Origin of the sequence: Rhizobium sp. BK313 (assembly GCF_014193655.1) — a bacterium.
Lineage (GTDB): Bacteria > Pseudomonadota > Alphaproteobacteria > Rhizobiales > Rhizobiaceae > Rhizobium.
Genome location: NZ_JACHZQ010000004.1, coordinates 1 through 55,444, shown reverse-complemented (window position 1 = coordinate 55,444; position 55,444 = coordinate 1). Strand labels below are relative to the sequence as shown.

General features: G+C 59.5%; 61 protein-coding genes (1 of these 61 cut by a window edge). 19 read left to right on the top strand and 42 right to left on the bottom strand.

All coding sequences use genetic code 11. From position 1 onward, the window contains the following. Positions 1–234, top strand: partial view of a CocE/NonD family hydrolase gene (locus tag FHT86_RS20600; protein WP_133709344.1) — the end only. 1,770 nt of this gene lie to the left of the window's left edge; the window shows 234 of its 2,004 coding nt (coding positions 1,771–2,004); its start codon lies off the left edge, out of view; it ends in the stop codon at positions 232–234. Here FHT86_RS20600 and FHT86_RS20595 read toward each other — a convergent pair whose 3' ends face one another. From FHT86_RS20595 to FHT86_RS20585, 3 genes are all read right to left on the bottom strand, one after another. Then, a complete protein-coding gene (locus FHT86_RS20595; RefSeq protein ID WP_133709343.1) occupies positions 235–1,155 on the bottom strand; it encodes an alpha/beta hydrolase in 921 nt (306 codons plus the stop codon). It lies immediately after the preceding gene. Between the two features lie 117 nt (positions 1,156–1,272). Next, on the bottom strand, positions 1,273–3,108 hold the full coding sequence (locus FHT86_RS20590; RefSeq protein WP_133709342.1) for an ABC transporter ATP-binding protein: 1,836 nt from the start codon (positions 3,106–3,108) through the stop codon (positions 1,273–1,275). Positions 3,109–3,130: 22 nt separating this feature from the next. Then, positions 3,131–4,330: an aminotransferase class V-fold PLP-dependent enzyme gene (locus FHT86_RS20585; protein WP_133709341.1), complete on the bottom strand. Its 1,200-nt coding sequence runs from the start codon at positions 4,328–4,330 to the stop codon at positions 3,131–3,133. 110 nt (positions 4,331–4,440) lie between these two features. Here FHT86_RS20585 and FHT86_RS20580 point away from each other — a divergent pair, with 110 nt between their 5' ends. After that, positions 4,441–5,280, top strand: a complete 840-nt coding sequence (locus FHT86_RS20580) for an IclR family transcriptional regulator (RefSeq protein ID WP_133709340.1) — start codon at positions 4,441–4,443, stop codon at positions 5,278–5,280. Between the two features lie 14 nt (positions 5,281–5,294). Here FHT86_RS20580 and FHT86_RS20575 read toward each other — a convergent pair whose 3' ends face one another. From FHT86_RS20575 to FHT86_RS20555, 5 genes are read right to left on the bottom strand one after another with little or no spacing between them, the layout of a single operon-like run. Continuing rightward, positions 5,295–5,792, bottom strand: a complete 498-nt coding sequence (locus FHT86_RS20575; RefSeq protein WP_133709339.1) for a RidA family protein — start codon at positions 5,790–5,792, stop codon at positions 5,295–5,297. 39 nt (positions 5,793–5,831) lie between these two features. Continuing rightward, positions 5,832–7,037, bottom strand: a complete 1,206-nt coding sequence (locus FHT86_RS20570) for an amidohydrolase/deacetylase family metallohydrolase (protein WP_133709338.1) — start codon at positions 7,035–7,037, stop codon at positions 5,832–5,834. Positions 7,038–7,040: 3 nt separating this feature from the next. After that, complete coding sequence (locus FHT86_RS20565; protein WP_133709337.1) at positions 7,041–7,910, bottom strand: ABC transporter permease; 870 nt, start codon at positions 7,908–7,910, stop codon at positions 7,041–7,043. After that, on the bottom strand, positions 7,910–8,851 hold the full coding sequence (locus FHT86_RS20560) for an ABC transporter permease (RefSeq protein ID WP_166656885.1): 942 nt from the start codon (positions 8,849–8,851) through the stop codon (positions 7,910–7,912). Before FHT86_RS20560 ends, FHT86_RS20565 begins: the two co-directional genes overlap by 1 nt. Before the next feature lie 58 nt (positions 8,852–8,909). Beyond that, the gene (locus FHT86_RS20555) at positions 8,910–10,391 is read right to left on the bottom strand and encodes an ABC transporter substrate-binding protein (RefSeq protein ID WP_210297856.1); all 1,482 of its coding nucleotides are present in this window, start codon (positions 10,389–10,391) and stop codon (positions 8,910–8,912) included. 113 nt (positions 10,392–10,504) lie between these two features. Here FHT86_RS20555 and FHT86_RS38920 point away from each other — a divergent pair, with 113 nt between their 5' ends. Then, the gene (locus FHT86_RS38920; protein WP_409527619.1) at positions 10,505–10,843 is read left to right on the top strand and encodes a hypothetical protein; all 339 of its coding nucleotides are present in this window, start codon (positions 10,505–10,507) and stop codon (positions 10,841–10,843) included. Between the two features lie 6 nt (positions 10,844–10,849). Here FHT86_RS38920 and FHT86_RS20545 read toward each other — a convergent pair whose 3' ends face one another. The 3 genes from FHT86_RS20545 to FHT86_RS20535 form a co-directional block, all read right to left on the bottom strand. Next, entirely contained in the window at positions 10,850–11,095 is a 246-nt protein-coding gene (locus FHT86_RS20545; RefSeq protein ID WP_133709335.1) for a helix-turn-helix domain-containing protein, read from the bottom strand. Positions 11,096–11,576: 481 nt separating this feature from the next. Then, complete coding sequence (locus tag FHT86_RS20540; protein ID WP_133709334.1) at positions 11,577–12,230, bottom strand: PQQ-binding-like beta-propeller repeat protein; 654 nt, start codon at positions 12,228–12,230, stop codon at positions 11,577–11,579. Positions 12,231–12,239: 9 nt separating this feature from the next. Next, complete coding sequence (locus FHT86_RS20535) at positions 12,240–13,460, bottom strand: helix-turn-helix domain-containing protein (protein WP_133709333.1); 1,221 nt, start codon at positions 13,458–13,460, stop codon at positions 12,240–12,242. Positions 13,461–13,581: 121 nt separating this feature from the next. Here FHT86_RS20535 and FHT86_RS20530 point away from each other — a divergent pair, with 121 nt between their 5' ends. Further along, entirely contained in the window at positions 13,582–14,379 is a 798-nt protein-coding gene (locus FHT86_RS20530; protein WP_133709332.1) for a thioredoxin family protein, read from the top strand. A gap of 497 nt (positions 14,380–14,876) precedes the next feature. Then, the gene (locus tag FHT86_RS20525; RefSeq protein ID WP_133709845.1) at positions 14,877–15,905 is read left to right on the top strand and encodes a GH25 family lysozyme; all 1,029 of its coding nucleotides are present in this window, start codon (positions 14,877–14,879) and stop codon (positions 15,903–15,905) included. 156 nt (positions 15,906–16,061) lie between these two features. Here the strand turns inward: FHT86_RS20525 and FHT86_RS20520 are convergent, their stop codons facing one another. From FHT86_RS20520 to FHT86_RS20505, 4 genes are all read right to left on the bottom strand, one after another. After that, positions 16,062–16,919: a sigma-70 family RNA polymerase sigma factor gene (locus tag FHT86_RS20520; RefSeq protein ID WP_133709331.1), complete on the bottom strand. Its 858-nt coding sequence runs from the start codon at positions 16,917–16,919 to the stop codon at positions 16,062–16,064. Between the two features lie 10 nt (positions 16,920–16,929). Then, on the bottom strand, positions 16,930–17,817 hold the full coding sequence (locus FHT86_RS20515) for an alpha/beta fold hydrolase (RefSeq protein ID WP_133709330.1): 888 nt from the start codon (positions 17,815–17,817) through the stop codon (positions 16,930–16,932). Between the two features lie 98 nt (positions 17,818–17,915). Continuing rightward, positions 17,916–18,230 (bottom strand): EthD family reductase, encoded by a 315-nt coding sequence (locus FHT86_RS20510; protein ID WP_133709329.1) that lies wholly within the window; start codon positions 18,228–18,230, stop codon positions 17,916–17,918. Positions 18,231–18,280: 50 nt separating this feature from the next. Continuing rightward, the gene (locus FHT86_RS20505; protein ID WP_133709328.1) at positions 18,281–18,586 is read right to left on the bottom strand and encodes a putative quinol monooxygenase; all 306 of its coding nucleotides are present in this window, start codon (positions 18,584–18,586) and stop codon (positions 18,281–18,283) included. Between the two features lie 330 nt (positions 18,587–18,916). Between FHT86_RS20505 and FHT86_RS20500 the strand changes: the two genes are divergently transcribed. Next, positions 18,917–20,233, top strand: coding sequence for an MFS transporter (locus tag FHT86_RS20500; protein WP_133709327.1), 1,317 nt, complete (start codon positions 18,917–18,919; stop codon positions 20,231–20,233). Positions 20,234–20,248: 15 nt separating this feature from the next. Here the strand turns inward: FHT86_RS20500 and FHT86_RS20495 are convergent, their stop codons facing one another. Genes FHT86_RS20495 through FHT86_RS20455 form a run of 9 tightly spaced genes read right to left on the bottom strand, consistent with a single transcriptional unit; the run spans position 20,249 to position 29,558 of the window. Beyond that, the gene (locus tag FHT86_RS20495) at positions 20,249–21,127 is read right to left on the bottom strand and encodes an intradiol ring-cleavage dioxygenase (RefSeq protein WP_133709326.1); all 879 of its coding nucleotides are present in this window, start codon (positions 21,125–21,127) and stop codon (positions 20,249–20,251) included. Between the two features lie 11 nt (positions 21,128–21,138). Then, positions 21,139–22,893, bottom strand: a complete 1,755-nt coding sequence (locus tag FHT86_RS20490; RefSeq protein ID WP_133709325.1) for an FAD-dependent monooxygenase — start codon at positions 22,891–22,893, stop codon at positions 21,139–21,141. Continuing rightward, positions 22,886–23,971, bottom strand: a complete 1,086-nt coding sequence (locus FHT86_RS20485) for a branched-chain amino acid ABC transporter permease (protein ID WP_133709324.1) — start codon at positions 23,969–23,971, stop codon at positions 22,886–22,888. The genes FHT86_RS20490 and FHT86_RS20485 overlap by 8 nt, the downstream gene beginning before the upstream one ends. Before the next feature lie 10 nt (positions 23,972–23,981). Then, on the bottom strand, positions 23,982–24,845 hold the full coding sequence (locus FHT86_RS20480; RefSeq protein ID WP_133709323.1) for a branched-chain amino acid ABC transporter permease: 864 nt from the start codon (positions 24,843–24,845) through the stop codon (positions 23,982–23,984). Next, the gene (locus FHT86_RS20475; protein WP_133709322.1) at positions 24,832–25,548 is read right to left on the bottom strand and encodes an ABC transporter ATP-binding protein; all 717 of its coding nucleotides are present in this window, start codon (positions 25,546–25,548) and stop codon (positions 24,832–24,834) included. The genes FHT86_RS20480 and FHT86_RS20475 overlap by 14 nt, the downstream gene beginning before the upstream one ends. After that, a complete protein-coding gene (locus FHT86_RS20470; protein ID WP_133709321.1) occupies positions 25,548–26,267 on the bottom strand; it encodes an ABC transporter ATP-binding protein in 720 nt (239 codons plus the stop codon). Before FHT86_RS20470 ends, FHT86_RS20475 begins: the two co-directional genes overlap by 1 nt. 53 nt (positions 26,268–26,320) lie before the next feature. Next, positions 26,321–27,601 (bottom strand): ABC transporter substrate-binding protein, encoded by a 1,281-nt coding sequence (locus FHT86_RS20465; RefSeq protein ID WP_133709320.1) that lies wholly within the window; start codon positions 27,599–27,601, stop codon positions 26,321–26,323. Positions 27,602–27,627: 26 nt separating this feature from the next. After that, the gene (locus tag FHT86_RS20460; protein ID WP_133709319.1) at positions 27,628–28,686 is read right to left on the bottom strand and encodes a maleylacetate reductase; all 1,059 of its coding nucleotides are present in this window, start codon (positions 28,684–28,686) and stop codon (positions 27,628–27,630) included. Next, positions 28,683–29,558 carry a dioxygenase gene (locus FHT86_RS20455; RefSeq protein WP_133709318.1) on the bottom strand — a complete coding sequence of 292 codons (876 nt, stop codon included), beginning with the start codon at positions 29,556–29,558 and terminating at the stop codon, positions 28,683–28,685. The genes FHT86_RS20460 and FHT86_RS20455 overlap by 4 nt, the downstream gene beginning before the upstream one ends. 93 nt (positions 29,559–29,651) lie before the next feature. On the opposite strand from FHT86_RS20455, the gene FHT86_RS20450 reads away from it, so the two are divergent. The 3 genes from FHT86_RS20450 to FHT86_RS20440 all read left to right on the top strand — a co-directional run bounded on the left by FHT86_RS20450 (position 29,652) and on the right by FHT86_RS20440 (position 33,023). Further along, on the top strand, positions 29,652–30,602 hold the full coding sequence (locus FHT86_RS20450) for a LysR family transcriptional regulator (RefSeq protein WP_133709317.1): 951 nt from the start codon (positions 29,652–29,654) through the stop codon (positions 30,600–30,602). A gap of 254 nt (positions 30,603–30,856) precedes the next feature. After that, positions 30,857–32,215, top strand: a complete 1,359-nt coding sequence (locus FHT86_RS20445; protein ID WP_133709316.1) for an NfeD family protein — start codon at positions 30,857–30,859, stop codon at positions 32,213–32,215. 34 nt (positions 32,216–32,249) lie between these two features. Continuing rightward, complete coding sequence (locus tag FHT86_RS20440; RefSeq protein WP_133709315.1) at positions 32,250–33,023, top strand: slipin family protein; 774 nt, start codon at positions 32,250–32,252, stop codon at positions 33,021–33,023. 26 nt (positions 33,024–33,049) lie between these two features. Here FHT86_RS20440 and solA read toward each other — a convergent pair whose 3' ends face one another. From solA to FHT86_RS20410, 6 genes are all read right to left on the bottom strand, one after another. Continuing rightward, entirely contained in the window at positions 33,050–34,219 is a 1,170-nt protein-coding gene (solA, locus tag FHT86_RS20435) for an N-methyl-L-tryptophan oxidase (protein ID WP_133709314.1), read from the bottom strand. A 9-nt stretch (positions 34,220–34,228) separates the two neighbouring features. Then, on the bottom strand, positions 34,229–35,725 hold the full coding sequence (gene hutH, locus FHT86_RS20430) for a histidine ammonia-lyase (RefSeq protein ID WP_133709313.1): 1,497 nt from the start codon (positions 35,723–35,725) through the stop codon (positions 34,229–34,231). Continuing rightward, complete coding sequence (locus FHT86_RS20425; protein WP_133709312.1) at positions 35,722–36,498, bottom strand: ABC transporter ATP-binding protein; 777 nt, start codon at positions 36,496–36,498, stop codon at positions 35,722–35,724. Before FHT86_RS20425 ends, hutH begins: the two co-directional genes overlap by 4 nt. 32 nt (positions 36,499–36,530) lie before the next feature. Further along, entirely contained in the window at positions 36,531–37,235 is a 705-nt protein-coding gene (locus FHT86_RS20420) for an ABC transporter permease (RefSeq protein ID WP_133709311.1), read from the bottom strand. A gap of 9 nt (positions 37,236–37,244) precedes the next feature. Next, positions 37,245–37,967, bottom strand: a complete 723-nt coding sequence (locus FHT86_RS20415; protein ID WP_133709310.1) for an ABC transporter permease — start codon at positions 37,965–37,967, stop codon at positions 37,245–37,247. A 117-nt stretch (positions 37,968–38,084) separates the two neighbouring features. Next, positions 38,085–38,930: a transporter substrate-binding domain-containing protein gene (locus FHT86_RS20410; protein ID WP_133709309.1), complete on the bottom strand. Its 846-nt coding sequence runs from the start codon at positions 38,928–38,930 to the stop codon at positions 38,085–38,087. A 194-nt stretch (positions 38,931–39,124) separates the two neighbouring features. Between FHT86_RS20410 and hutC the strand changes: the two genes are divergently transcribed. Continuing rightward, positions 39,125–39,880 (top strand): histidine utilization repressor, encoded by a 756-nt coding sequence (gene hutC / locus FHT86_RS20405; protein ID WP_133709308.1) that lies wholly within the window; start codon positions 39,125–39,127, stop codon positions 39,878–39,880. A gap of 243 nt (positions 39,881–40,123) precedes the next feature. Here the strand turns inward: hutC and FHT86_RS20400 are convergent, their stop codons facing one another. Further along, entirely contained in the window at positions 40,124–40,825 is a 702-nt protein-coding gene (locus FHT86_RS20400; protein WP_312862418.1) for a sterol desaturase family protein, read from the bottom strand. Positions 40,826–41,238: 413 nt separating this feature from the next. Further along, on the bottom strand, positions 41,239–41,943 hold the full coding sequence (locus tag FHT86_RS20395) for a hypothetical protein (protein ID WP_166656884.1): 705 nt from the start codon (positions 41,941–41,943) through the stop codon (positions 41,239–41,241). Here FHT86_RS20395 and FHT86_RS20390 point away from each other — a divergent pair. The 3 genes from FHT86_RS20390 (at position 41,942) to FHT86_RS20380 (ending at position 44,374) form a co-directional block, all read left to right on the top strand. Continuing rightward, complete coding sequence (locus FHT86_RS20390) at positions 41,942–42,151, top strand: hypothetical protein (protein ID WP_166656883.1); 210 nt, start codon at positions 41,942–41,944, stop codon at positions 42,149–42,151. The two genes, FHT86_RS20395 and FHT86_RS20390, sit on opposite strands and share 2 nt — an antisense overlap. A gap of 154 nt (positions 42,152–42,305) precedes the next feature. After that, a complete protein-coding gene (locus FHT86_RS20385) occupies positions 42,306–43,730 on the top strand; it encodes a sensor histidine kinase (RefSeq protein ID WP_133709304.1) in 1,425 nt (474 codons plus the stop codon). Continuing rightward, entirely contained in the window at positions 43,727–44,374 is a 648-nt protein-coding gene (locus FHT86_RS20380) for a LuxR C-terminal-related transcriptional regulator (RefSeq protein WP_133709303.1), read from the top strand. Before FHT86_RS20385 ends, FHT86_RS20380 begins: the two co-directional genes overlap by 4 nt. Here FHT86_RS20380 and FHT86_RS20375 read toward each other — a convergent pair. From FHT86_RS20375 to FHT86_RS20355, 5 genes are all read right to left on the bottom strand, one after another. Beyond that, positions 44,371–44,880 carry a hypothetical protein gene (locus tag FHT86_RS20375; RefSeq protein ID WP_133709302.1) on the bottom strand — a complete coding sequence of 170 codons (510 nt, stop codon included), beginning with the start codon at positions 44,878–44,880 and terminating at the stop codon, positions 44,371–44,373. The genes FHT86_RS20380 and FHT86_RS20375 overlap by 4 nt on opposite strands. A 1,040-nt stretch (positions 44,881–45,920) precedes the next feature. Then, entirely contained in the window at positions 45,921–46,139 is a 219-nt protein-coding gene (locus FHT86_RS20370) for a hypothetical protein (protein WP_133709301.1), read from the bottom strand. Positions 46,140–46,340: 201 nt separating this feature from the next. After that, entirely contained in the window at positions 46,341–46,580 is a 240-nt protein-coding gene (locus FHT86_RS20365; RefSeq protein ID WP_133709300.1) for a hypothetical protein, read from the bottom strand. Between the two features lie 315 nt (positions 46,581–46,895). Next, positions 46,896–47,087: a hypothetical protein gene (locus FHT86_RS20360; RefSeq protein ID WP_246779593.1), complete on the bottom strand. Its 192-nt coding sequence runs from the start codon at positions 47,085–47,087 to the stop codon at positions 46,896–46,898. Positions 47,088–47,223: 136 nt separating this feature from the next. Then, a complete protein-coding gene (locus tag FHT86_RS20355) occupies positions 47,224–47,547 on the bottom strand; it encodes a hypothetical protein (protein WP_133709299.1) in 324 nt (107 codons plus the stop codon). Between the two features lie 737 nt (positions 47,548–48,284). Between FHT86_RS20355 and FHT86_RS20350 the strand changes: the two genes are divergently transcribed. From FHT86_RS20350 to FHT86_RS20335, 4 genes are all read left to right on the top strand, one after another. Continuing rightward, complete coding sequence (locus tag FHT86_RS20350; RefSeq protein ID WP_133709844.1) at positions 48,285–48,602, top strand: co-chaperone GroES; 318 nt, start codon at positions 48,285–48,287, stop codon at positions 48,600–48,602. Between the two features lie 48 nt (positions 48,603–48,650). Beyond that, positions 48,651–50,285 carry a chaperonin GroEL gene (groL, locus tag FHT86_RS20345; RefSeq protein ID WP_133709298.1) on the top strand — a complete coding sequence of 545 codons (1,635 nt, stop codon included), beginning with the start codon at positions 48,651–48,653 and terminating at the stop codon, positions 50,283–50,285. A 73-nt stretch (positions 50,286–50,358) separates the two neighbouring features. Then, entirely contained in the window at positions 50,359–50,751 is a 393-nt protein-coding gene (locus tag FHT86_RS20340) for a hypothetical protein (RefSeq protein ID WP_166656882.1), read from the top strand. Positions 50,752–50,824: 73 nt separating this feature from the next. Further along, positions 50,825–50,992: a hypothetical protein gene (locus FHT86_RS20335; RefSeq protein WP_166656881.1), complete on the top strand. Its 168-nt coding sequence runs from the start codon at positions 50,825–50,827 to the stop codon at positions 50,990–50,992. Positions 50,993–51,061: 69 nt separating this feature from the next. On the opposite strand, the gene FHT86_RS20330 is transcribed toward FHT86_RS20335, so the two are convergent. The 5 genes from FHT86_RS20330 to FHT86_RS20310 all read right to left on the bottom strand — a co-directional run bounded on the left by FHT86_RS20330 (position 51,062) and on the right by FHT86_RS20310 (position 54,249). Further along, positions 51,062–51,517, bottom strand: a complete 456-nt coding sequence (locus FHT86_RS20330; RefSeq protein WP_133709297.1) for a thiol-disulfide oxidoreductase DCC family protein — start codon at positions 51,515–51,517, stop codon at positions 51,062–51,064. Between the two features lie 113 nt (positions 51,518–51,630). Next, on the bottom strand, positions 51,631–52,188 hold the full coding sequence (locus tag FHT86_RS20325) for a DoxX family protein (RefSeq protein WP_133709296.1): 558 nt from the start codon (positions 52,186–52,188) through the stop codon (positions 51,631–51,633). Beyond that, on the bottom strand, positions 52,172–52,987 hold the full coding sequence (locus tag FHT86_RS20320; protein ID WP_133709295.1) for a DUF2063 domain-containing protein: 816 nt from the start codon (positions 52,985–52,987) through the stop codon (positions 52,172–52,174). The genes FHT86_RS20325 and FHT86_RS20320 overlap by 17 nt, the downstream gene beginning before the upstream one ends. After that, positions 52,974–53,900 carry a DUF692 family multinuclear iron-containing protein gene (locus tag FHT86_RS20315; RefSeq protein ID WP_133709294.1) on the bottom strand — a complete coding sequence of 309 codons (927 nt, stop codon included), beginning with the start codon at positions 53,898–53,900 and terminating at the stop codon, positions 52,974–52,976. The genes FHT86_RS20320 and FHT86_RS20315 overlap by 14 nt, the downstream gene beginning before the upstream one ends. A 34-nt stretch (positions 53,901–53,934) precedes the next feature. Next, positions 53,935–54,249: a DUF2282 domain-containing protein gene (locus tag FHT86_RS20310; protein ID WP_104826442.1), complete on the bottom strand. Its 315-nt coding sequence runs from the start codon at positions 54,247–54,249 to the stop codon at positions 53,935–53,937. Positions 54,250–54,307: 58 nt separating this feature from the next. Here FHT86_RS20310 and FHT86_RS20305 point away from each other — a divergent pair, with 58 nt between their 5' ends. Next, a complete protein-coding gene (locus tag FHT86_RS20305) occupies positions 54,308–54,532 on the top strand; it encodes a hypothetical protein (protein ID WP_133709293.1) in 225 nt (74 codons plus the stop codon). Between the two features lie 133 nt (positions 54,533–54,665). Continuing rightward, positions 54,666–55,444 (top strand): cache domain-containing protein (locus FHT86_RS20300; RefSeq protein ID WP_133709292.1); only part of this gene is annotated, 779 nt, incomplete at its 3' end.

The following is a 55,444-nucleotide window of genomic DNA, read 5'->3' as shown; positions in this document are numbered from 1 at the left end:
CGCGAAGAGGCCTGGTCCATCGCGCCGGACGATCCGCTGTCGATGAATGGGACCTCGATCTGGACATGCGACATGCGGCGGCCGGGATGGTTCGTCCGCACGGTGGCGATGGCGGCGATTTCCTGCACGGCAACCGATTGGATCATCCGCGCGTCCGTCCTCGCCTTCGAAGACAAGACGCAAATTTTCGAAAAAATCTTCGAGGAAAAGCGTATCCCGCGCGATCTGATGTGATCAGTTCGATCCGGTAAAACGGCTGGCTGCCTCGCATATGGCGCGGAAACCGGCGCGTGCGCCGTCGCTCATATGTCGCGCGCGCAGCCAGGCATGTACCATCTGCGGCTCTTCGCGAAACCAGACCTCGACACCTGCCTCGGCAAGCCTTGCCGCATAGTTGCGGCCGTCGTCACGCAGCGGGTCGAAATGCGCAACCGTGATGAAGGCCGGCGGAAGGCCGGCAAAAGTCGATGAGGCAAGAGGCTCGGCAACCGGATCGCCGGCCGGCGCCTGCAACACGCTGCGATAATAGCCGACATCGGCAGTCGTCAGCCCCGGCGCATCCGCCATCTCCTTGTAGGAACCGGAAACAAGGTCGCCGCCAAGCGCCGGATAGATCAGGACCTGCCCGGCAATGCCGGAGAGCCCCTCGCCCTTTGCCCGAACGGCGAGCCCCGCCGCCAGATTGCCGCCGGCGCTGTCGCCGATCAGCACGACGGTCTTTCCCTCAGTAAGCAGCTGCTTGAGAACAACAAAACAATCGTCCGTCTGGGCCGGCCAGCGATGTTCGGGCGCCAGGCGATAATCGACGGACACCAACTCGGCCCCAACATGGTCGGCAATCTCGGCACAGATCGCATGATGGCTCCCAAGCGAACCGACAACGAAGCCGCCGCCATGAAGATAGAGCAGGCATGCCGAGGTTCGGATCGTCCCCGGCTGGTAACGCCGGACCGGAATTCTCTCCACAACGACGTCATCCTGCGTACGCATGCCATCAGGCAACGGCCGGTCGAAATGGGCGCAAAGCGCATCATACCATTGCCGCTGCTGCGCCATGGACGCTGTCACGGCATCCGGCGGATAAAAGGAATCGCAGATTTCCATGAATTGAAGAATGCCCGCCTCGGTCGGACGGGGTTGTGGGGAAGAATTCATGGAATATCCTCAAGATAGGGCTTGTTGTGCAACCATAACATCATCGACGGAAACAGCTTATCCAGAGACGGCCTGTGACGCTACGATGGCGACATAGACACACCAAGGCTCCGGCCGTCAGAGAGCAACCTGATGACCCGGCGAGATCTCCACATATTTCAGCGGCTGCATCTTGTGGTTCGGAGGCCGGATCGGACTTTTCAGCTCGTCGGCAACGATGCCGTGCTTCAATGTCCGCCGCGCCGGATCGGGTACAGGTACCGCCGACATCAGCTTCTTGGTATAAGGGTGCTGCGGGTTCTCGAACACCGCCTGGCGCGGCCCGATCTCGACGATTTCGCCGAGGTACATCACCGCAACTCGGTGACTGACGCGCTCCACCACAGCCATGTCATGCGAGATGAACAGGAAGGCAAGGTTCAGGCTTTGCTGCAAATCGAGCAGCAGGTTGATGACCTGCGCCTTGATCGAAACATCGAGGGCGGAAACACTCTCGTCGGCGATGATCACCTTGGGATCGAGGGTAAGCGCCCGGGCGATGCAGATACGCTGGCGCTGCCCGCCGGAAAACTCGTGCGGATAACGCGTCGCCATATCCGGCGAGAGGCCGACCTTCACCAGGAGGTCGGCGACCTTGTCGCGTGCCTCTTTCGCGGTTCCCATTTTGTGTTCGAGATAGGGCTCGGCGACGGCAGCGCCGACCGTCATGCGCGGATTGAGGCTGGCGAAGGGGTCCTGGAAGATCATCTGCACCTTGCGGCGCATGTCGCGCAGTCTCTTGCGGTCGAGGGCCAGCATCTCCTCGCCGTCGACAAGCACAGAGCCGCTTTGCGGCTCGATCAGGCGCATGATGGCGCGACCCGTCGTTGACTTGCCGCAGCCGGATTCACCGACCAGTGAGAGCGTCTCGCCTGCCTGGAGATCGAAGGAGACGTTCTCGACCGCATGCACCCTGCCCTGCAGCCGGCCGAACAGGCCTGAATGAATATCGAACCGTTTGCAGAGATTCTTCACCTCAAGCACCGGCCGCTGTGCGGCTGCAACGGTATCAGCTGCCTCAGTCAGCGGCTCAGCCAGGCCGGTCTCGCTGTTGACGACCGGAAACCGCAGGGGCCGCTCGCGTCCCTTCATCGAACCGAGCACGGGGACGGCCGAAAGCAGCGCCCGTGTATAAGGGTGCTTGGCGTGGAAGAAGATCTCGCTGGTCGCGCCCGTCTCCACCTGCTCGCCGCGAAACATGACGATGGTGCGGTCGGCGATCTCGGCGACCACGCCCATATCATGGGTGATGAACAGCACGGATGTTCCCTGCTCTTCCTGCAGCATCTTGATGAGATCGAGAATCTGGCCCTGAATGGTGACATCAAGTGCCGTGGTCGGTTCGTCGGCGATCAACAACTTCGGGCGCGATGCCAACGCCATGGCGATCATCACGCGCTGGCGCATGCCGCCGGAGAAGCGGTGCGGATATTCGTCAAAGCGCGAGGCGGCCGATGGAATCCGCACGCGCTCCAGAAGCCGGATTGTCTCGGCCTTCGCCTCGGCTTTGGAGATATCACCGTGGCAGGTGAGCGCCTCTGAAATCTGGTCGCCGATCGTGAAGAGCGGGTTGAGGCTCGTCATCGGCTCCTGGAAGATCATCGCGACGTCCTTGCCGCGCACCTTGCGCATCTCACCATCCGATAGCGCCAGAATATCCCGCCCGCCGAGCAGGATACGACCGCTGATCCGGCTCATGTCGTGCTGTAGCAGTCGCATGATCGATAGCGATGTGACGCTTTTGCCGGAACCGGATTCCCCGACGATCGCCACGGTTTCACCCGGCGCCACAGTGAAGGATACGTCACGCACCACCGGCTTCCAGGCCCCCTCCACCAGGAAGGAAGTCGTCATTCCCTCCACCGAAAGCACCGGCTCGGTGATCTGTGAAGTCTGCGGGTTGCTGCTGACCATCATCGTCCCCTTATTCACTGCCTCAATCGGGCCAGCGCAACAAGCCGTCGAAACGGCGGCGGCTGCGCTCTTCCAAGGACGTGGCGATGATCTCGTTGGAGGCACGCGCCCTGTCGAGCTCTTCGCCGATCCGGGCCGCCACGATCAGCTCCTCGCCTGGATGCAGATTACAGGGATCGAGATAGAAGTAATTGTGCTCGACCTCGTGGTCGCGAACGATGACCGGCGGATTTCCCCGTGCCAAGGCGTCGGCCAGATCCCAGGCGGTGATGTGGGCCTCGCGCGGATCGATGGTGAGGCGCAGCCGATCGAGCGGATTGTGGGTCGGGTCTGCCTCAATCACCGCCTTGACGCCGGGTCGGCTGTCGAACCGGTCATGCCAGAGATGCAGATAGCCGGTTTCACGTTCGCGAATGCCGGCATGGTCGCGCGTCTCCCAGGCTTCGAGCGCTGCCGTAACGCCGAAGATGCTTTCCTTGCCGACCTTCATGCCGCGGCCGATGCCGAGGTTTTGCAGGAAGGTGTTGCGCACCATGTCCTTGCGCCCGGCAACGATGCCCGAAGTCGGGCCGCCGAGGAATTTGTGGCCGGAATAAAGAACGAGGTCCGCCCCCTGCTCCAGGAAGATGCGCAGATCATATTCGGAAGCCGCGTCGACAATGACGGGTACGCCCTTGGCATGGGCGATCTCGCAGAATTCCGTGAGGCTCAGCATGCCGTAACCAACGACATGATGCGAGACGACGTAAAGGGCGGCCGCCGTACTTTCGGTGATCGCACCTTCAAGATGATGCCGGTATGTCGAGGTTGCCTGGCCGATCAGAACGACCTTGCCACCCGCAAGCCGCACCGCCTGGTCGACCGGCGCGCCATAGCTCACCACATGTCCCATCTGAACGATGACTTCGTTCTTGTCGCCGCGCACCTCGGGAAGACGCTCGATCGCGGCAAGGTCGTTACCGGTAATGGCGCCGGCGACCGCCAGGCTGATGCCTGCCGAGCAGGAGGCCGTGACGAAACCGGCCTCACCGCCGGTCAGCCGCGCAATGACCGCACTCGCCTTGCGTTGCAGATCGTTGATTTCGACGAATTGCGGCAGGATGGAGCCCATCGCCGCAATCGCCTGCGGAACCACGATCGAAGCGCCGAGGCTCGTCATGGTGCCCGAGACATTGATGACGGGACGAAGTCCGACGGACGGACGAATGTCTTCATTCGGCATGGGAATCTCCAGATTTTTTTTGCTGGCGGGGCGGCGCTTGCAGTACCGAACCATCGACAGCTATGCCATAATTATGTAACAAACCACCGATTTGAACGGGAGTTCGGTTTTTGGACGCGAAGACATCACCCATCGGCAACTCCGAGAACGATACGGCCAGTGGAAATGACGGTGAAGCCGTCAAGGGATCGCGGCGCTCGCGCGTCAGCGGCATCGATCGGGCGTTGCAGGTCATCGATTATCTCTATGAAACCGGCACAGCCTCCGGTGTCTATGCCGTTGCCAAGGCGATTGGCGCACCGCTCTCGACCGTCTACGTCATCGTCGACGACCTCGTTGAAAAGAACCTTCTCAGTCGCAATGCCGATGGCACGATCTGGCTTGGCGCTCGTCTCTACCACTACGGCCTTGCCTATGCGCGGTCGCTCGATTTCATGAGCATTGCTACCCATGAAATGCACGATCTCTGCCGGCAGGTCGGCGAAACCGTTCAGGTCTGCGGCCGCGATGGCGACCACATGCTCGTTCTCGCCATGGCGGATGGCCCGAGCCACTTTCAGGTGGCCTCGCGCGTCGGCACACGAGTGCCGCTCAACTGGACGGCGTCCGGCCGCCTGCTCGTCGGCCACTTGCCCGAGGAAGAACGCGTCGCGCTTTTCCGGCACTGCGCGCGCACCTCTCCGACCGGCCGCGCCGATGTCGATCCCGTGACGCTGTCGACGGCGGCGGCAAAAGCGCTGGAATTGCGCCTGTCGATCCAGGCGGGAGAATCCGACTATGCTGTCGCCTGCATCGCTTCTCCCGTGTGCGACCGCGACGGCCAATGCGTTGCCACCATCTCTATCGTTCTGCCGGAGCAGAAAGCCTTCTCCGACGAGGGCCACTACGTCGCGCAGGTGCGGAGCTCGGCGGAGAAGATCGAGAGGCTGATGGGCTGGCGCGGCCATTGACGTCTGTCCTTCCCTCAACCGTGCAATGCCACGATCGCTTCGATCTCGACGGTGATATTGCCCGGCAACGAGCCGAAGCCGACAGCGGAGCGGGCATGTTGGCCGGCCGCTCCGAAAACCTCGATGAACAAATCGGAACAGCCGTTGATGACGCTCGGGTGATCGGCAAAATCGGGCGTGGCGTTGACCATGCCCAAAAGCTTCACCACGCGTTTGACGCGCGTCAGATCGCCAAGCGCATCCTGCATGACGGCCAGCAGATTGATGCCGGTCAGCCGCGCATGGATGTAGGCCTGCTCGATGCCGACATCAGCGCCGACCTTGCCGAAATGCATGGTGCCGTCCGCCTCGCGCGGACCTTGGCCGGATAGGTAGAGCATGTTGCCCTCGACGACATGCGTCACGAAATTGGCGATCGGCGGCGGTGGTGGCGGCAATACGATGCCGAGGGCGGAGAGGCGCTCATAGGGCGAACCCGGTGCGCTCTCGGCGGTGGCTGAAGACTGGTTCACGCAAACTCCTGTCGTAAAATCATAAAATTCGAAGCTCAGCTAGGAATGGCTGTGGCCGTGGGGCGTCAGTTTTCGCGCCCGCGGGATGTAACGGCTCGCGGCAACGGCCTCAGTGCCGATGACCGCGTAACGCGGTTCGAAAAGCTGCTTCAACACGGCGGCATCCCCCATCGAATCCACCGCCTCGACATCGGACTCAACAAGATCGAAGATCGTGAATTCGGCCCGCTCCCCGACCGCAAGCCGATTGATGAGCGGCAGCTTGATTGCCGATGCCGGCGCATGCGTGACCGCGTCGATCACCTTCTCGAAGGGCATGCCGACCGACAAGAGCTTCGACATCGTCGTTGCCAGATCCCAAACCGGGAAGTTCATCGACCGGTTATGCAGATCGGTGGAGATCGAGAACGGCAGGAGCCCGCGCTTGATGGCGGCTTCGGCGACACGGAAGGAGAAGGACGCGCCGCCATGGCCGATATCGAGACGGATGCCCTCGCCGGCGCAGCGCTCGGCGAGATCGAAGAGATCCTCGTCCTCCAAGATGCTGCTGCCGGCCTTGCCGTTGAAGCAGTGCGTGACGATGTCGCCAGGCCCGAGGACCTCAAGCACCTCGTCATAGAGCGCCGGCGGTTCGCCGACATGCACCATCATCGGGATCTTCAATATCTTGGCGATCTTCTTGCCGAGCTTGACGGGCGTAATCCCCCAGGAGCCGGTGATGACATGGCTAGCGCGCACCTTGATGCCGACTATATGCTCGCTGTTGTCGGCATAGACCTGAAGGATGCGGTCGAAATCGATCGAGCGAATGTCCATCAATTCGCTGACGCGATTGCAGGCGACGAGACCGATCGAGCCGAGATTGAGAAACGCCTTGATGCGTTCGCGCGCCGGCTCGATGATATATTCGCGGAACCCATGGAAATTCGCCTCGCCCGCCGAGCCGGCGTCGACCAGCGTTGTTACGCCACGTTCGGCGCCACATTCCGACGGACGGAGGGAAATATCGGTCCCGCCATGCCAGATATGGACGTGCAGGTCGATCCAGCCCGGCGACATCCAAGCGCCCTTGCCGTCTATCCTTTCAACGTCGGCGGAGACGGCAAGCGACGGCCCGACCTCGGCGATACGCCCATCCGCACCGACCAGCACGTCGACAACGCCACCAGGCGTCACCTGCCCGAAAGCCATCGGCTTGACGTTGGCGATCAGCAACGGTCGTTTTGGTTCATATCCGGAAGACATGAGCTACAAGTCCTTTCGAAGTCTGGGATCGAGAATGTCGCGCAATCCGTCGCCGACCATCTGCAGCGACAGGACGGAGAGGATGATGGCAAAGCCCGGGAACAGCGTCATCCAGTTGGCCTGATCAAGGTATTGCCGACCGGCGGCAATCATCGTTCCCCAAGTTGGAATGTCGGGGCTCACGCCAAGGCCAAGGAAGGAAAGGCCGGCTTCGGCGAGCATGGCATTGGCGAACAGGAAGGTGCCCTGCACCAGGATTGGTGACAGCAGGTTTCTGAGCACATGGCGCGTCATGATGTGCAGCGTCGAGACGCCAAGTGCGCGCGCCGCCTCCACATAGGGCAGTTCGCGGATGACCAACGTCGAGGCACGGACAATGCGGGCAAGCCGCGGCGCATAGACGATGCTGAGCGCGATGATGACCGTCGTCAACGATGGTCCAAGGGCTGCGACCAGCGCGATCGCCAGCAGGATGTCGGGAAATGCCATCATCGCATCGACCAGCCGGGCGATCGGCGTATCCAATTGCTTGAAGAATCCGGCAAGCAGGCCGAGCGTGACGCCGATCACTGCCGCCAGCGTGACGACCGCGCCGCCGACCAGCAGCGAAAGACGGCCGGCATAGATCGTGCGGGTGAAGACATCGCGGCCGAACTCATCGGTGCCGAAGAGATGAATGAAGCTCGGCGGCTTCAGCCGGTTGACGATGGACAGTTTGCCCGGCGCATAGGGCGCAATCAGCGGCGCGAAGACGGCAAGCAGCACGAAAATGGTCAGCACGGCGACGCCGAAGATGACCGTCTTGCGTTTGAAGAGACGCTTGGCAAATTTGCGGCGCTCTGCGCCAGCGGTGATGTCTGATATTGCCGCCATCAGTAGCGCACCCTCGGATCGACCAGCAGATAAAGCATGTCGATCGCAAAATTGATCAGCACATAGAGCCCGGCAATGACGAGCAGGGCGCCCTGGATCACCGGATAGTCACGCCGGAGCACGGCAGAGACGACGAGATTGCCGATGCCCGGCAGGCTGAAAATGGTCTCGGTTACCACCGCGCCGGAGATCAACACCGCGGCGGTCAGGCCGATGACGGTCAGAATCGGGATCAGCGCATTTTTGAGCGCATGCTTCAGGATCACCTTGCGCTCGATGAGACCTTTTGCCCTTGCGGTGCGGATATAATCGTCACCAAGCACATCCAGCATCGAAGCGCGAGTGAAGCGTAGGATCAGTGCCGAGGAGACGACACCGAGCACGATCGAGGGTAGCGCCAGGTGATACATCCGGTCCACAAATGACGAACCTGGCCCGCCATAGCCGGAGACGGGGAAGATACCGTGACGAACGGCGAAAGACTGAATGAGGATGAGACCGAGCCAGAAGCTCGGGATACTGGCCGCAAGCATCGCAAGCGCCGTCGCCGCCTGATCAAACAGTGAGCCGCGACGATAGGCGGAATAGATGCCGATCGGTAGGGCGATGACGCTGGCGATGATCAACGAAAACACGGTCAGAAAGAAGGTCGGCTCGGCGCGCTCGACAAGCGCTGCGGTCACCGGCTCATTCAGAAAGATCGATTGACCGAGATCGCCCCGCAAAAGCTGGCCGAAATAATAGAGATATTGCAGGGCGAGCGGCTGATCTAGGCCGAGCCGCGCTCTCAGGCTGGCGATGTCCTGCGCCGTCGCATCCGGACCCAGCATGACCGCGGCCGGATCGCCGGGTGTGACGCGCACGATCACGAAGACGATCGTGACCACGAGGAACATCACGACGATCATGCCGAAGAGGCGCTGAAGGATGTAGCGTATCATGTCTTGTCCGATCCTCCGGCCGCCTCGATTGCGGCCGGAATGACGAGCTATTCGGCTGCTACTTCTTGATCGACGCGTTCCAGAAATACGGCCACGGCGCCGCCTCGACCCCTTCCAGTTTCTGCGATTTAGCCGCCAGCGCATTGAAGTCGCCGATCTTGATCAATGGCACTTCGTCGTAGATCGCCTTTTGAACGTCAGCCCACAGTGCCTGGCGCTTGTCGGCATCAACGGCAGAATTGAAAGCATCGACCGCAGCCTTGCGGGTCGGCGTGTCCCACCAGCCGGGCGCGCTGGTCGACAGCTGGCCCATCAAGGCCGGTTCAGGCAGGAAAGGGCTGTGGGTGATATAGATGTCCCACAGTTTCGGGTCGGCACGGCGCTGGGTGAGCGTTGCCCAATCGACCACCTGCAAGTCGACATTGAAGCCGGCTTGCTTCAGATATTCGGCGGCGACCTGCGCCATCTTATAGTGGAATTCATACTGACGGCTGGTAAGGATGCGCAGCGGCTCGCCGTTATAGCCCGCCTTTTTCAGCAGCGCACCGGCCGCATCAGGATCGGCGACATTATAGGCGCCGTCCGTGCCGGCATCCGTGTTCCAGGCATAGGGCTTCGGATAAAGTGCGGCATCGAGTGCATAAAAATCGGTGCTGCCGAAGGCTGCGGCAAGCATGTCCTCCATGCTGAGCGCCGTGCGTGCCGCCTTGCGGATATCGATATTCTTGGTGATGCCGTTCGCCGTGTTGAAGACGAACACCGGGTAGCCGAAGGGTTTCAGCATGACCGGCTCGGACGCCGTCGAGCCCTTCACACGGTCGAAGGATTCGACCGGCAGCGAGTCGACATAATCATACTGACCAGCAACAGCCGCCTCGACACGGGTATTGGCATCGGGAACGGGGACGAAGCGGATTTCATCGAGATATTGGTGCCGGGCGCCGCCATACCCGTCGGCCTCGCCGTCGCGGGACTTATAACCGTCAAAGCGCACCAACTGGATATATTGATCGGCCTTGCGCTCCTTCAGCATATAGGGACCGGTGCCGATGAAGACGGTCATCGGATCTTCCTGATGCTTGGCCGGGATGATGATCGCCGCCGAATTGTTGAAGGCGAGCAACGAGAGCAGCGGCGCATAGGGTTGCTTCAGCACGATCTTGACCGTCGAAGGATCGACCGCCGTGATACTGTCGATGATACCAGCAGTCTGCTTGCCGCGTGAGGCAACCTTGGTCCAGCGATTGAGCGAGGCAACGACATCCGCCGACGTCATCTCGCTGTTGTCATGAAATTTGATACCGGTGCGAAGCTTGATCGTATAGGTTTTGCCGTCGGCGCTGATTTCGGGCATGCTGTCGGCCAGAAGCGGCGTTACCTTCCAATTCTTGTCGAAGGTAAAGAGCGTCTCGAAAATATGCTGCGAAACGATGCCGACCAAATCCGCCGTCGACGCCATCGGATCCAGTGTCGGCGGCTCACCGATTGTCGCGACATTGATGACACCGCCCTTTTCCTGCGCAAAAAGCGCCGAAGGCATGACGAGAAGAGCTGCTCCCAGAAGAAAGGCAAATTTGATTCGCACGACATCATCCCCTTGTTTATTCCATTATTACGGAACATTAAATTTTATAATGGAATGATAGCTGCGGTGTGCACGATGTCAATATAGCCCGAACATCGGAGCGGCGTCTTGATGCCACCCTATTGGCCGGACAGTGGAACCACACCAACACCAAGACCGACGCCCATTGTCACGGCGATCTCGAAAGCATCATCTATGTGGAAAAAGGCAAGGCACCGCGCTGCTTGAAAATGCCGACCATGCGGTGGAGGCAGAAGCCGTCTTATCACTTGCGACGGTATCGAATGCCCGGCCGGGTCCGGAAGAGCAGTGCGCAGAAATGCATCACCGCCAAGGTGCTCGCCAATGCAGAAGAACAAATGCCCCGCTGGTCGGCTCGCTTTGAGCAAGGCCGACCAGATTCTTAGTGAAGACTAGGCCGCCAGGAATGCTGACGGCGGGAGCTGGAGAGCGGACGCGATCCGCCTCAGCTTGGCCGGATCGCTATCCGTGCCATCCTCGATATCTATGATCTCCTCATTGGCGAGACCGCATGTCACTGCCAGGTCCTCTATGCTGTAGCCCACGTTTTCACGGGCTGCTTTCACACGCGCCGCCACATCGTCCGCCTGCAGGGCTGGCGGTTGAACATTGTTGAAATTGTTGAGTGAAATGGACATTATCGTCTCCTTCTCTGTATAGATTCTTGCGAAGTCTTTTTGAGTCTTGGGACAGGCGCTCGTTAAGACGCCGATAACCTTTTATTTCAGCGTTGTAATATGGACAAGCGTAAATCGTTGCATTGCATCACCGGAATCCGCGGTGTCGCAGAGACCATCTCTATGTGCGCCATGTTTGGCGCTTCACAAGAAATAGCTAAACAATAGATAGCTAACGGATTTTCCGCCATCATGGACGGCGTGGTCACGGCAACGGAAGGCATGACGATCGGCGTGCATTCCTAAAAAAATCTGTGAATACCGCGTTCGACGAAAAGACGAGTTGATGCGCGAAGTTGTCGAGATGGCTTATCTCTTCAATCAGCCGTTTATCTCGATGCATTGAACACGGAACATCTGATCGGCATCTGCGCAATCAGCCTCGACCTCATGATCGAAGATGCGGTGCGCAAACGCGATTGAAATCCGACCACCTGTGGATTTAAGCTTTGGACTTGGAGGGGCGCTTTGGCCGCCGAACGGCTCTCACCTTCCCGCTGCCTCCACCGCCGCAGAAAAACTGATCGCCGCCATCGGACTCCAATCCCGACACGCCCACGCCAGGCGGCATGTCGAGCCTCTCCAGCACCTTTCCCGTTTCGGGATCGATCCGCCTTACGTCGCTCTCGTCACCTTCCCAGGTGCCGTGCCAGAGCTCGCCGTCGACCCAGGTAACCCCGGTAACGACGCGATTGGACTCGATTGTGCGAAGAATCGCCCCTGTTTGCGGATCGATTTGATGGATCTTCCGGCCGCGATGCTGCCCGACCCATAGGGTCCCCTCGGCCCATGCAAGCCCGGAGTCTCCGCCATTACCAGGGGCTGGGATCGTGGCGAGCACGCGGCCGGTCTTCGGATCAATTTTGTGGATGCGATCCTCGGCGATCTGGAAGAGGTGCTGACCGTCGAAGGCCGTTCCCGCATGGGACACGACCTCGATAGAGCGGACCATCTCACCCTTCGTCGGATCGAAGGCATTCAGCCTGTCTCCGGAGGCAAACCACACGTGCTGACCATCGAAGGTGACGCCATTCACGCGGTCGGCACCCGGAAAAGGTCCATATTCACGAAGAATTTCGGCTTGAGATCGTTTCATCGCTTCATCCTATTCATTTGGCAGCGGACCGGGGAGTAACAAGATTGTCGGGAATCCAAGCACAGGCGGGGTCATCCAGCGGCGTGCCCTTCCAAGACCTACCGACTGTACCTTGCCTGCTTCCGCAAGCTGTTCGAGCGCCCGCTGTACCGTGCGCGGGCTGGCTCCAAGCGCAATCGCCAGAGCAGAACTCGACCAAGACTCGCCGTCGGCAAGGAAGGCGAGCACCGCCGCATGCTGCTCTTCGACAGGCGGAGCCAAAACGGCGACCTCGCGGGCGCGGCGCGGCACCAGCGCAAAGCCTCGCTTCGTCGCCTTCACGTCCGCAAGCGTCCGAAGTTCCGCCCGAAGCCGGCCCATCTCGACCCGCAGCCGTGCGCGATGCGATTCATCGGCGTGTTTCGCTCGAAAGGCGCGCGCGAGGAGCGCACTCCTCGGCACGTCTCCGGGCCAGGCTTCACCCAGTGCGCGTGCAAGCGTAAACAGCACCGGACGCGTCGCGAGAGAAACGACCGTTCCTGCGTTCCGAACAACATTCCGGCATGCGTCCACCACGAGCGTCCCCGACTCCAGGAGCGTTTCCACCTCCTCAAGCAGGAGCGGGCGTTCCTCGCCACGCAAAATCAAACGCGCCGCGGCTGTGTTGAGGACAAGAGAAGCGCTTTCGACCTCCGCCGTCAACGCGGGAATATCCGCAGCACGCGCAGCGTGCTCGGCCCGAGTGAGCGCCGCGCGCGCGGCCTTCGTCTGCAGGCGCCGAACAGCGATTCCGGCAACCACCAGCTCGTGGGCGGCCCTCGAAGCAGGAGGGAGCAGAGCGGGATCGAGTTCGCCAAGCATGCGTTCGGCCTCATCGAGATGGCCGATCAGAAGCAGGCGCCGGACCTCAAGATGGCGCGCATGCGCGGCATTCACATGATCGTCATGCGCTTCGAGGGTCACCCGCGCCGTGGCGAGCGCCTTGGCAGGCCAAGTGAGATCGCGCGAGACGAGTGCGATCTCGGCTTCCGCGACGACACACCGCGCCCGGGCCATGGCCTCTTTCGGACCAAACGCGCGCGCAGCATTTTTCAGGAGCGCCTTTGCCCGGACGAGATCGCCGAGCTGTGCCATTGCGATACCCCTGAGCGCGAGTGCAGGCGCGTCGTCACGCAGAGCTACCCGCTTCAAGGCGCCGAGAGGGTCGCCTACCGCCAGCGCATGCGCCGCAGCGGTGATCATCGAGTCCATCGAAATCCCGTCAAACTTGTAACTCCCATCATTTCGACAGGCGGGCGTAATCTATCACGACCACCAAACAACACGTCGCATCTTGAGCGATACGACGGCAGACAGTCAAAGGAGAAGGAAAATGACGGCACATTTGACCGCGACACGGGAAGAGTGGTTGGCCGCAAGGCTCGATCTGCTCAAGGATGAGAAGGAGTTGACGCGCCGCAGCGACGAGTTGGCACTGCGGCGTCAAGAGTTGCCGTGGGTCCGGATCGACAAGGACTATCGGTTCGAGACCGACGAGGGAAATACCTCGCTGGCGGATCTCTTCAAGGGGCGGTCACAGCTCCTCGTCTACCACTTCATGTTCGGCCCCGACTATACGGCCGGGTGCCCCTCCTGCTCTTCGATCGCGGATGGGTTCAACGGCTTCGTCGTCCACCTCGAGAACCACGATGTCGCATTCTCGGCGATATCGCGTGCACCACTCGCCACGCTGCAGGCATTCAAACAGCGGATGGGATGGACCTTTCCCTGGGCGTCCTCGTTCGGCAGTGATTTTAACAGCGACTTCAGCGTCTTGTTCACCGAGCAGCAACAGCGCGAGGGTGGCATAGAATACAACTTCCGTCGCGAGCCGCCTTTGCCACAGCCTCTCGCAGGCAAGACCGTTCAAGAAGGGCAATCGCGCGACAACGAGGGGCCAGTCGCACAATTTGCAGCGCTAACCGGAACCGACGTCGCCACATTTACGCGCGACAGGCCGGGCCTCAGTGCGTTCGTGCTCGATGAAGGTGTCGTTTATCACACCTATTCCAGCTATTCGCGCGGGCTGGATGGCCTCTGGGGCATGTATCAATGGCTCGACCGTGCCCCCAAAGGGCGCAACGAGAATGGTATCTGGTGGCGCCACCACGATAAGTACGATCGGGGTTGATGTTTCGATGTCTTTCCAATCCAACCGTCCAGAGGACAGTACGGCCGCTGGAGGCAGATCTGCCGGTGGCTCAGGTGACGTCGCTACTATCGGCATCTCCCACTGGCTATCCCTTGCCGCGGCACCGACATTTGGGATCATGGCGCTGCTGACGGCCGCCACCGGCAGTGCCGATATGATCTGCTCTGCCGCACAAGAGCCTTCACCGCTCAGCGGAATGGTCCCCATGTACCTGCTCATGAGCGTCTTCCATTCCGCTCCTTGGTTGAGGCTTATCTCCCGCCGACGAAACGGTGCCCGCCGGGCCTGACTCGGCGTTCGCCTTCCAGAGTACTATCATAGGAGCCTCTTAACCCGTTATCCGCCCCAGTTCCGAACTCAGCGAGCCGTAAAGATTGGATTCAACCTTTTTTGGTAATTCTCCATTAGCAATCCATGTCGGTAGTTTCCGGCGACATGGATTCTGCCGTCGACTGTTGTTTTGCGTGCGGGTTCTTATGCGTCTAGCGGCTGTGTCAGCAATCTTTCTTACCTCCCTGATCTTGTCGGCTTGCGCCGCCAGTTCCGGTCCGGAAGACGTTCCGGTCGGGATTCCGTCGCAGGAGACAACCAGTTCCATCACCCGATCGAGCGGCCCTGTTCCTTCCGCTGACGTGGGCGCCGCGGCTGTGCAAGCAGCCCAGCAACAACAAGCCTGGACAGAGCCCACCCCGGAGCCGCAAGCGTTTTTGCCAACGGCCAAGACTGGCGACGTACCGATTCCTTTGGAAAAACCAGTCGCACTGCTCATGCCAGCGAACCCTGTTGTCAGCGCAACTCCGCAAACACGGATGCAGATCTACAGTCGCCGCTTCCGGGACGCCAAACCCATCAATTTCGGCAGTTCCTCGCCAAGACAGCTCGCCGTGCATGGCGTTGACGTCTCGCGCTGGCAGGGCGAAATCGATTGGGAGAAGCTGCAGGCGCAGGGCGCGAATTTCGTCTATTTGAAAGCGACCGACGGCGGCGATCACCTCGATCCGATGTTCAAGAAGAATTGGCGCAGGGCCAAAGAAGCTGGGCTCAGACGGGGCGCCTATCACTTCTTCTACTGGTGCCGCACGGCCGGAGAACAGGCCGACTGGTTTATCCGCAACGTTCCGAGGGAGGCAAACGCTCTTCCGCCGGTGATAGACGTCGAATGGAACGGCGAATCGAGCTGCAGGAGACGGCCTTCACGCGAGCACGTCCTGGAAAAAATGCAGGTTTTTATGGACACGCTGGAAAGATATTACGGCCAACGTCCAATCATCTATACCGCTCCGGATTTCTATCGCGACAACTTGAGGGGCGAGTTCCTCGATTATCCCTTCTGGCTGCGCTCGGTGGCCGCACACCCTTCCAAAGTCTATCCGGGACGGAAATGGCTCTTCTGGCAATATTCCGGCTCCGGCCTCACGCATGGCGTCGAGGGTCGGATCGACCTCAACGCTTTCAATGGCAGCGAAGAAGAATGGCACAACTGGGTGGCGTCTCGTTCGAACTGAGCTGAAGCACGGATCGAACTTGGCTGTCGTTGTCGGTCGAATGAACATCGAGAACGAAGGCCGCCGGTCCACCAAAGGCCAACACCGGCATTCCGCTCTGGCAGATGAATCGCTGATGGCGCCTCGTGGGTTGGGCTGGAACTCGACAATAACCTTTCAGCCTAACCTCACCCAATCTAGGGCTTCGAGCACATAGGGAGCGAACAAGAAATCTCGGATCTCGACAATCCGGCTTTCCGACCAGTCGACCAGGACAAAATGCGCAGGTCTTTCCATCGGGCCGGTGCTGTCGAAGACCAGCATGGCCGGCTGTCCTTCAACCGCGCCGAGGGCGAAGCGCCATTTTGTCTCTTCCCCATAGCGCGTGAAATAAAGGCCAATCTTGTCGCGCCCTTCCCATTGGAGCCGGTTCACCAGATCGAGCTTCACGTCATCGGCAAGCATGGCGCGGATTGTGTCGAAATCGCCGTTCCGAAACAGATCGACATAAGCGGTAATCTTCCGCCGATCCGCGTCAGACATCAGCGGCAACCGGGTATCTTCGGGCTCTTGCGCGAGCTGCCGCAGCGCAGCCCGCGCCCGCTGAAGCGCCGACTTGGCGGCTGCCGAAGAGCACTCCGCGATGACTGCGATCTCGTCGACTGAATGACCCAGAACATCCTTGAGGATCACCGCGCAGCGCTGAAGCTCAGGCAGCCGCAGAAACGTCTGAAAGCTGATCGCGACGATGTCCGCCTCGGGTATGGGCGCCGCCTCCACGTCTTCTGTGAGCGGAACGACCGTCTTCCGAGACCTGTCGCGCAGGAAATCGAGGCTCGCATTGTGGGCGATGCGAAACAGCCAACCCTCAAGATTATCCACCCCGGCGCCTTGGGCTCGCGCGTGAAGGGCCTTAACGAGGGTATCCTGCAATACATCCTCGCCATTGACGGCCGATCCGGTCATACGCGCGCAATAGCGGTGAAGGCGTGGCCGCAGGGCTTTCAGCCGATCTTCGAATTCGTCGCTGTTCATGTATAGAGACCTACTGCGCTTCTGCGTTCTGTTCCGCTAAACATTGGTCACAAATGTCGATGAAAATCTTCGACAAGGTGGTCGGTTGTGACAGGAATGGCGAGTGGCTGCTTTCCAATGTGTGGACAATTGTCTTGCCGCCGATGGCACTGTCAACCGTGGCAATCATATGATCCTGGCCCTTCAACGGAATCGCGCGATCCTCAGTGCAGCGGATATAATGGCGTGGCACCCTGCCGAATCTTCCGGGGGTAATTTCCGATGGGGCCAGGGCGCCGGCATTCGGTTCGTCGTAATGTAGCTGCGAGGCCGCGTGCACAAATTCGGACTGCGACACGTCGGCATAAAACGCAGCTTTGAGTAGCGATTTGTAGGCTTCATCGGTTGATCCGACATTGATCCTTGTTGCGCCGATGGCGACGGGATCGCCCACGAACAACCCAGGCGCCAGAGCCGAAGACATGGTTTCGTGCTGGAGCATCGCAAGTAGCGACATGCCATTCGGCACCATGAACCCCGAAAGATATACGGCTGCGAGAAGCAGGTTCGGAACCCGCTCGGCGACCGCCGAAATCGTCATCCCGCCGGCCGAATGCCCGACCAGGATGACCTTGCCGCCGCTGAGTGAGTGAGCTTCCTTTACCAAGGCGACCGCCGCTTGTGTCCGCTCCTCCTGCGTAACACCGGCCATGGACGACCGCTCTGCGGCGAACGCGGCGGGGTCGAACGGGCGAAGACCGACTGACGTTGGCGCTATCGCATTTACTCCCGCGCCAGGAAGGTCGAGTGTCAAAGCCGCGAAGCCGTTGGCCTTAAGTATTGGCGTAACTTTGTCCCACGCCGAATGACTGTGCCAACCGCCGTGGACCAGGACAAAAACTGCTTTGGTTAATGACATCGCTGAACTCTCTTTGTCTGATTTACGATTTTTACGACCTCAATAAGCTGCGGCCGCCATTTCCCCCTCGCCCACCGAGACGAACAAGGGGAATGGGTTCAAACTTCCCTGTTGTCGAAAAGAAACATTTGAACGCCCGAGTCATCAGGCGCAAAAAGTCGACGATCCGCCCCAGCCGCCCGTCCCTCCGGACTTGCAAACGCCTTCTCGATCGCCGCAAGGTCGTCGAAATACAACGTTCCGATCCGGTGGACAGGGGAGGCTCCAACCGGCGTTGCGATGGGGCCATCGTTGACCTCGTATTTCCTAAGCCCCGGAATCTTCTTGGCGAGAGGCACGTGGATTTCGAAGTAGTGTCGGTCAAATGCCTCGACGTTCTTCGGTGTTGGGTAAATAACGACCATCCGAGCCATTGCATTTCTCCTTTGTTGCTTGTGTGATGCAAACTTACTTGTATTCACGCTCACCGGGTTTCGCTGAACACTGCCGAGCCCACCATCGAGTCCAAGCTCGCCAGCTCAATGATCTGTGGGAAATACGCTTTCATGCGTGGATCACCGCGCATCGCCTCGACGGCTTCCGGGGTCTCCCACTCGGAATAGATGACGACGCTGGCGCCGTCCTTTGCCGCAATCAGCCGGGTCGTCTTCCAGCCGTGGAGCATGCGGATTACGGTCTCGGTGTTCTGCTTCAAGAGCGCGATCAGCGCATCCTGCTTGCCGGGGTTGACCTTCAGCAGATTGATCAAAATAACGGACTCGTTGGACATGCCATATCTCCTTGTGTTTCGAACACACCAAGGACGACGCAGAGGGCGGAAACGGATCGCGACATGAAAAAATTTTTAAAAAATCATCGCTGCCAGTCGTGGTTCAACCGGTAGCTGGATGTCGATCCCGACCGGCTGATGTTGATCGACGACTCAGGCCTGCACCAAGATGGCCCGTCTCCTGCCACGGCGGAAGATGTTGCGAACAGCGACGAACTTGCTGAACATATATTGCCACACTCACCTGCCGCTACATCTAGAGAGCGAAATAATCAGCTTGCTCATCCTCGGGTGTTCAGAAAATCAAATGCAATTTTAGGAGAAGCGACCATGGTCGACGAAAAACAACTCATCTCGAAAATCACCTGGCGCCTGATGCCCTTCTTGGGTCTTCTATATCTGGTCGCCTATATCGATCGCCAGAATGTCAGCTTTGCCAAGCTGCAGATGGTCGATGCACTTGGGATGAGCGAATATGCCTATGGCCTGGGCGCGTCTCTCTTTTTCATCGGCTATTTCATCTTCGAAGTGCCGAGCAATCTGATGCTTGAGAGATTTGGCGCCAGCAAATGGTTTGCCAGAATTCTGGTGTCCTGGGGCATCGTGACGACACTCCTCGCCTATACACAGAATGCGACGATGTTCTACATCCTGCGCTTCCTTCTCGGCGCTTGCGAGGCAGGCTTCTTCCCCGGTGTTCTCTACCTGCTGACGCTTTGGTTCCCGTCGGCCTATCGTGGAACGATGGTCGGACTGTTCATGATCTTCAGCGCATTTGCCAATGCTGTCGGCGCGCCGCTCGGCGGCATGCTGCTCGATCTCCACGGGCTCTACAATCTCGACGGCTGGCAATGGGTGTTCATCGCAACGGGCATTCCGGCCATCATATTGGGCGTGGTGACGCTGTTCTATCTTTCGGACCGTCCGGCCCAGGCACACTTCCTCACGGACGAAGAGAAGCGCTGGCTGCAGGATAAGCTCGCATCCGAAAACGCCGGCATGGACAAGAATTCAGATAGTGGTTTCAAGGCGCTCGTCGACCCGCGCGTGCTGCTGATGGCACTCTGCTATGTCGCTTTTCCGCTCTCGGCCTATGGCCTCAGCTACTGGCTGCCGACGATCGTAAAAAGCTTCGGCGTCGGCAATACCGAGAACGGTTTCTTGAACATCATTCCCTGGATCCTGGTCGCGATCGCCCTCTACGTCGTTCCCGCCATGGCGAAAAAGGCGAAGTCGAAGACGCCCTATATCGTCATCCCGGCTTTTGTCGGTGCGATATCGCTGCTGCTTTCCGCACTGATCCCCAACCACACGCTGCAGTTCACGTTTCTGTCCATCGCTGCCGCCGGTATCTTTTCCGGTCAGCCGGTCTTCTGGAGCCTGCCCTCGCGATTTCTAAGAGGCGCCGGCGCCGCAGCCGGTCTCGCTGCCATCAATTCCGTTGGAAATCTCGGCGGTTTCGTTGCCCAGAATGTCGTGCCTTGGATCAAAGACGTAACGGGAAGCACGATTGCACCGATGTTCTTTCTTTCCGGATGTCTGGCTATTGGCGGCCTGCTCGTCTTCGTCGTCGAACAGCAGATATCGCGCAAAGAGCGGATCACCAGACAAGGACAGGTCGGAGCCGCAGCATCCTCGAAAATCTGATCGGCCAACTATCCGCTATTTGGCTGCCAGCACGAAATCGTGCTCGACATCCCAGAAAGCGCCTTGGAAGCCGTATTCTTTTGCGCGTGAAGGATCGTTTGTCCGCTTGAAATGAGCAAGCAGGCTTTCCTTCACGCCGAAGACCGCATCGGAATTGATGTAAGGATCGTCCGGGTCGAAGATGTGGGTCACCAGGGGTTCGAAGCCCTTGGCCTTGATGATGTAGTGCAGATGCGCCGGACGGTAGGGATGGCGGCCGAGCTGGCCGAGGAGCTGGCCGACCGGACCATCGTCGGGAATCGGATAATATTTCGGCTTCACCGCCCGGAACCAGTAACGGCCGTCGGCGCCGGTGCGAAAGACGCCGCGCAGATTGAAATCCGGTTGCACGCCCTGCTGCTGGACATCGTAGAAACCTTCGTCATTGGCCTGCCAGACATCGATAACCGCGTTTTCGATCGGCCTACCGTCCGTATCGAGAATACGCCCGGCGATGAACATGTCCTCGCCTTTCTGGTCGAGGCAGATATTGGCGCCCATCTCCAGCTCCGGCGCACCGTCGACATGGAATGGCCCAAGCACTGTACTTTCCGAAGCGCCCGACGGCTTGCGGTTGTTGATCGCGTCGACCAGCATCGAAACGCCGAGCACGTCGGAAAGCAGGATGAACTCCTGCCGCCACTCGTTGCAGATCTGGCCAGTGCGGGTGAGGAACAGGATGGCCTGCAGCCATTCGTCCTGTGTCGGTTCGATCTCCTTCACCGCGTCATGCATCTTGCGGATGATGACTTCCATGACCTGTTTCAGCCGTTCGCTCTCGGCGTTCCGGTTGCGGCCGGTGACGACCTCGACCGAATTCTCCTCGGTGAAGAAACCCTTTTCGTGCGCATCCATCTCCTTCACCCTCACTTGTCCAAAATCGATTTGAAGACGCGGCGCAGCTCCGCGACCGGATCGTCAGCGATCCCATCGCTACGCCAGGCGACGTGATGGTCGGGGCGGACGAGAAGAACGCCGCTATCACGCACCTCGCGGGCGCCCGCCCAATCGCCGGTGAAATCCTGCCAATGTTGGCGTGGGCCGATGGTATGAGCCGATACTTCTATACCGAGCTCCCTGCCCACGATCTTTGCGGCGTCGATCCAGCCATTACCGCCGATGCCAGTGAGCACAGTGAACTTGCCATGGCCCGTCAGATCGAGCGTCGAAATCTTCTCGCCAGTGTTGGAAAACACCCAGGCGTGCGGCAGCCGCGCACCCGGCCAGCTCGTCTGCTGGCAGTACAGCTCCGGGTCCTTGGTAAAGGCCGGCTCTGCCTGCCCATCGGTGATGGTTGCCCCGGAGCGGTAGCGCTGGTTCATCTCGACGCCGTGGCAATCGAATTCGTAGACCTTGTCGGCAATCGCCTTGCGAATCGCGGCACGCTGCTCCTCAGCGGCAGCCGTGTTGTCACAGCGGGCATCCATGTTCTGCTGCATCTTCACCGGATCGATCGAATCGAGCAGACCGAGCGCCTTGAAGATTGGGCCAAATTCCTCGATCGACTTGTTGGCGCGCGTGACGATCTGCTTGGCGACCGGTGCGCGCTCCGCCTGATAGCTGTCGAGCAGCTTCGGTCCGGCTGTTCCTTTCAGAACGTAGGCCAGCTTCCAGGCGAGATTGAAGGCATCTTGGATCGAGGTATTGGAGCCGAGCCCGTTCGACGGGGGATGACGGTGTGTGGCATCCCCCATGCAGAAGACGCGACCGTTTGACATCGTCGTCGCGTACATATTGTTGACGGTCCAGGTGGAGACCGACTTGATGGTCATTTCCAGCTCGGGATCGCCGACCAGATCGCGCACGACCTTCTTGGCATGCGCTTCATCCACCTGCGGCGCCGGCTGGTTGATGTCGTAGCCCCAGACGATCAGCCATTCGTTCCATGGCCTGACCATGCGCACCAGTCCCATGCCGATGCCACCGACATCGGCGCCGGGCTGCAGCACCCAATAGAGCACCGAGGGGCGATGGGCGACCAGGCGCGACAGATCCGCCTTGAATAGGATGTTCATCGAGCCGGCGACGCCCATCTTGCCCTCGAAGGTGAGGCCTGCATGTTCCGCTACCTTGGAATTGCCGCCGTCGGCGCCGACGAGATATTTCGAGCGGACGGTAAACTCCTTGCCCGTCAACCGATCGAGACAGGTCGTGGTGACGCCATCGCCGTCCTGTACATGGCTCACATATTCGGTCGACATGCGCGATTGCGTGCCGCGCGAGCAGGCGGTCTTGAACAACAGCGGCTCCATGAAGGTCTGCGGCAGGTCGTTCATCTGGGTCGGCGAAGAGAGCTGATGTTCGGCGCGTGACAGCGGGTGCTTGCCCCAGCTCTTCATGCGGCCGATCTCCTCGCCGGTGAGCGAGGTGCAGAAGACATTCTCGCCCATCAGGTCCTGCTCCGCCGCGAACATGTAGGCCTCGTCCTCCACGTCGCGGCCAAGATCGCGCAGCACTTCCATGGTGCGTTGGTTGGTGATGTGAGCGCGCGGCGTGCTGGCCAGCCAGCGATAGCGGTTGATCACCAGATTCTCGACCCCGTAGGACGAAAGAAGTGCTGCTGTGGCCGAGCCGGCCGGGCCGGTGCCGATGACGAGTACGTCGGTGGTAATGTCAGCCATGCTGTCCTCCCTGATGCGTTTGAATGGGCGGGCCGCCCTTCAGGATGCGGCGGACCGGGAAAAGATGAATGCCCGTGCGGTCGGAGAACAATCCCCAGAGCCCGCGTGGCGCGAAAAGCATGATGGCGATGCCGATAAGGCCGAGGATCAGCAGATACCAGGAGCCGTAATCGGCAAGCAGGTTCTGCAGCAGAAAAAAGACGATGACGCCGACGATCGGCCCTTCGATCGTTCCTATACCGCCGATGACGACGATGAAGATCACATAGGCCGTCCAGTCGACGACCGAGAAGGCGGCATCCGGCGAAATCCGCGCCTTCTGCACATAGATGAGCGCGCCGACCAAGCCGGTGAGAAAGGCAGCGGTGATATAGACGATTGCCTTCATCCTCAGGGCATCGACGCCGACGGCGCGCGCCGCCTGCTCATTGTCGCGTACGGCAGCAAGGCCGAGCCCTTGGCGGCTGCGCAATAGGCCGTAGATGAAAGCAATCGTGCCAAGCGCCAGGATCAGCGCCAGCCAATAGGTCAGAGCATCACCGGCGGCGGCCGCCTTCAGGCCGAGCCAATCATGCAGCAGCGAAATGCCCCACATATCGCGCGTCGCATCACGCGGCAGCGACGTTCCCGTACCGCCGCCGAGCATCTTCCACTGCGCAAACAGCAGCCGCCCGACCTCGGCGATGACCCAGGTGCCGATCGCGAAATAAGGGCCGTAGAGACGGAAGGTGAAGAAGGCGGTCGGAATAGCGACCACGGCCGAAAAAATACCGGCAATCAAAATGGCGGCTATCGGGTCTAAACCGAGAAGGATGACGAAGGCGAACATCGCATAGGCGCCGACACCGACGAACAGTTGCTGGCCGACCGAGATCAGCCCGGCGTATCCGGCGAGCAGGTTCCAGGTCTGCGCCAACACCAGCATGGTCAGGATAAAAAACAGGTCCTGAATGACGCTGCGCGAGACCAGGAACGGGGCAGCTCCAGCCAGAATGACGGCAAGCAATGCCGCGAGCGCGAAGAAGACGGACGCCTTGGTGCGCGTCTCAATCTGCCAGGAGGGGATGGCGATACTCATCGGCGTCACCTCAATCGACGGCGCGCGGAAACAGGCCACGCGGTTTAAAGAGCAGGACAAGAAGGAAGGCGAGATGCCCGGCGAGGATCTGCCATTCGGGATCGATCGCAGCACCCAGCGTCTGCGCCACACCCACGATGATGCCGCCGGCGAGCGTGCCCCAGAGCGAACCGAGCCCGCCGATGATCACGGCCTCGAAGGCATAAATCAGCCGCGCCGGCCCGGAGGTTGGGTCGAAATTGGCGCGGGTTCCGAGATAAAGCGCGGCGATCGTCACAACGACCATGGCAAGCCCTGTGGCCATCGCAAAGATGCGCTGCGGCCTGATCCCCATCAGCCCCGCCGTTACTGGATCGTCCGATGTGGCGCGGAAGGCGCGGCCGACCGCCGTGCGATAGATGAGCTGATTGAGGCAGACGATGGCAGCGACAGCAGAAAGGAAGGTGAAAAGCGGCATCAGGCCAATATTGACCGGCCCGAACGCCAGCGACGCCGTCTCCAGGCTGCCTGCCGAAACACGGCGGCTGTCGGCGGAAAAGCCTTCAAGCAAGCCGTTCTGAATGACGATCGACAGGCCGAAGGTAACAAGCAGCGGCGGCAGGATATCCTTGCCGAGGGTGCGGTTGAGCAGGAAATATTGCAGCGCCCAGCCGACCGCGAACATGATTGGCGCGGCGATGAGCGCGGCAACAAAGGGATTGAGCCCTAACGAGGTAACCAGCACCAGGATCAGGAAGGCGGCAAGCACGATGAGATCGCCATGCGCGAGATTGACCAGCCGCATGATGCCGAAGACAAGGCTGAGACCCGCGGCAAACAGCGCGTAGAGGCCGCCAAGCAATATCCCCTGAACGAGAGCGTCAAGCCAGCTCATGGTCCGCTCCGAAATAGGCTCTGTGTATGGCGTCACGCGTCAGCGCATCCGAACGGCCGGAAAGCGTCACCCTACCCTCCATCATGCAATAGACGCGGGAGGAGACCTTCAGCGCCTGGGCGATATCCTGTTCGACTATGACAATCGCCGCACCACTCGCACGAATACGCGGAAAAGCGGCGTAGATGTCGCGCACCACGACCGGCGCAAGTCCGAGACTGATCTCGTCGCAGAGCAACAGTCTGGGATTGGACATCAGCGCCCGGCCTATTGCCACCATCTGCTGCTGGCCACCGGACAGCGCCGTCGCCGGGCTCCTGCGCCGCTCGGCCAAGACCGGAAAGAGGGCATAGATGCTGTCGAGGTCAAAGACGCCATCGACCACGCGTCCGTAGTTGCCGATCTTCAGATTCTCCTCCACGGTCAGCGACGGAAACAGCCGCCGCCCCTCCGGCACCATCGCAATGCCGCGCGCCAGAATATCGGGCGACGACAGCCTCCCGATCGGCTCGTTATCGAAGACGATGGCATCAGGCTCGTTTATCAGCACGCCGGCGATCGAGCGCATCAGCGTCGTTTTGCCGGCGCCATTCGCGCCGATGATGGCGATCGTCTCGCCGGCATCGACGGTGATATCGACGCCGAACAGCGCCTGAAAGTCCCCATAGAAGGCAGTTAGGCCGCGTGTTTCGAAGAGCGCCATCAGATCTCGATCCCCAGGTAGATTTCCCTGACCTCACGCGAGGCCATGATCGCGTCTGGCTTGCCGATGCCGATCACCCTGCCGAAATGCAGGACGAGCAGCCGCTCGACGACGGAATTCAGCGCATGCAGCACGTGTTCGATCCAGATGACGGCGACGCCGCGGGCTTGGATCGCCTGAATGGTCGCCACCAGCGACCGACATTCGCCCTCCGTCAATCCACCGGCGATTTCGTCGAGCAGGAGCAGCTTCGGTTCGGTGGCGAGGGCGCGGGCAAGCTCTAGCCGCTTGCGTTGCAATAGAGATAGGCTCCCAGCCGTCGTGTTGGCCTTCTCGATCAGGCCGGTATCGACCAGGATCTGCGCGCAGCGATCGGAAACGTCGGATTCGCGTTGCCGCGAGCCGAAGGCGCCAGCGACCAGCAGGTTTTCGAAGACGGTCAGCTTCTCGAAGGGTTGCGGGATTTGGAACGTACGGCCCATGCCGGTGAGGCAGCGCGCCATCGGCGATGTGCGGGTGACGTCCTGGCCGCAAAAACGGATCGCGCCGCTATCGGCGGCAATATTGCCCGTGATCAGATTGAACAATGTCGATTTGCCCGCGCCGTTTGGCCCGATGATCCCGAGCGCCTCGCCCTTTTCGACGGCAAAGCTGATCTGCTCGGCCACCGTCAAGGCGCCGAATTTCTTCGAAATTCCATCGAGTTCCAGGATAGGCATTATTGTCCGCTCCATAGGAATGGGCCGGCACAAACGACCGGCCCTTCAGTCGGTCAGGCGATTGCTTCCATCTTGCCGCCGAGAGGGATGTTCGGCGCCAGTGCATTCTCGACGATAATGAGATCGTAGCCGCCGCTGTCCTTCAGCCGCCACTGGCCGCCGACGAGCGGCGTCTTGGCAATGTTCTTCGCCGCAAACGGCGGCAGCCCCTTGCCGTCCCAGGCGATCGGCCCCACCAGCGTATCGAGTTTCGTGGCGGCGATGGCCTCCACCACGCTGTCGGCATCGGTCGGGTCCTTCGCCCGTTTCATGACATCGACGGCAAGTTCGAACAGCGCATGCGCAAAACCGATCGGCTGTGTCCACGGCCGGTTTGTCGCCTTGGTAAAGGCAGCGCCGACATCCGCCGAACTTTGCCCCGTCAAGGACGATTTGAACGGATGGCTCGGCGTCCACCAGACTTCGGAGGACAGATTGTGCCCGGATTTGCCGAGAGCTTCGACCGCCTGCGGAAACAACAGCGCCTTGCCGATGGAGGCGACCTTTGGCGTGAAACCCTGCTGCTTCGCCTGGTTCCAGAAGGTGGTGAAATCCGGCGGGACGACGACGCCGGTGATGATCTCGCATTTGCCGGATTTGAAGGCATTGATCTGCGCGGAGAAATCGTCCGTCAGGTTCTGGTAGCGACCGGGGTCGGTCAGCACATAACCCTTCTCCTTCAACACGGGCGGGAAACCGACTTTGCCGTCGCCCCAGGCATTGCCGTCGCCGTCATTGGGAAAGAGGCCGCCGACCTGCTTGTTGGTCTCGATCTGCGCCCACATGCCGGTATAGACCGCGATGATATCTTCGAGCCCCCAGAAGAAATGATAGGCGTAGTTGAAGGGCTTCCAGCTTGCGGGATCGCCGGGATTGCCCTGCTGGCCGATGAACCAGGGCTGCCACGGCGCCACCGTCGAAATGCATGGCGTCTCCTCGGCTTCGCAAGTGGTCGCCACCGGATTGGTCGTCTCCGGCGTCGAAGCGACGAGCACCAGATGAACTTCGTCGTTGACGATCAGTTCCTTGGCGACTTCGGCCGCACGGTTCGGGTTCGACTGGCTGTCCTTGACGACAACCTCATAGTTCAGTCCCATGCCCTTGGTCGTCGCCAGGAAGCTGTCGATCACGAACTTGTCGGCTTCGCCAAAGGCCGCAAGCGGCCCGGTCTGCGGGCTGACGTAGCCGAGCTTGATCGAGGCCTTTTGCGCGAGCGCCGGCATTGCCAGGCCGGATGTTGCCACGACCGCGCCAGTTGCCGCCGTCGTCTTCAGAAAATCGCGTCTCGTAAACATGTCCTCTCCTCCCAAAGAGTGTGATGTCATGCCGGTCGCCTGCCCTCCCAGGCATCCTGCAACAGGTAGCGAATGGATTGCCGGTCGATCGGCCGCGGGTTCCAATAGGGGTTTTCCGTGGCGATCTCGGCAGCGCGGTCGAGGTCGGCCTCGCTGAGCCCCAGATCCTTCAGCGCCATCGGCGCGCCGATGGCCTTGGCAAAATCCCAAAGTCCGCCGCCGACGGAGCCGCCGAAAATAGCCGTCGCCGAGGCCAGCAGGTCGGGCACCGCCGCCGCGTTGTACGCCGCCGTATGCGGCAGCATGATCGCATGCGTTTCGGCGTGCGGCGTGTCGAACGTGCCGCCGAGCGTGTGGCAGATCTTGTGATGCAACGCCATCCCGACCGTGCCGAGCACCGTGCCGCAAAGCCAGGCGCCGTAAAGCGCATCGGCGCGTCTGTCGACATCTCCAGGTGACGCGACGATAGCCGGCAGGCTGGTCTTGAAGGCCCAGAGGCCCTCGACGGCCATCAGCGTCGAGATCGGGTTGCGGTCCTGCGCATACAGCGCCTCAATGGCATGCGCCATGGCGTTCAGCCCGCTGGTGACACTCATGCCGACGGGGAGACCGAGCGTCAGCGCCGGATCGTAGATGACGACTTCCGGCAGGATGCTGGCATCGCGCACCGTCGTCTTCCGCCCGCCTTCGGTCTGGCCGAGAATAGGGGTCACTTCGGAGCCGGCATAGGTGGTCGGGATGACGATCTGCGGCAGGTCAGTGCGAAAAGCGATTGCCTTGCCGAGGCCGGTCGTGGAGCCGCCACCAAGTGAAACCACACAATCGGCACTGGTGTGCCGGACGACCTCCGTGGCCTTTTCGGTGACATCGACCGGCGTATGCATGACTGCGCCACTAAAGACGCCCGCTGCAAGCGGCCCGAGGCGCGCCGCCAATGCCTCGGCATCCGCCTTCTGCTGTGGCGTGGACAGGACGAGCGCCCGCCTGCATCCGAGCTTCTCTACCCATTCTCCGGCAAGCGCACTTTTGCCTTGGCCGAAGACGATATGGGCGGGACTGCCGCTGTAGACGAAATCGCGGCTCATCCTTCCACTCCTCGCTTTGCGCGCGCCATGACAAAGGTGAATTCGAGCCGCCAGGACGGAGCGCTGTCAGTGCTTACACGCTCGAACTCACGGACCAATTCCGGTTTCACGCCAAAGATCGCATCCTCGCCGAGATGTTGATCGCTGCTGTCATAGAGATGGGTGGTGATCGTCTCGAAGCCCGGCGCCTTGATCATGAAATGCAGATGGGCCGGTCGACGCAGCGGATATCCCGCCTGCCGCAAGAGCCTTCCGACCGGTCCGTCGTCCGGCACCCCATAGCCTGCGGGTTTGATCGTACGGTAGTAAAAGTGGCCATTCTCATCCGCCCGAAAGATGCCGCGCAGGTTGAATTCCGGCTGCAAATCCGGCTGCTGGTTTTCGTAGAAGCCCTGAGCGTTCGCCTGCCAGGTGACGATTTCGGCGCTGGCGATCGGATGACCGTCGAGATCCTGCACCCGACCCGATACGTCGAGCCTTTCCCCGATGCCATCAAGCGAGATCGTGCTGCCGAGCGGCAATTCCGGCACATCCGCCCGGAAGAAGGGGCCTCGTACCGTGTTCGGCGTAGCACCTTTTGGCCGACGGGAGTTGATCTCCTCGATAAGAGCGGACGCGCCGAAAACATCCGAAAGCAGCACCCATTCCTGGCGCCGTTCGTCGCAGGCGTGCCCGACCTCGGTCAGGAAGTCGATGACTTTGCGCCAATCGGATGGCGTTGGACGCAATTCCTTGATGATCTCGTGCAGGTGCTCGACGACGACCGCAAGGATCGGCGACAGCGCCTTGTCCTTCGATTGCGGAAGTCGCTGCGCAAAAATTTCCGACGAGTTTGCCTCGTTGAAATCCAGCGCTATCGGACTTGGCGACATACTCCCCTCCAAAGCATTGCTGCTTGAGGAGAAATTAGCAGAGCTGCAGACCACTATTGATGATTTTATTCCGGTTTAATATAACATATCGTTATGAAAATAGATGAGCGACATCTTGTTCAGCTCGCCGCAGTCGTCAAAACCGGCGGCGTCACCGAAGGGGCGGCCCTGCTCGGCCTGGCGCAGCCGGCCGTCTCGCGCACATTATCCATGCTGGAGAAGCGGCTGGGGGAACCGCTTTTCATCAAGGGACGGCGCCCGTTGCAGCCGACGCCGCTCGGCCGGGCGCTTGCCGAACACGGCCAGATCATGCTGTCGGCCTCGCGCAAGGCGGCCGATACGGTGGAAAGTTTCAGGATTGGCAATACCGGCGTCATCCGCATCGGCGGCACACCGTTTTTCATGGACGGGCTGATCGCCGGCATGGTCGCCGAATTCCAGAACCAGCATCCGGGTGTCCGCATCGACCTGACCTACGGCTATTTCACCGATCTGCGCGCCGCATTGAAGGCCGACCAGATCGATCTCGCCATCTGCCCGATCGATATTCTCGACGAAGGATCGGGCCTTGAGTTCCAGGAGCTCCTGCCCGGCCGCAACGTCGTTGCCTGCCGTGTTACCCACCCGCTGCTGATGAAGCGCCGGCCGCTGCCCTCACACCTCCTGGACTATCCCTGGATCGCGCCGCCGCCCGGCAGCCCGCTGCTCGCCGACCTGCGCAGCATGCTGCTGTCCTTCGGCGCCACGGAGATCAAGATCCGCTATTCGGGCGGCTCGCTGATGAACGTGGTCAACTATATGAAGGCGGCCGATGCGCTGACGATCATGCCGCACAGCGTCGTATTCTCGCTCAGAAACGACAAATCGATCACGGCTCTACCAATCAATATTCCACATCCGGAACGGGCACTCGCCATATTGAAGCGCGTCGACGCAGCCCGATCGCCAGCGGCCGATCAGTTCGCACGCCATATCCGCGATAGCTTCTACAAGCTGAAGCACCTGATCAAGCGGCATGAACAATCGATCGTCTGGGGCGCGTGAAATCCAAAGGTTTTGCGGCCATGGGGTGGTGTTGAAACACTAGCTGCCGTCTGAGGGCACTAACGCGAGACCTTGCGTTTCCCCGTTAGATTTCGAGTCCGCTCCGCGAAACATCGCCAGCTTATTGAGTTCCTTTAAGTACAATTGAAATCTAGACACACGGTTTCCACCTTACCGTTTGGCGCCGCCGCTATATATTCATAAAGATGAACGCTCGGCGAACGATAGCGCAGTGTTTGAAGCTTTGGCGACGAATGCCGCCAATCCTCGCATTGATGCTGGCGCTCGTAGCGCCTTTCGTCCTGACCGCCTCGTCGACATTTGGCGCGGAGCGTGTGGCCATAGTCCTGAAAGTGAACGGCGCCATCGGCCCGGCGACATCAGACTATGTGAAGCGCGGTCTTCAACGTGCCGGCGAACAGGGCGCGAGCCTTGTCGTACTGCAGATCGACACACCCGGCGGCCTCGATACGTCGATGCGAGACATCATCCGTGCGATCCTTGCCTCGCCCGTGCCTGTGGCAGGGTTTGTGGCACCAAGCGGAGCACGAGCTGCCAGTGCCGGCACGTATATTCTTTACGCAAGCCATATCGCCGCGATGGCGCCGGGCACCAATCTTGGCGCGGCCACTCCGATCGCTATCGGCGGCGGCGGCCCGTTCGGCGGCGGTACCGAACCCGACAAGGGGGCGCCGAACAAGCCAGATAGCACACAGGGGCAGTCCCCTCGCAACGCCAGCGAAGCGAAAGCCGTCAACGATGCCGTCGCCTACATTCGCGGGCTTGCCGAGCTGCGCAATCGCAACGCCGATTGGGGAGAAAAGGCCGTGCGTGAAGCCGCAAGCCTTTCATCGACCGCAGCTGCGCGCGAGCACGTCATCGATTACACGGCAACCACCGTCGAGGATCTCTTAGCGCAGGCGCAGGGCCGCACCGTTCGGGTCGGACAAACAGACGTCCGTCTCGATACCGCCGGCCTTGCCATTCAGGAATTCGAGCCGGATTGGCGGACACGTCTACTTTCCGTGATCACCGATCCGAACATAGCACTCATCCTCATGATGGTGGGCATCTACGGCATAATCTTCGAATTTCTCACCCCAGGGACATTTGTCCCCGGTACGATCGGCGGCATCTGCCTGCTGCTTGGTCTCTACGCCCTGGCATTGCTGCCGGTAAGTTTTGCCGGCGTCGGACTGATCGTCCTCGGCGTGGGGCTGACCGTAGCCGAAGCGCATTCGCCATCCTTTGGCGCCCTCGGCGTGGGTGGTGGGATCGCACTGGTGCTCGGCGCTGCCATTCTTTTCGATACGGACATTCCCGGCTTTGAAGTCTCCTGGCCCGTGCTCGGCGGTATTGCTATCGCCTGCCTCGCATTCAGCCTCGTCGTCGCCCGCCTCGCGATCCTCTCGCGCTGGCGCAAGGTCAGGACCGGCGCCGAACAGATGATCGGCATTTCAGGTAAGGTCGAAAGTTGGACAGGTGCCGCCGGCTATGTCATTGCGCGCGGCGAACGCTGGAAGGCAGTTTCCTCGGAACCGCTCGCTGCCGGCGACGCCGTCAGAGTAACCGCCCGCGACGGTCTGACGCTCGAGGTGACCCGCGGCACTTAGAGACTGGGGGCTTTGGAAAGCAGGAGGAAAAGTCATGGGCATGTTTGCAGACCTCGCCTTCTATCTTGTGGTCGTTCTTATTTTGCTGCTCGTCTTCGCGTCCGCGATCAAGATCCTGCGGGAATACGAGCGAGGTGTGGTTTTTACGCTTGGCCGTTTCACCGGCGTCAAGGGACCCGGCTTGTTTCTGCTCATCCCCTACGTGCAGCAGATGATGCGGGTCGACCTGCGCACGCGGGTGCTCGATGTGCCAGGTCAGGATGTCATTTCGCATGACAACGTCTCGGTCCGCGTTAGCGCGGTGATCTATTTCAGGGTCATTGATCCCGAAAGGTCGACGATCCAGGTCGAGGATTTCATGATGGCGACGAGCCAGCTCGCTCAGACGACGCTGCGCTCGGTACTCGGCAAACACGACCTCGACGAGATGCTGGCGGAGCGCGACAAGCTCAACAGCGACATTCAGGAAATCCTCGATGCCCAGACCGATGCCTGGGGCATCAAGGTCGCAAATGTCGAGATCAAGCATGTCGACATCAACGAATCCATGATCCGCGCGATTGCCCGTCAGGCTGAGGCAGAACGCGAGCGGCGTGCCAAGATCATCAATGCCGAAGGCGAGCAGCAAGCGGCGGCGAAGCTGCTAGAGGCAGCCGAAATCCTGGCGAGACAACCGGAGGCAATGCAGCTTCGCTACCTGAGCACGCTGAACGTCATCGCCGGCGAAAAGACGTCGACGATCCTTTTTCCCTTCCCGATGGAATTCGCCAATCTCCTGCCGCCCAAGACGGATAAACCGTCGCAATAACCGCGCCGCGATCTGGCCTGCAATTGCTAGCCGCGCTCCTGCGTCTTTCGCGACGCAACGAAATTCTCCATCGCCTTGAAGGAGAAAGCCGAAATCGGCAGCTGCGTGCCACCTTCCACAGCGAGATCGGCAAGAATTTCTCCGACGACGCTCGTAAACTTGAAGCCATGGCCGGAACACGGCGAGGCAACAACGACCCGCGGCTCACCCGGCATCAGATCGATCAGAAAATCTTCGCTCGGCAACATCGTGTAGCGGCAGGTAACGGCATTGACGCGAATGCCTGCGGCGGCTGGAAGGCGCTTGGCAATGAAGCTGTCCAAAAGCGCCGTGTCCCTGTCATTGACGGGCGGGTTCGCCTGATTAGGATCGATCGGTTCCATGAAATGCGCGTGGCGGCCGACCTTGACGCCGTCCAGGCCAATCGCCGGAAAACCGAAATAGGAGCCGTCCTCGCCCTCGTCGCGGAGGAAGGCGGGCATGCGCTGCGGTTGCGTCGCAAAGCCGTCGCGCGGTTGATACCAGGCGACGACCTGGCGGATCGGATTGGCATGCTCGCGCAACTGCGGTACCAGCTCCGCGATCCAGGAACCGGTCGCGACAATCACCTTCCTGGCGCGATAGCAACCGACATCAGACGAAATCGTCACACCGGCATCATCGGGCTCGATTGCCGTCACCTTCTCGCCGAAATGCAGGACCGCGCCATCCTTCGCTGCGAGCTTCAGATAGCCCATGACGGCCGTTTCCGGGCGGAGATAGCCACCCTGCGGATCAAGCAGGGCAATCTCGTCTTCATCCAAAGCGAAGGCCGGAAAACGCGTCGCCATCGCCTTCCGATCCAGTTCCTCGTAAGGCAAATGATGCAGTTCGCACGAGGCCCGTGTGCCGCTGACGATCTTGCTGTCCGGTTTGCCGATCTGCAGGACACCGGTGATCGTCAGGACATCGGCGCGCAGCCGCGCCTTCAGCGCCCGCCAGTTCTCATAGGCACGCTGCAACAACGGTACGTAGGAAGGGTCTTCGAAATAGCCGAGGCGGATCAGCCGGCTATCGCCATGCGATGAACTCAAGGCATGACCGGGAAAATGGGCGTCGATGCCGATCGCCTTGACGCCGCGCGCCGAGAGAAAGGAAATTGCCGCGCTCCCCATGGCGCCGAGGCCGATGACGGCAACGTCGAATTGAGCGGTCATAAGGTACTCCTAGGCCACAAAATCAGGGGGCAACGTCTCACGCATCAATGTGCGCAAGGTTTCCATGTCGCCGCTCAAGGGCCGGTCGTCGGCATAGTGCGGGATGCGCTCGCGCGCCATCTTGTAGATGGCATCGGTGCCCTCGGCACGGGCTCCGGCTGTGCTGAGAAAATCATGCGCCTGCGTCGCCGCCATCAATTCGATCGCCAGGATATATTCGGCATTGTCGATCACCGCGAGAAGCTTGTTTGCTGCCGCCGTCGGATGCGCCAGGAAATCCTCCTGCAAGCCGGAGGTCAGTCCGCCATCGGTGCTGGCGGGTGCCGCCAGCCGGCGGTTCTCGTTGGCAAGCGCTGCAGCGGTATACTGCGCGATCATGAAACCGGAATTGCTGCCCGCATCGCTCGCGAGGAAAGGCGGCAGGCCGCTCACAAGCGGATTGACCAGCCGGTCCGTGCGCCGCTCGCTCATCGCCGCGATCTGGGCGAGCGCGATCGCAAGGCTGTCGGCCGCTTGGCCGAGCGCCGGAGCAACCGCATGGGCTTCCGACGAGACCACCGGGTTCTCCGGCGTGCCGGAAACGGCCGGATTATCGGTGACGGAGGCAAGCTCCTGGTCGACTATGTCAGCGGAATTGTCGAAGACGTCGCGGGCCGCACCATGGGCATGCGGAATGGCACGCAGGCTGAGAGCATCCTGCGTGCGCCGGCCCAATGCCGCAGCAACGAGGCCGCTTCCCTGCAGCCGGGCGCGCAGCGATGCGCCAACCGCGGCAATGCCCTTGGAGGGACGAAGCGCCAGCACGGCTTCATCGAATGCCGCTATCTGGCAACCGGCCGCCTCCAGCGTCAGCGCCGCGACGGCATCGGCCCAGGCGAGCAAGCGCTCGCCGCGAGCCAGCGCCAGGCTGGAAAGACCGGTCGCGCAGGCCGTGCCGTTGACGAGGCTCAGCCCTTCCTTGGCGCCAAGCACCAGCGGTTCGAGACCGATCGCGGCGAGTGCCTCACGTCCGCTCATCGCCCGTCCGGCAACCCTGGCACTGCCCTCCCCGATCAGCACCAGCGCCGTATGCGCATTGTGCGTCAGATAGCCTGCCGAACCTTTCGAAGGCACGTCGGGGATGCAGTCCTTTTCGAGAAAGGCCGCGAGATGACTGACGATCTCCAGCCGCACGCCGGAATGGCCATGGGCAAAATTGGCGATCTCAGCCGCGATAATGGCGCGCACCTCACGTGGCGCCAACAGCTCTCCGACCCCGCAAGCGTGGCTGAGGATGATATTGCGCGACAAGCGGCTCTGGGAATCACGATCGACCACTGTATCCGACAGGGCGCCGACGCCGGTATTGACGCCGTAGGCACGCACGCCGGTCTCGACGATACGTTCCACGATCCGGCTCGCATAGGCGATACGTTCCCGAACTGCCGGCGCAAGCGACAGAGGCGCGCCGTCCGCCACGCTGGCGACATCGCGCCAGTTCAGCACCGTTCGAAGTGTGACAGTCATGTCGGAGTTCCGAAATGGCCGATGAACTGGCGGAAGGCCGGCGAGGCGCCGCTGCCGAACATGTCCTGCGGAGCGCCGCTGCTCTCGATCAGGCCCTCGCGCATGAAAACGACGCGGTTGGAGACGTTGCGGGCAAAGCTCATTTCATGGGTGACGACCAACATGGTCATGCCCTCTTCGGCCAGCGAACGCATGACGCGCAGCACCTCGCCGACGAGCTCGGGATCGAGTGCTGAGGTCGGCTCGTCGAAAAGCATCACTTTCGGCTTCATGGCAAGCGAGCGGGCGATCGCCGCGCGCTGCTGCTGGCCACCGGACAGGAGTGCCGGATAGGCATGACGCTTGTCGGCGATGCCGACCTTTTCGAGCAATGCCTCGGCTTCGGCGATGCATTCAGCCCGCGGCCGTTTCAGCACATGCACCGGCCCCTCGATGACGTTCTGCAGGATCGTCATGTGAGACCAGAGATTGAAGGACTGGAACACCATGCCGAGTTCGGAGCGGATATGATCCACCTGTTTCTGGCTCGCCGGCTTGGTTTTGCCGCCCTTATGCACCATGCGGATCTGCTCGCCATCGACCCAGATCTCGCCGTCACTGGCGATCTCCAACAGATTGATACACCGCAGAAAGGTGGATTTGCCCGAACCAGAGGCGCCAAGCAACGAAATGACGTCGCCGTCCTGTGCCTCCAGGGAAATGCCGCGCAGAACCTCGTGCGTGCCGAAGCTCTTGCGGATATTGCGGACCGAAAGTCGGGTGACGCCGGGCATGATCGCTCCTATCCAGATCTAGGCCTGTTGCCTCACGCCTTCAGCGCCGCCGGAACGGCACGACGATGGCGGGACAGATGATATTCCAGCAGGCCAAGCGCCTGCAGGATGATGAAATTCAAGATGAGATAGATGGCTGCGGCGCAGAGGAAGACTTCCATCGTGCGGTAGCTATGCGAGATCAGTCGCTGAGCGACGCCGGTCACCTCCCAAACGGTGACGAGACTTGCGAGCGCCGTCGACTTCATCATCAGCACGATTTCGGTCGAATAGGCAGGCAGTGCGTGGCGGAAGGCGATCGGCGCGAGCACGCGCCGCACAAGCAGGAAACCGGACATGCCAATCGAACGCGCCGCCTCGATTTCGCGCGGGGAGACAGCGCGAATACCGCCACGGAAGATCTCCGCAGTATAACCGGCGGTGCAAAGCGCCAGTGACAGCACGGCGCAGACGAAGGGCTCGCGCAGCAGCGGCCAAAGAGGCCCATAGCGGATGAAGCCGAATTGGGCGAGCCCGTAGAAGATGAGGAACATCTGGATCAGCAGCGGCGAGCCGCGGAAGACGAAGATGTAGCCCTTGGCGATGGCGGTGAGGATCGGATTGCCGCCTACCCGCATCCAGACGATCAGGATTGCAAGAAGGCCGCCGATAGCAATCGACAGGAAAAACAGCGCCAGCGTCGTCGGCAGAGCTTCGAGCAGCGTGAGCATGGTCTGTCCGAGAAAAGCGAAATCCATGATCGATCCTCAGGCCTGGCCCATTGCGGAGGGCATGCTGCGATTGGCACGCCGCTCGGCCGTGTTGAAGACACGATCCGACAGGCTCGTCAGGATGAGATAGAGCGCGCCACCGACAATGAAGAAGAGGAAGTATTGCCGGGTCGAACCGGCAGCGACCTGGCTGGTGCGCATCAACTCGGCAAGGCCGGTGACCGAAATCAGCGCGGAATCCTTGAGGCTCAACTGCCAGACATTGCCCATGCCTGGAAGGGCGAAGCGCAGCACCTGTGGCATGATAATGCGCCGAAATCTCAAGGCCCCATGCATTCCAATCGCCGAGGCAGCTTCAAGCTCGCCCTTGGAGATCGCAAGATAGGCGCCCCGGAACACTTCGGCCTGATAAGCGCCGGAGATGATGCCGACCGCAAGCGCACCGGCCGCGAAGGATGGCATCCCCAGAAAGCCTTCATAGCCAAGGGACTTGCCGATGCTGGTGATCGCGCTCGATCCGCCGAAATAGATGAGATAGATGATGAGCAGCTCCGGCACGCCGCGGAAAACAGTCGTATAGACGTTTCCAAGCGTCTTCAGGATCAGATTGCCGGAAAGCTTTGCCGCCGCGACGATCGCGCCCAAGACGGCGCCGGTCGCCAGCGCGACAGCAGTGACACTTAGCGTCATCAGCGCCCCCAGCAGAAGCAGGGCGCCCCAGCCGGTCGAGCCGAAACCGATCAATTGCAATGTCGCCATCTCGTTCGTTCCCCGTACCGAGCGGTCAGTCTTCTTGATTGTTCAAACATACCATGCGGCAAGCGGCATTGAAGCCGAAAGCCGGCGCTTCCGCTATCCGGAAGCGCCGGCCAAGGCTTATTCCTGCGGCGAGACGTCCGTCTTGAACCATTTCATGGAGAGGTTCTTCACGGTGCCGTCGGCGAGCGCCGACTTGATTGCTGCGCTGAACATGTCACGCAGGTCCGTATCGGCCTTGCGAACGCCGAGGCCTTCGCCGGCGCCCCAGATCGGGCCGGCAATTTGCGGGCCGGTGAAGCCGAGAGCGCCGTTGGCAGACTCGAAGGCGGTCTCAAAATAGACGGCATCGTCGAAGCCGAGATCGATACGGCCGTTCTGCAGATCGAGGTCACGGTCAGCACCGGTCTTGTATTCGCGGATCGTCGCGACGTCGCCGAAGTTGTCGTAGATGAACTTCGCGTAGACCGTGCCAGCCTGGATACCGATGGTCTTGCCCTTGAAGGCTTCCTTCAGCGCGCCGATCTCCTTAACGCCGGTCTGACCTGGCGTCATCTTGATGCTCGAACCAGTGCCGGCGGCATTGGCCAGCGGGCTGTCCTTTGCGGTCGCAAAGGCTGCCGGCGTTGCGGCGTAGGGAACGGTAAAGTCGATGACCTGCTTACGCTCGTCGGTGATCGACAGTGCATCCATGATCACGTCGAACTTGCCTGCGTTCAGAGCCGGGATCATGCCGTCCCAATCGGACGCCACGAGCTTGCATTCGACCTTGGCGCGCTCGCACAGGACCTTGGCCAGCTCCGGTTCGAAGCCGCCGAGCGTGCCGTCGGAGTTGGTCAGGTTCCATGGCGCATACGCGCCTTCGAGCGTGATGGTAACGGTCTTCCAGTCTTTCGCCTGAGCAGCGGGGCCGGCAAGAACGGAGAGCGCCAGGGCGCCGGAAAGAAGGGCATGTCTAATCTTCATCGAAGTTCTCCTCTTGAGGTCGAAATAGTCAATCTCTGTTTTACGCCAGTCTTCGCCGGCTTGCCGTTCACCGACCGGCATTTGCTGGTCAGATCGATCGGATAGTTGTATAGGGTACCATATGTGATATTTTGTGATATGCAAGTGCCAAGTCGATTTACAGGCGAAATTCGCGGCTGCATAAGGATTAGGCAATGAAACGCGCTACCGATCGGAAACGTGAGCTGGCTGAAAACGACTCCGGCCCACTTTACGCCGGCGTCAAACAGATGATCCTGGATCGGATCCAGAGCGGCGAATGGCCGCCGAAGCATCGTGTTCCCTCGGAAAACGAGCTAGTCGTGGAACTTGGCGTCAGCAAGATGACCGCCAACCGAGCGCTGCGAGAACTCGCCAACGAGGGCGAGCTCGTGCGCATTCAGGGCGTCGGCTCCTTCGTCGCCGAGCGCAAGGGTTATTCGGCGCTGTTTGAAGTGCGCAACATCGCCGACGAGATCGCCGAACGCGGCCATGTTCACGAGGCCTCCGTTGTCGTTCTGGCCCGGGAAACAGCCTCTCCCGAGGTTGCCGACGCGCTCGAGCTGGAAATCGGCGGGGCGGTTTTCCATTCGCTGATCGTCCATAGCGAAAACGGGGTTCCTGTACAGATCGAGGACCGTTTCGTCCATCCGGAAGCAGCTCCCGAATACCTCGAGCAGGATTTCACGACGCTGACGCCGAATGTCTATCTGACAGCCGCAGCCCCGCTCAGCGGTTCCGAGCACATCGTCGAGGCGGCGATGCCGCAGCCCTGGGAATGCAAGCTCCTAACCGTGCTGAAGACCGAGCCGTGCCTGACGATTCGCCGGCGCACCTGGTCGGCGCGTCAGGTGGTCTCGATCGCCCGCCTCGTCTATCCCGGACATCGCTACCGGCTTGAAGCGCGCAGCGGCAAAGTGTTCGAGGAATAAATCACTAGCCATCTTGTATATGGAACACCGTCCACTTATTCGCGATTTCCGCAGAAAGCGCACCGGCACTGCTTGGCGAGCGCCGGAATAAGTCAGGCGCGGCATGCCATCCGAAATTCTCTCAAACTGCTGAAGGGAATTTCGCGCGCATGCCGACCCGGCAAGAGAAATCGCCATTCTTTGTCGAACACCTTGTGGCAAATAAAGCTGGGCGGAATGATCCGCGTCTTCACGCAAACATGCTCAGCCGTCGCCCCGTCTCTTCCTGCTCGTCACCGCAGGGTCCGGTAGCACCGTGCCAAACACATGGTCCCAGAAAAGTGATGAAACACCATAGTTACCCTCATCGGTAGAGGCATGATGCTGTGCGTGCCAGCGCTTGGCCCGGTAGAGATAGGTGCCGTGCGGAATCCGCCAGTGATGCATGGCGTGATGCATGGCGCCATAGGTGAGATAACCAAGCGTCATGCCGGCGGTGAAGCCTGAGGCCACACCGAAGCCGAAGGCTAACCATGATGGCAACAATACACCCGCGACCATGAAAAACAGGCTCAGCCAGATCGGAGTATCGATCAGTTCGGCCGGCGCGTTGTGATGTTGAACGTGCATATCGCGTATATAGACGACATGGTGCAGCACGAAGCGGTGGATGAGGTACTCGACCAACGTCCATGCGGCTGCCCCGATCACGATCGCAGCGAGCCAGGTCAAAGGTTCGCCATCATAACCCAAAATGAAATAGGCGGCGATCAGTCCGACAACGACGATCGGATAGACGATAAAATCAGTGTAATAAGCGATCGCATTTGGTTTTCGCGCGAGAGGTCGCCTCATATGGCTTGCTCGCGGCATTGACTGTGAAGATTCGTCATAAGATTCTTCTTCATTCTTTACAGGCAGAAACGATTCATGTGCCTCTGTCGCCGTTTGTTTGAGAACGTGCACAGAAGCGAAAGCACTTTAATATTTGCACATAAGCGGTGAATCTCTCTCGATTTATCGCTTATGAGACCACGTAAGGCCGATACAGAGCGGCTCCCGCCCGTATCACTAAAACTGCATCCCATTCTATCTCGTTCGCGAAATGCCGACGCTGAAGCCGGCTAATCGCGAAGCAGCATAGAAGTATGTCAAACAAGATGTCTCTTAAAAAAATGACAGGCAAGTGACGCGCCGCCAAGTCTGGCAATATCGGCGACATCAGGCGATGAAACATCCTGCCGAAAACAGGCGGGTGAAAACACTAAAAAGCCTGGCGACCAACACGATAGGCATGTTGGTTGCCAGGCTCATCGCAATCCGGCGGAGGGGCGGTCCAGCCGGATCGGAGTCAATTTCGCACGCGCCGAAGCGAGCTTTTAATCAGCGGGCTCTGTTGTACCGTCCGATGGGGCGGTATTAACGGTGGATCTTTCCAGAGCATCGCGAACCTGATCTATCTTGCCGAAGGCGGGTCCGACGCCCAGTATGTCCTTGGCCTCGGCAAGCCTCTGGTCGGTCACCACACCGGTCTTCGAGGCCTGAGCCAGAGCCGAGCGCAGGGCCTCGTCACTGAGGGCAGGGTCCGTCGGAACAGCGTTGGTTCCGTTCTGGAGTTCGAATTCGGCATAGTCCATGACATAGGCTCTGACAGCCGCCATCTTCGGATCCTGCGAATTCATGTAGGCGTGATAATTCCGCTTCAGCGAATTGAGGCTGCCAACCTCCGCCGCCTGCGCTTTGAGCTTGGTCGTGGCAGGCTTCTCAAGCTTCCTGTTGGCAATCGCTGACTTCGAGGGGTGAGTCGCGTGCTTTACGTTCCCGACGCTCCCATCTGTGTTGTCAGATTGTGCATCGTCAGATTTTGCGTGACTGGAATGGTCGTTGGCATGGCTTCCACCATTGCCGTTGCCGTTACCGTTACCATTGCCACTACCGTTTCCATTGCCGCCACCGGCTCCTCCGTTGCCATTGCCACCCTTGGCATAGGCAATGTCTGCGAGACCGACCGCGGCGCCACCCGCTGGAGCGACGGCAAGCGTCAGGGCAACGATGGTCGTTCCGAACACTGAACCGAATTTCATGCGCTTCTTCCTTTCATTCCAGATCGAGCTCTTCCGCGGCGGCGCAACTGCGGCGCAGGACGAGCAACCGGCAACCACGCCGCTCGCCCCACGCAACTGCGACGCGGGACGAGCAACGAACAACCGCGCTGTTCGCCACAATATTGCTGTAAATGAAAGTTTCCACCTAGGTCAGACCAATGCCGCCGGCGATCCGACCTTAGCCTGATTGCTGATGACCAAAAGTCTCATAGGTTCCGCGGGGGCGTGGGGTTGCGTCAATGCTGGGACTTGCCCGTGAGATGAACCTACCGCCATTTGACGCGTTGCCCGGCTGCGATAGGTATGTCGGATGGGGTGGTCATCGCTGAAAGTAGCCAGACATGCGGACGAATATGAAGTCAATGCTGTCGCCGGTTCGTTTACTCGCCGGCTGGAATTCCCAATCTCTGGCGAAACAATTTCTGCTGATTGGCGGCTTCGTTTGCGCCTGCGCGATGCTTCTCGTCGGCGCCTTCGTCACCAGCCTCATCGAGGATGCCGTCACGCGCAACTCTGCCGCCAGCACCGCTCTTTATGTCGACAGCGTCATTGCGCCTCTGCTTCCCGATATGCAGAGGACCGAGGTCCTGGACGATACGGTGACACGCGCGCTCGACGAAACACTTGGTGAAGGCGCACTTGGCAGCCGCCTCATGTCCTTTCGCCTCTGGCGTAACGACGGCACTATTCTTTATTCCAACGACAAAAACCTTATGGGGAAGCAGTTTCCGCTCAGCAATGACCTGAAGACGGCATTTGCCGGCACGATGGTGGCGCAATTCAATCAGCTCGACGACGTCGAAAGCGTTGCCGAGCGCAACAGCGGCAAGCCGCTTCTGGAGATCTACAATCCGGTCCTCCAGCCCTGGTCGGGCAAGGTCGTAGCCGTTTCCGAATTTTATGAGGTGGCGTACGACTTCCAACGCAGCCTGAACCAGGCGCGTTTCAGAAGCTGGCTGGCGGTCGCCCTGTTCACACTGACGTTCTTTCTCATTCTTTCCATTATCGTTTTTCGTGGAAGTCGGACGATTGAAAGCCAGCGCAGCGCGCTTAAAGCGCGCATCGGCGAGCTGTCGGCACTCCTGCAGCAGAATGAAATGCTGCACGCCCGCGTTCAAAGAGCTTCACAACGTGCCGCCGCCCTCAACGAGAGCTACCTGAGACGCATCGGCGCCGATTTGCATGATGGACCCGCCCAGCTCGTTGCCTATGCATCACTGAGATTGGATAGCCCCGCTTTGGTGAACCCAGCCACTCCGACACATGAAAGAGAGCGGTCGCTTGCCGCGATCAAATCAAGCCTGGACGATGCGATGGCGGACATTAGAAGCATCTGCAGCGGGCTGGTGCTGCCGCACATCGAGGCGGCGAACCTGGCCGAACTATTGCAACACGCAGTCCGCGCCCATGAGCAACGAACCGGCGTCGCGGTCGGCCTATCCTTTTCCGACACGGCGCAAGAGCTTTCGACATCCACCAAAATATGTATATACCGCTTCGTTCAGGAAGCGCTGAATAACGGATACCGTCACGGGAAAGGCGCAGCACAGCGAGTGAAACAAACCATTGAAGGCAGGCAGATCATGATCGCAGTATCGGACGAAGGGCCTGGTTTCGATCCGGCACATATTCCGCCGAGCAGCCTTGGTTTGGCGGGGCTGAGAGAGAGAGTGGAGAGTCTCGGCGGCACGTTCGACTTGAAGTCTTCCGAAGGCGGCACGGTCGTTCAAATGTCGCTGAGCGCAATAGAAATGGAGCAGGCATGACGACAGCAATCAGTCTGGCGGTAATCGATGACCATCCGCTGTTTCGGGAGGGGGTCATTCGTAGCCTTGCCGAGATCGACGGCTTTGCGATCGTTGGCGAAGGCAGCACGATGGAAGATGCGATTCGCATTTCCGAGGACGCGCGTCCGGACGTTCTGTTGATGGATATCTCCATGCCCGGTGGAGGCCTGAATGCACTCCCGCTGATCCTCGAGCGGGTGCCAGGTCAGAAAATCGTGATTTTGACCGTCTCTGAAGCAAGCGACGATGTGACCACCGCCCTCAGGAGCGGGGCAAAAGGCTATGTTCTGAAGGGCGTAGGCTCGAGAGCCTTAGCCGACATCCTCCGCACGGTAGCCTCGGGAGAAAGCTACGTCGCCCCCACCCTTTCCGCCCGACTGATCTCCGGCGACGGAAACGCCTCCCTGCGAAAAGCGGATCTTCTTCGCGACCTGACAGGCAGGGAAAGCGAGGTTCTTCAATTCGTTGCAGCCGGATTGAGCAATAAGCAGATCGGTCTGAAGCTTGATCTCCACGAAAAGACGGTGAAGCATCATATGACCCAGATATTCGCGAAATTGGGCGTTGCAAACCGAACGGAAGCTGCGATGGCTTTTCGCGATGCCCTTGAAAAACGGGGCTAGTGAAGGAACGACCTCAGTCTCAGATGATCGGCCGTGGTCGCACTCCGGTTGATGATGGTGCGCCCCCTCGAATCCTTCATGACATAACGTCCATTTTGTATTTCTTCACTCATGCCATCGTCGTGATGCACTTCCATTGACGTATTATTGGCACCCGTCGAGTCGTCCGAGTCGCTTTGTCCCTGTTTGGCGCTTTTTCCGTTGGCTCCTTTGCCATTTCCGTTGCCATTACCATTTCCGCCCCCATTACCATTTCCGCCTCCATTTCCATTGCCGCCACCATTCCCGCTATTGCCGCCGCCATTCCCGCTGTTACCTCCGCCGTTGCCATTACCCCCGCCGTTGCCATTACCCCCACCATTTCCGTTGCCGCCTTTTGCGTCGGCGGTTTGTGCAACAAGCCCAAGGGAGGATCCACGAATCTCGACGGTGTAAGGCGTTGCCACGAGCACCAGCGTAAACGAAACACCGAGAAGAACGGCGATCGACTTTTCGCGTAAAGACATAGCTGGCCTCCTACACGCGCATGGATGCACGACTGCATAACGGAAAGACTGTCCGTTCATCGTCGGAACGGCTTCTCCGCAACAATATCAGATCGTTTCTGCGGCGGAGCCGTCAACCGTTGTCTTGGCTAAAGCGCAAATCTCGGACTTTTGCAATGTCGGCCAAGACCTTCGTCCAGCGTGTTATCAGACAAAGGTCGCAAGGCAGACTGGACTGAAGCCCCGATGACGAACGGCGAGATTGAAAGAGCGCTGGCCCTGCGGTTACTACTGTCTGAGGGTAGTGGATGCACCGGATAGAGGGGAGATGGATGTCTTCCGTCCTGCTCGGTTGCTGGTGGGAAGCGGACAGATTGTCGTGAACGCCGTCGGCATAGAGATTTCCGCCGCCCTTTCCGGTCATATCGGGCCAGCGCGATACGAGAGACATCACAGTGAAAACGCAGTGGAAGAAATACCTGGATCAAACGACGCCACCCGGCGCCATTGTCGATTTCTCAGCGGCTGCTTTCGTTCTTCAGGTAGCGATCAATCTCCGGCTCTCATTGGAGCTTGTCGAATCGACGCCTGAATGCCGTTACCGCGCCGAGCGCGTAATTGCATGTGCGGAAATATACGGCCGTGCAAGAGAGGCAGGTTCGGCACTACCATTCACCGACGCGGAGAAGGCCTTGGCGGAGGCCGTAACGCTTCTTGCAATCGAGATGCATCAGTGTCCTTCGGCGTCGAGAATTGACGACGTATCGTTGGCTCAAAGACATCCAGCCGTAGCGTCCCAGTCGACAACGATCGATGGAAGCCGTTTCGGAAGCCTGTCGATGTAGCTCCCATAGCAAGGCGCATGGCTTGGAGACCGGAAAATCTGCTTACCCGGCTCATCGACCCAGGCCTGCTGGTGGGCCTGTCGAGGTGTCGCAGTCGCAAACGGTTCTGTGGTTACTACGGGTCCCACGGAAGAAAATCCGATCATTCTGAAATCGGCGAATTTCAATTAGGGGTCCGTCCGCCAGCACAAATCCAAGGCCGCCGGTCAGCGCTACCTATGGCTTGCGAAGCTGCGCCCTGGATTTCTTTGGCTTTTCAACAAGCGGTGACCTTTCGGCCTCCTGGGCTAAGCGCGCCTGCCGCAACCGATCACTCTTCGACGCTCGTTGCGCATTTTCTTTGGCGATGATTTGACGAGCAGCTCTATCCGAATTTGCAATCTTTTCATCAGTCGAAAATCGCCTGATCCCGTCTTTAACGCCATCCGATGTCATATTGGCTCCTATAATGACGGCAACAAAAAAGGCCGGCGCGAAATCGCACCGACCGTCGTCACGTCACTTCCTTTGCCAGTGCCAGTACATCCGTGGTCAAAAGCAGAAAGCGCCTGCGACAATAGCGAGCGACAAAATCAATCAGCGCTCATGAGCAATGCCGACAAACCCTAAGTGGGCGTGTTGGTGTTCAAAACAAGTTCACCACGCCTTGCTTTCCGCTTGGTTGCCGTGGTCGGGGCCGAGAATGGCAAGCAGCGCTTCTCTCTCCGGGCCAAAAGGCCGGATATTGAGGAATGTCTCGATCGCCGTGCGGGTCTCATGGCCGCCAGATGATATGTTTGCGCGGTGGAGCACGACGAGACTATTCGTCGCGTCATCCGACTCTAAAAACCAGCGATCTCCATTGGAGCTGGCAGCAAATTCCTTAGTGTTGACCATGATACACCTCCTCGGTTCAGATGAATAATATGGTGCGTCTCAAAATATAATCAAGAATACTATTCAATATATTTGGTATATCATATGCTAAACTATAGTTTATAATTTCCATCCGACGAACAAAACTCCTCAATCGCCGCCGATATATTTAGAATGTCAATCAGCTGACCTCACTGTGCGTAAGCACTGAGCCACCTGGTGACTGCGACTGCCAACCTAAAATGGGAAACCAAAAAGCCTGTTCCATTCCTTTCGGCGTCCCGTGTTGAAACGGTTGAGCGACATCCCTTTGATGGCGTCCGGCTGCTCATGCCATCATGGTGCGGCCATACGCCCGCGTCGGAGCACCGGTGAGAAATGATGGATGGTCCAGGAGCGATCGAGCTCGACGCGGTGGCCGCATTGGTTGTCCATGGAATCGCGGCCGGGTGCGCCACCCTCGTTCTCCCAAATCCCGATAGCATAGGCGTTCCGTCTTCGATCAATTTCGTTGCTGTTCGTTTTCATGATCTCAACCTTCCTTCCTTGCATTTCGATGCCTTCGATGCCGGCATTGTGCCGACCGCGTCATCGAACGTCATGGCAAGCAGTACGGCTGCGGCATGTCGACAAACTGCGCAAGCGGACGCGCGACCTTGGCGCGCTAGCGAAATCGAGAGCTTCTGTCATGGCCAAACGTCTTCTCGATGAGCGTTGCTCGGTCACCGGCGGACGACGCCCGTACCAGTTCCAGCTTGTCTTCCGCCATCACCCGTTCATGAGGCTCGTCATCATTTCGGATGCGGTATTGCAGCACACCTCCTCTCGCAGGCAGCGTGCCCGTGATACGGTAGGTGTTCCTGAACGTGGAGGCGGACATCCCGGAACCATTCTTCATCCAGACGGCCTGTCCCACCGCAAAAAGATGCGTGGCGGCGTCGCGTCGGATGGGACGGGTGTTGCCTTTCAAGATGCTGGTGGCGCTCATAATTGCTCGTGGTCCTTTTCGAGTGCGGTTTTGGGGTCTGACAGGTTGTTCGGCACCAACTGTTGGCTCGCACTTCAGACGGTGATCGTCGGCGGATGAATGAGGGCCGACACGTCGCTAGATCAATCAATAGCTTCCCATCACGTTCATCGGCCTGTTGCAGGCGTTGAAACCTGTCTGCAGGAATGAGAACGACAGGAGGACGACTGTCTGTGTGGTGCGGCCGATCACGATTGTGGTGCTTTGCAGGGACAGGCGGGTGCGTCGCCTTCATCCCATCTTCACCAGAATGGTCTCAATTCTGCCGGCACATCCGCGCTCGGCTCAGAGGCTCATGAAAGGGTTCGATAAGTGCGATGCACACCGGATCTGTGCCATGCACTCATTATCGAGAATTTGGTGGAGCATGGCGGGCCGTGGATCTCTGACACCGCGAAAGCCGGGACGGCCAAATAAATCTGTCTTATGCTTACGCTAGTATTGGAATTTAATCAAGGCTTATGCAGATTTCCTTATGAATAACTGTCAATAAATTTCCGGGTGCCAAAATAAAACTACGGATATAATTGGCGCGTTTCGTCCGGTTTATATCAGCGCTGGAAGCGCAATATCCAAATAATATTTTATCTTTATTTTCAGTTGAACACAATATTTCTTGGCACTCCTATCAATCGAGTGCCAAAAATGCTATATATGCATTTCAGCCGCCCTATGCACCGGCTGCAGAAAGAACTCCTATGAAATTCCGTCCGCTCCACGATCGCGTCGTCATCCGACGCGCGGAAAGCGATCTCAAATCGAAAGGCGGGATCATCATTCCCGACACCGCCAAGGAAAAGCCCCAGGAAGGCGACGTGATCGCTGTTGGTCCGGGCACACGCAATGAAGGCGGCACGTTAATCCCGCTCGATGTCAAGGCTGGCGACACAATCCTGTTCGGCAAATGGTCCGGAACAGAGGTCAGTATCGATGGAGAGGCGCTCCTCATCATGAAGGAGGCCGACATCATGGGCATCGTTGGAAAGACTGATGCGGCCAGCCAGAAGATCGCCTGACGATCGATCCGCGCCCCCGCAATCTCAAGACCGAACTGGACGAACATCATGACTGCCAAGGAAATCAAATTCTCCACCGATGCGCGCGATCGCATGCTCCGTGGTGTCGAACTGCTCAACAACGCCGTCAAGGTGACGCTTGGTCCCAAGGGCCGCAATGTCGTGATCGACAAGGCCTATGGTGCGCCGCGCATCACCAAGGACGGCGTCACCGTTGCCAAGGAAATCGAACTCGCCGACAAGTTCGAGAACATGGGCGCACAGATGGTACGCGAGGTGGCTTCGAAGACCAACGATCTTGCCGGCGACGGCACGACGACGGCGACAGTACTCGCCGCCTCCATCCTGCGCGAAGGCGCGAAACTTGTCGCCGCCGGCATGAACCCCATGGACCTCAAGCGAGGCATCGACCTTGCCGTGACCGCCGTCGTCAAAGAAATTCAGGCGCGGGCCAAGAAGGTCCAGTCCTCCGGCGAGATCGCCCAGGTTGGCACGATTGCCGCCAATGGCGATGCGACCATTGGCGAGATGATCGCCAAGGCAATGGACAAGGTCGGCAACGAGGGCGTCATTACGGTTGAAGAAGCCAGGACCGCAGAAACCGAACTCGACGTCGTCGAGGGCATGCAGTTTGACCGCGGCTACCTGTCGCCGTACTTCGTCACCGATGCCGAGAAGATGCGTGTCGAACTGGAGGACGCCTACATCCTCCTCTACGAGAGGAAGCTCGGCAATTTGCAGGCGATGCTGCCGATTCTTGAAGCAGTGGTGCAGAGCGGCAAGCCGCTGCTGATCATCTCCGAAGACGTGGAAGGCGAAGCGCTGGCGACATTGGTCGTCAACAAGCTCCGCGGCGGTCTGAAGGTTGCGGCCGTCAAAGCTCCGGGCTTCGGCGATCGCCGAAAGGCCATGCTGGAAGATATTGCGGTCCTCACGGCCGGCCAGATGATCTCCGAGGATCTCGGCATCAAGCTCGAGAACGTTACGGTCGACATGCTGGGGCGCGCCAAGCGCGTGCTGATCGAAAAGGACACGACCACGATCATCGACGGTTCCGGCGAGAAAGCGACCATCCAGGCGCGCATACAGCAGATCAAGGCACAGATCGAGGAGACGACCTCCGACTACGACAAGGAAAAGCTGCAGGAGCGGCTGGCGAAACTTGCCGGCGGCGTCGCGGTGATCCGCGTCGGCGGCGCGACCGAGACAGAGGTCAAGGAAAAGAAGGACCGCATCGACGACGCGCTGAACGCCACCCGTGCGGCGGTCGAGGAAGGTATTGTGCCCGGTGGCGGCGTGGCGCTGTTGCGTGCGAAGTCGGTCCTCTCCGGGCTGACGGGAGAAAACGCCGATGTGACGGCGGGCATCTCGATCGTGCTGCGGGCGCTTGAAGCCCCGATCCGGCAGATCGCCGACAATGCCGGTGTCGAAGGCTCGATCGTCGTTGGAAAACTCATCGACAGCAAAGATCATAATCAGGGTTTCGACGCCCAGACCGAAACCTATGTCGATATGGTCAAGGCCGGCATCGTCGATCCCGCCAAGGTCGTGCGGACTGCCTTGCAGGACGCCGGTTCGATCGCAGCGCTTCTGATCACCGCCGAAGCCATGATTGCCGACATTCCCGCAAGAGAATCTGCCACGACGGCCGGAAATGGCGGCATGGCTGGTATGGGATACTGACAGCAGTGCCTGCACCGTTCGGCCAGCGCGGCCCGCGACGGAACCCAAACAACGATAAACAGGGAGAACTCCAATGGCCATGCAAGGCAGCAGCAAGACATCGATCACCCAGCGTTTCGAGAGCTATCAGCCATCCAAGACGTTCCTCGTATGGGCCTGCATCGGCACGGCGGTCGCCACGATGATCATCGGATTCAGCTGGGGCGGCTGGGTGACGGGAGGCACGTCACGCACAGCAGCGACGACCGCAGGCGATGTTGCACGCGGAGAACTGGCGTCCGCCATATGTGTGCAGCGGTTCAACGCGGCACCGGATGCGACCGCGAAACTTGTCGAGTTCAAGGCGCTCAGCGACAGCTACAAGAAGCGTCAGTTCGTCGAGGCCGGCGGTTGGGCGACCATGCCTGGACAAACTTCGCCCGATAGCCGCAGCGTCGAAGGCTGCGCTACCGCTCTCGCCATCTAAGAGTCTGTTTTCGAGAGCGCTCCCATGTTTGTGCGGAGCGCTTTCTCAATCTGTCAAAGCAGGAGAATGACGAATGATCCGTTTCGTGAAAAAGACCGAGCCGCAGCCATTGCCGAAGGAAGCCGAGGACAAGCGCCCGGAAAAAGTTTCCGAGACAGCGGCCGACGGAGCCAAGAAGTCAGGCACGGACGGTGTGCGTCGCCGTGCGCGGCAGACGGCTGACGACGACCGCCTTATCTGAGAGCGGATTGGGTTTCTACACGATTTGCCCCAGAGATCACCAAGAGGTTCCTTTCATGCCTCGGCAGAGCTATTCGATGACACGCGCGCGCAATTCCTTGGATGGCACAAGGCAGATCTCGTATCTGCCAAAAATGCGGTACCTGTTCTTGGCAATCAGATCGTATGCCGCATTGGCCAATCGCCGCGGCATCATGTTCACGACGGCAAAAAGGCTCCAAGGGAAACCGAGACATCGCATAGCGGTAGCGAACGCATCCATCTTCGTGTGCAAATTGCCATCCAGGATTACCAAATTGGTCGAGAAGTCCGTCGGATCGAGACCGTAGTGACGATAAAGCGCCTGTCCAAGCGGAGACTGTGCGGCCGTGAACAGGAAGCGGCCGGAGCGGTCGTGGGCGAAGACAAAGCGGATGAATGAAGAGCAGAAAATACACTCGTGGTCGAAAACGATGAGATCCTTGTTATGATCGTGGGGTGGCACGTCCGGATCGTTCTTGAAACTGTATGATGCGAGATCAGTCATCGGCAGCTTTGTCTCCGAAGCGCAGTGAACGTCGCGACAAGTTTTGCGTCAAGTGAAAGCTGGCGCAGCCGTCAGGCATACGCCGTTTTCTATAAGACTGGGCACCTCGGACCCTACGGCTGACTTTCCGCTGGCACCGCTGGCGAAGCCGTCCTGATCGGCGTAGCCAACCCGAGAACCCGTCGGACGAGATAATCCAACGACAAACGTCCCGGCCCCCAGGCCATGATGCCGAGCGCCATCGCCGCCCAGGTGATATGAACGGGCCACCCGTCGGGAACGGTCAGTTCAACGATTGCTGTCATGCCGAGAAGACCTGTCGCTGCAAAGCGCGTGGCAAGGCCGAGCACCAGAAGGGTCGAAAATACCACCTCCCCGGTGCCCGACAGGAATGCCATCACCGCAGGCGCCGGATAGGGATAGGGCCCGCCGGGCAGATGCAGCATGAACTCATCCGTAAAGAGCTCAACGGCCGTATCGCTCAACTGCAGGAATCCGTCCCATTTGAGGATGCCGGATCGCCAAAACGGCACGGCCAGCCCGACACGCAGAACGAGTTGCACAAACGAAGGCTGAGCAATCATCTGAACCAGCCAGCTTGCCTTTTCGACCAATCCAACGATCGGTGCGAATGGCTTGTTCACGGCCGATGTCTCAAGCATTTTCGACATTGGAATTCTCCATGTAAATCTCCGTAAAAGCGCCGGCATCGATCATCTCTGCGACCATGCCCGCAAGATCGAACGCCGGATTGACAGCCAGCGCCGCAGCCACAGCCGCCCCGAGAGCATCACCATCGGCAAGGCTGACGAGGAATGCAGCTCCGCCGGGCGGCAGTAACCGAACCACGACATCGAGTTCCGGTCGTGTGATCAACGCATCCTCGGGAACGACCTGCTCGATGCGCTCTACCGGCTCGGAGCTTCGGTTCGCGGCGAAGATCGTCACGGCCGGGAATTTAGAGGACAGAATTATCGTCGCTGGATGGACACGAAAGCGAAGGTCGGGCAACTCTTCCGGTGCGACGCGCGACAGATCATCCGCCGTGATGATCGCGCAATCGGCAGCGTGATAGGCGTCCAGCCACGCCCGCTCCAACCGTGCGACATCGCCCAACCATGGCATCGACTGTGCGTATTCATAGGTATCGATAAAAGCAGGGAAGTCGCGACCGTATTCGAACAAAAGCGGTGACGTCGGCGGCGTCTCGCGAACGTGGAAGCGCGCCATCGCGCGAAAGAAATCCGGTCCCGTTATGCGTTGGATCGCGGGGAAAGTCGCAGCCAGCGCCTCGATCAGACTGACGGTGACGTTGTTCCGGTAGACGTTGTAGCGCTTGTCCGCAGCTTTCCCACGCGGACCGACCACTGAAACCGGCGTCTGCTGTTCCGGATTGAGCAGCGACGCGGAGAAAGTCGAGGCGAATGACGGACCGCCGCGCCCGATGGACAAGACTTCAGCGGACCGCATAGGATTTTCCCAAGGCCAGAGACCGCCGATCGAGGATCGCCTGAGCCGCAACGGCCTCGGCACGCAGGACCGGCCAGTCCGGGATTTTGCTGTCCCATTCGACCAGCGATGGAATTGGTCCGCATCTGTCGATAACGATCTCATAAAGACGCCAGACTGCGTCCGCAACAGGCCCGTCGTGACTGTCGATCAACAGCAGTTCGCCCTCGTCATCCGTCTGCTCCGCATGGCCCGCAAGATGGATTTCGCCGACTTTCGACAGGGGGAAATCGGACAGATATTCCAGCGCCGAATAGCCGTGGTTCGTGGCCGAGACAAAGACGTTGTTGACGTCGAGCAAAAGACCACACCCGGTCCGCTTTGCAATCTCGCCCATAAAATCCGTTTCGCTCATGGAGGATTCGGCGAAGAGCACGTAGGTGGATGGATTCTCCAGCAGAATGGGACGCCCGATCGTCGTCTGCATTTCGTCTATGTGATCGCAGACATGCGTGATCGTGGCACTCGTATAAGGCAATGGCAGCAGATCATTCAGATAGGTGTTCTCGTGGGTCGACCACGCCAGGTGCTCCGACACAAGCGCCGGTTCATATCTGACCACCAGCTCGCGAAAACGTCGAAGATGGTCCTTATTCAGGGGCTGCGGCCCACCGAGAGACATGCAGACACCATGGAGCGAGATTGGGTGATCCCGACGTACAAGCTCGAGTGCGTGATGGGGAGGGCCGCCGGCGCCCATGTAGTTTTCGGCATGGATCTCGAAAAATCCTTGTGGGCCTGTTTCGGCGCGGATCGCGGGCAAATGTTCCGGCTTGAAGCTCGTGCCCGCCAAGCCGTGAACAGGATAGAAGGGAAAGCGGAGCTCGGTACCCGCTTCGACGACAGGAGCGACGTTTCGATTGTGGGTATTCATCTTTGTCTTCTCCGCTTTCCAATGGCTGTTTCGATTAGAGGTCGCGCTTGAGCGGCATCAGCGAGCCGTGGCGGCCACCAGGGATGTCGAGCGAGGCGCAGGTGCCACCCTGAACGAACTTCCAGGAATTGCCCTGGAAATCGACGGTCGACGTGCCTTGGCAGGTGGTTCCGGGGCCAGCGGCGCAATCGTTTTGACCCTTCAGAGCGACACCGTAGCACTTCTCTTTGTGGGCCGCGATCGCTGCGCTGGCTTCAGCCTTGGTCAGCGGTGCGGCGGCAGCCATCGACGCGAGCGCTGTAGTAACCGCACCGGCGAGCAGGACAGAACTCACAGTAGCTTTCAACATGAACTATCTCCATTGGGTTCGTTGACGCCCCTGTCTTTGGGGCACGTCAGGTACTCGTTTGGAGATTGCGATTCGTTACAGTGGAGATTGTCACGAAGGCGTGATCGCCGGCACTTCGATCCGGGCACCGCTGCGGGTGGCACGTCGCGCCATCGGAAAACCGCTGTTCGAAGATTTCAAGGCAATATATCGGACGGGGCCGCTGATCGTGGAAACGCTGAGATTAACCACGATCGCAGCTCCAAAAGTATTGTTCTCAATTAAAGTTTTCTTAGAGAAATAAAGTCATTTTTAATTCTACCGGTAGCCGCATGTCATTTTCAGCAGCAGTAGATCCGTCAGGTTTCACCTGGGCGATCGCACAGGCGGGATCAAACCGCACCGGGGTTCACTGATCCATCCTGATGTGGGGCGCCATGAAAAATCTGAAGATCTCAAGCCAGCTTATATTGCTCGTCACCGGGCTCATGATCGCCTTCGCGGCGGCCACCTATCTGCAAATCCGCTCATCTGTCGACTCGATCTACAATGAACGCTACGAAATGCTTCGCACGCAGGTCGAGTCCGGCGTTTCCGTTCTGAAATTTTATTATGATCAGGAACAGGCCGGTAAACTGACCGAAGAACAGGCGAAGGCCCAAGCCTATGCCGCCGTCAACGCTATTCGATATACCCCAGATGGCTACCTCTTCGGCTACGACTACGATATCAACATGGCCTTCCATTACGACGCGTCGAAGGTCGGCAAGAATTGGAAGGGCCAGCCCGATCCGACGGGCCACTACTATCGCGAGGAACTGGTCAAGCTCGGCCAACAGGGCGGTGGCCTCACCGACTACTATGCCAGCAAACCCGGCCAGCCGGCGGACGCCACTTTCCGCAAGACCGCCTACGCACGCGCCTTCGACCCTTGGAAGGTCGTCGTCATCACCGGCGTCTACATGGACGATCTCGATTCGCAGGTCCATGGGAAGATCTTGACGACCTTGTGGTCGAGCCTCGTACTCTTTTTCGTCGCACTTGCCGGTGCTTTCGTCGTCATCCGCGGCATCTCCAAGCCCCTGACGGAGGTTCACGCTGCGCTGAAGGCTGTTGCCGATGAAGACGTGAAGACCGCGATCCCGCATGTCGGCATGCGCAACGAAATCGGCCTGATGGCCAAGGCCACCCTGGCGCTGCAGGAAAAGATCCGCGA

Coding starts and splice junctions, on each gene's coding strand:
- FHT86_RS20425 (WP_133709312.1), bottom strand. CDS start 36,498: ATGCCCGGCGTCACCCGACTTTCGGTCCGCAATATCCGCAAGAGCTTC.
- FHT86_RS20530 (WP_133709332.1), top strand. CDS start 13,582: ATGACGGCACATTTGACCGCGACACGGGAAGAGTGGTTGGCCGCAAGG.
- FHT86_RS20535 (WP_133709333.1), bottom strand. CDS start 13,460: ATGGACTCGATGATCACCGCTGCGGCGCATGCGCTGGCGGTAGGCGAC.
- groL (WP_133709298.1), top strand. CDS start 48,651: ATGACTGCCAAGGAAATCAAATTCTCCACCGATGCGCGCGATCGCATG.
- FHT86_RS20315 (WP_133709294.1), bottom strand. CDS start 53,900: ATGAATACCCACAATCGAAACGTCGCTCCTGTCGTCGAAGCGGGTACC.
- FHT86_RS20410 (WP_133709309.1), bottom strand. CDS start 38,930: ATGAAGATTAGACATGCCCTTCTTTCCGGCGCCCTGGCGCTCTCCGTT.
- FHT86_RS20590 (WP_133709342.1), bottom strand. CDS start 3,108: ATGGTCAGCAGCAACCCGCAGACTTCACAGATCACCGAGCCGGTGCTT.
- FHT86_RS20340 (WP_166656882.1), top strand. CDS start 50,359: ATGGCCATGCAAGGCAGCAGCAAGACATCGATCACCCAGCGTTTCGAG.
- FHT86_RS20490 (WP_133709325.1), bottom strand. CDS start 22,893: ATGGCTGACATTACCACCGACGTACTCGTCATCGGCACCGGCCCGGCC.
- FHT86_RS20440 (WP_133709315.1), top strand. CDS start 32,250: ATGGGCATGTTTGCAGACCTCGCCTTCTATCTTGTGGTCGTTCTTATT.
- FHT86_RS20585 (WP_133709341.1), bottom strand. CDS start 4,330: ATGCCGAATGAAGACATTCGTCCGTCCGTCGGACTTCGTCCCGTCATC.
- FHT86_RS20380 (WP_133709303.1), top strand. CDS start 43,727: ATGACGACAGCAATCAGTCTGGCGGTAATCGATGACCATCCGCTGTTT.
- FHT86_RS20320 (WP_133709295.1), bottom strand. CDS start 52,987: ATGCGGTCCGCTGAAGTCTTGTCCATCGGGCGCGGCGGTCCGTCATTC.
- FHT86_RS20375 (WP_133709302.1), bottom strand. CDS start 44,880: ATGTCTTTACGCGAAAAGTCGATCGCCGTTCTTCTCGGTGTTTCGTTT.
- FHT86_RS20465 (WP_133709320.1), bottom strand. CDS start 27,601: ATGTTTACGAGACGCGATTTTCTGAAGACGACGGCGGCAACTGGCGCG.
- FHT86_RS20365 (WP_133709300.1), bottom strand. CDS start 46,580: ATGGTCAACACTAAGGAATTTGCTGCCAGCTCCAATGGAGATCGCTGG.
- FHT86_RS20570 (WP_133709338.1), bottom strand. CDS start 7,037: ATGTCTTCCGGATATGAACCAAAACGACCGTTGCTGATCGCCAACGTC.
- FHT86_RS20325 (WP_133709296.1), bottom strand. CDS start 52,188: ATGTCGAAAATGCTTGAGACATCGGCCGTGAACAAGCCATTCGCACCG.
- FHT86_RS20355 (WP_133709299.1), bottom strand. CDS start 47,547: ATGAGCGCCACCAGCATCTTGAAAGGCAACACCCGTCCCATCCGACGC.
- solA (WP_133709314.1), bottom strand. CDS start 34,219: ATGACCGCTCAATTCGACGTTGCCGTCATCGGCCTCGGCGCCATGGGG.
- FHT86_RS20450 (WP_133709317.1), top strand. CDS start 29,652: ATGAAAATAGATGAGCGACATCTTGTTCAGCTCGCCGCAGTCGTCAAA.
- FHT86_RS20455 (WP_133709318.1), bottom strand. CDS start 29,558: ATGTCGCCAAGTCCGATAGCGCTGGATTTCAACGAGGCAAACTCGTCG.
- FHT86_RS20475 (WP_133709322.1), bottom strand. CDS start 25,548: ATGGCGCTCTTCGAAACACGCGGCCTAACTGCCTTCTATGGGGACTTT.
- hutC (WP_133709308.1), top strand. CDS start 39,125: ATGAAACGCGCTACCGATCGGAAACGTGAGCTGGCTGAAAACGACTCC.
- FHT86_RS20505 (WP_133709328.1), bottom strand. CDS start 18,586: ATGTCCAACGAGTCCGTTATTTTGATCAATCTGCTGAAGGTCAACCCC.
- FHT86_RS20595 (WP_133709343.1), bottom strand. CDS start 1,155: ATGAATTCTTCCCCACAACCCCGTCCGACCGAGGCGGGCATTCTTCAA.
- FHT86_RS20560 (WP_166656885.1), bottom strand. CDS start 8,851: ATGATACGCTACATCCTTCAGCGCCTCTTCGGCATGATCGTCGTGATG.
- FHT86_RS20470 (WP_133709321.1), bottom strand. CDS start 26,267: ATGCCTATCCTGGAACTCGATGGAATTTCGAAGAAATTCGGCGCCTTG.
- FHT86_RS20395 (WP_166656884.1), bottom strand. CDS start 41,943: ATGAAATTCGGTTCAGTGTTCGGAACGACCATCGTTGCCCTGACGCTT.
- FHT86_RS20330 (WP_133709297.1), bottom strand. CDS start 51,517: ATGACTGATCTCGCATCATACAGTTTCAAGAACGATCCGGACGTGCCA.
- FHT86_RS20510 (WP_133709329.1), bottom strand. CDS start 18,230: ATGGCTCGGATGGTCGTTATTTACCCAACACCGAAGAACGTCGAGGCA.
- FHT86_RS20495 (WP_133709326.1), bottom strand. CDS start 21,127: ATGGATGCGCACGAAAAGGGTTTCTTCACCGAGGAGAATTCGGTCGAG.
- FHT86_RS20445 (WP_133709316.1), top strand. CDS start 30,857: ATGCCGCCAATCCTCGCATTGATGCTGGCGCTCGTAGCGCCTTTCGTC.
- FHT86_RS20370 (WP_133709301.1), bottom strand. CDS start 46,139: ATGACATCGGATGGCGTTAAAGACGGGATCAGGCGATTTTCGACTGAT.
- FHT86_RS20360 (WP_246779593.1), bottom strand. CDS start 47,087: ATGAAAACGAACAGCAACGAAATTGATCGAAGACGGAACGCCTATGCT.
- FHT86_RS20515 (WP_133709330.1), bottom strand. CDS start 17,817: ATGTCATTAACCAAAGCAGTTTTTGTCCTGGTCCACGGCGGTTGGCAC.
- FHT86_RS20335 (WP_166656881.1), top strand. CDS start 50,825: ATGATCCGTTTCGTGAAAAAGACCGAGCCGCAGCCATTGCCGAAGGAA.
- FHT86_RS20520 (WP_133709331.1), bottom strand. CDS start 16,919: ATGAACAGCGACGAATTCGAAGATCGGCTGAAAGCCCTGCGGCCACGC.
- FHT86_RS20385 (WP_133709304.1), top strand. CDS start 42,306: ATGCGGACGAATATGAAGTCAATGCTGTCGCCGGTTCGTTTACTCGCC.
- FHT86_RS20460 (WP_133709319.1), bottom strand. CDS start 28,686: ATGAGCCGCGATTTCGTCTACAGCGGCAGTCCCGCCCATATCGTCTTC.
- FHT86_RS20485 (WP_133709324.1), bottom strand. CDS start 23,971: ATGAGTATCGCCATCCCCTCCTGGCAGATTGAGACGCGCACCAAGGCG.
- FHT86_RS20540 (WP_133709334.1), bottom strand. CDS start 12,230: ATGAAACGATCTCAAGCCGAAATTCTTCGTGAATATGGACCTTTTCCG.
- FHT86_RS20415 (WP_133709310.1), bottom strand. CDS start 37,967: ATGGCGACATTGCAATTGATCGGTTTCGGCTCGACCGGCTGGGGCGCC.
- FHT86_RS20525 (WP_133709845.1), top strand. CDS start 14,877: ATGCGTCTAGCGGCTGTGTCAGCAATCTTTCTTACCTCCCTGATCTTG.
- FHT86_RS20480 (WP_133709323.1), bottom strand. CDS start 24,845: ATGAGCTGGCTTGACGCTCTCGTTCAGGGGATATTGCTTGGCGGCCTC.
- FHT86_RS20310 (WP_104826442.1), bottom strand. CDS start 54,249: ATGTTGAAAGCTACTGTGAGTTCTGTCCTGCTCGCCGGTGCGGTTACT.
- FHT86_RS20545 (WP_133709335.1), bottom strand. CDS start 11,095: ATGTCCATTTCACTCAACAATTTCAACAATGTTCAACCGCCAGCCCTG.
- FHT86_RS20390 (WP_166656883.1), top strand. CDS start 41,942: ATGCGCTTCTTCCTTTCATTCCAGATCGAGCTCTTCCGCGGCGGCGCA.
- FHT86_RS20420 (WP_133709311.1), bottom strand. CDS start 37,235: ATGGATTTCGCTTTTCTCGGACAGACCATGCTCACGCTGCTCGAAGCT.
- FHT86_RS20565 (WP_133709337.1), bottom strand. CDS start 7,910: ATGGCGGCAATATCAGACATCACCGCTGGCGCAGAGCGCCGCAAATTT.
- FHT86_RS20555 (WP_210297856.1), bottom strand. CDS start 10,391: ATGCCTTCGGCGCTTTTTGCGCAGGAAAAGGGCGGTGTCATCAATGTC.
- hutH (WP_133709313.1), bottom strand. CDS start 35,725: ATGACTGTCACACTTCGAACGGTGCTGAACTGGCGCGATGTCGCCAGC.
- FHT86_RS20500 (WP_133709327.1), top strand. CDS start 18,917: ATGGTCGACGAAAAACAACTCATCTCGAAAATCACCTGGCGCCTGATG.
- FHT86_RS20350 (WP_133709844.1), top strand. CDS start 48,285: ATGAAATTCCGTCCGCTCCACGATCGCGTCGTCATCCGACGCGCGGAA.